Here is a 57,671-nt window from a genome sequence, read left to right as displayed (position 1 = left end):
TAAGATTTGTACAGTTAAATCTACAATTTTGCCGCCGGCTTTTTGAATTTCATCGTCTTCGGGTTCAGCAGCTTGTAAGGTTAACTCATAGATCCCTCGGTGTTCCCGAGCAAAAGCAACATAGGCATCTGCCACTGAATGTACAGCTTCATCTTTTGCTTTTCCAATTGAAGCTTGTGCTAGCCTATCATATAAAGTGTTTAAACCATGTACAGCTAACTTTTTCCGAAGTCCTCCTAGTCCTTCAATATGATTGTATAAAGAAGGTGGACGTATATTTAATTTTTTAGCTAGTGATGCTAATGTGACAGAAGCTAATCCTTGCTGATCGGCTAATTCAGTTGCTGCTTGTAAAATTGTATGCAAATCCAACCCCATCCTCGGCATTTCCCTATCCTCCTACTTTCATATTTTTTGTTCCGCTTCTTCAATCGCGCGAAGGATTGCTTCTTTTGGCTCCACGATCATCTCACCATGACCTACAGCCAGCAATTTCGGCTCAAGTGCCACTATTTTCTTTACACTTTCAAGAGCCATTTCTTTACTCCATGTTGCCATTGCCGGAAAAGGAAAAAAGGGACGCAGCTGTCCGCTTACCGCAATTCCTCCTCTTGTTTGGATAGCATCCCCGACTATAATGGAATGATCTCTTGTATCGAAAAAAGATATTGAACCAGGCGTATGGCCGGGTGTTGAAATGACTTCAAGAGAACCTATTTGATCACCTTCATGTAAGAGCTGATTTGGTTGCAGGTTGATATCTTTTGGAATTCCACCTTTAATAGGTGTTTGCTGCTCGTGAGGTTCAAGCTCCACGTCCCCTTTTAATAATTTGCTGTCTCTCCTTGAAATCGAAATAGGTATATCCGGGAAAATTTTATTCAACTCAACAAGCGAGCCAACATGATCTCCGTGAGCATGAGTAATCAGGATATGTTTTAATGGTTTACCAATATCTTTTATGACCTTTACGATACCTTTAAAACTACTTGGGATTCCGGTATCAATAAGTGTAATGCTCGCTTGTTCTTCAACAATATAGCAATTCACTGGAAACAAACCCGGCAAAAAGATTAATTGATATATATTCCCATACCTTGCAATTTTCATCTTCACATCCCCTTCAACTATCATTAGTTTTAATACTAATTCCATTAGTTTTAATATAAACTAATTACATTAGTTTTCACAAGCCCTTTTTTTATAAAAAGGTGTATCACAATAAAGTGATACACCTTCACATGTTGATTTATCCATTTTAATCCCTTACCCTTTTTCAACTCAACTTATATCTAGTTCTTTCTTTCACATGACTTTCTTTCAATAAATTTTGTTGGGATCGTTATCCTCTTAGGTAACGTATTTGGCATCTTTATCTTCTCTATTAAGCAATTTGTTGCTTCAAAACCTAGTTGATAGATACATATATCAACAGATGTGATCGGAGGTTTAGAATGTTCAGATAACATAAGGTTATTAAAGCTGACAATTGAGATATCTTCCGGCACACGAATTCTTATTTCCTCTAAGTAACTAATCATTTCATAAGCAATTAAATCATCCTGTGTTACAAGGGCAGTTGGTGGTGATGGTAACGACATAAGAGAGTGAAGGGCTTCCCTTCCATTTTCCTTAATATATTCCTCATGAACCATATACTTTTCATTAAATGGAATATTTGCCTCTTCTAAGGCAAGCTTATACCCATTTAGTCGATCAATTGTCACAACAAAATTAAGGCTTCCTCCAACAAACGCAATATTGTGATGACCCAGATTGATAAGATACTTTGTTACTTGTTTTGTACTGTAAATATTATCATTATCAACAAAAGAAATGCGTTCTTCATTTTCATATGGTCTTCCAACTACGACGAATGGAAAATTCGATTGCTGTAAGAAGTTCATCGTCTTGTCATTCACTCGAGAATATAAGAGTACCACACCATCTACCCGTCTACCCTGTACCATTGAAGTTACTTCATTATATATTTCATCCTCTGTCGATCCTGTCGAAAGATATATACCATACTTATTAGCATGTGCACTCGTACTAATCCCTCTTAATACCTCCGGGAAGAAGGGATTTTGAAATGCATGAAAGGCAGAGTTCGGCATGATGACACCAATTGCTTGTGTACTTTTCGCTGCTAAGCTGCGAGCTTGAAAGTTTGGGTGATATCCCAATTCCTCCATTACTTCACGAACTCTTTTCTTTGTTTTTTCACTAATACGTGGGCTATTTGCAATAACTCTTGACACTGTTGAAGGTGCTACATTTGCTTTTTTTGCAACATCTTTTATTGTAACGATCATTGTTGCCTCCTTACCAATTGCAGGCGTTTTTTATTTAACGGATTATCCGTATATTCACACCATATCTTGCTTCTATCATAATACGTAAAGAAGGATTATGGGAACGCCTTCGGTAAATAAGTTATCTAAAAAGTTGTATTTTTAAAGATTGTTACCTTTTTTTCAAGTTATTTTACCGCACCTTCAGAAATTCCTTTAATAATTTCTCGTTGTGCAAAGAAATATACAAGAATGACTGGAATAATCGCAATTGTTAACCCGGCTAATGCAAGGTGCCATTGTTTTGTATACTCACCAAAGAAGAAGAACATTTTCAGTGGAATCGTTTGGTATCCTTCTGCATTAATAACTAATGAAGGAAGTAGATAGTCATTCCAAATGTAAATGATGTTTAAGATGGCAACAGTTACAGTAATTGGCTTTAAAATCGGGAAAATAATATACCAGAAAACCTGTAATTTATTACACCCATCTATTGTCGCTGCTTCATCCAATGATTTTGATATACCATTCAATGTCCCATGGAAAAGGAAGATTGATAGACTACTACCAAATCCAAGGTACATAAAAATCAATCCAATGCGGTTAAGCATTTCCGCTTGTCCAAATACAGTAATAAGAGGAATCATTACTGATTGAAATGGAATTAACATGGCTGCAACAAAAACCATAAATAGTATGGTGCTCACTTTACCGTTGTTTCTTGAAAGAGCATACGCTGCCATTGAAGAGAAGATAATGATAACAACAACACTCGCCACTGTAATAATTAGAGAATTAAACAATGTTTGAATAAAATCAAGTTCTTCAAAAGCTTGAATGTAGTTATTTAATGTAAATACTTCTGGTAACTTTAAAACATCAGTAAAAATTTCTTTCTTAGTTTTCAAGGAGTTTACAATCATTAAATAAAAAGGCGCCAACCATATAAGACCTAAAATAATTCCTAAGACCTCAACAAGATATGGATATTTTCTTCTCATTACATTTCAACCTCCTTTTTCTTGTTGATATACACTTGAGTCAAGGAAATCACAGCAACAATGATAAAGAACACAACTGCTTTAGCTTGAGCATACGCCATATCTCTTTCCCCGAATGCTGTTTTAAAAATTTCCATCGCAACCATTTGAGTAGAGTTATATGGTCCCCCATTTGTTAATGATAAGTTCTGATCATATAACTTGAATGAATTTGAAAGAGTTAAGAACATACTCACTGTAAATGCAGGTGCGACTAACGGGAAAATGATATATCTGAATCGTTGGAATGGTCCAGCCCCATCAATCTCAGAAGCTTCAAGTAATTCACTAGGTAACCCTTCCAAATAAGATATATAAATGATCATGATATAGCCAGCCATTTGCCAGCTCATTAATATGACTAATCCCCAGAATCCTGTTTCTGTTGTTGAAAGCCAGCCTTTTAATGATTCTATACCTAAAATGTCCCCAATACCTGCAAAAACTTTTATGAAAATAAACTGCCAAATGAAACCTAGGATTAATCCGCCAATGAGGTTAGGCATAAAGAAAATCGTTCTTAGAAATTTACTTGATTTAATCTTTGTAGTAACGATTAATGCCAAACCTAATCCGATAGCATTTGTTAGTATAATGGATATAACAGAAAACTTAACTGTAAACCAAAGGGATGCTAGAAACTCTTTATCTTTAAATGCATCAATATAGTTTTCTAGTCCAATAAAAGAACCAACTTTAATTCCATTCCAATCTGTAAACGAATAATAAACACCGATTATTAACGGTAAAATGATAACAACGGCTAATGCAAACAGGACAGGTGCTAAGAACAACCAATATGCTAAATCCCGAGTACGCATCATATATAAATCCCTCCAACTTTTTATTAGCTGATATTTCCATAAAGCGTCATTCATCATAAGACACTCCATAATCGAAAGTAGTTCATCCCTTCGATTATGGAGTGGCTCATGTTAATACCACTCCATGAATGACACTTAAACCAAAGTAGCAGATTGCTACTTTGGTTTAAGTTAGGAAAAAGAAAACTTATTCTGCTCTTGACTCTTCCCAAGCAGATTTTGTTTCTTCCATTATTTCTTCCCAAGTAGCTTCTTCACTTAAATATTTTTGGATGTTCGCACCTAGCTTATCTTGACCCCAGTTTGCCGGATAACCCATAAATACCCAACCAATTGTATTTCCAGCTTCAGCATATTCATAAATTTGTTTTGACAATGGGTCTGAAATTAATGAAGCATCATATCCTTCGTATGCTGGAACAAATTTGAAATCTTTAATAACTACTTCTTTTCCTTCATCAGATGTATATAACCAGTCCAAAAATTTTGTTGATTCTTCAATTACTTTTTCATCTTTGTTTTTGTTTACTGCCCAATACATCGGAACCCCTACAGGAACTGCATTTTCTTTATATCCAGGTACTGGAATTGGTAAAATACCTACTTTGTTGTTTGCTAATTCTTCGTCAATACCTGCGATTGATCCATAAACCCAGTTACCTTGTTGAATCATTGCCACTTTCCCTGTAGAGAATAACTCTTCTACTTGTTGCGAATAATCAAGACTTACTACTGGCTGTACGGAATGTTTGCTTTGTAGATCAATGAAATTTTTCATTGCTTCGCCATATTTAAAATCAATTGTTTTTGCTTCAAAAGCACTTGTTACATTTCCATCAAACTCAGGTGAAATGAAAGCATTTGATAAATGCAAACCTGTTACCCAAGTTTCTTTTGCCGGTAATGCAAATACCGCTTCTAAGCCTAGTTCAGATTTTTTTTCATCTAATGTTTTAACCGCTGCTTCTAATGAGGCCATATCTTTAATATCTGCTGGATTGATTTCAGCCTTTTCAAAAATTTCTGTGTTATAAATTAAACCATATCCTTCTTGGTTGAATGGCAACCCAAGCACTTGCTCGTCCTTTGTTACACCATCTAAAGTTCCTTCAAGTGCTGCATCAGCTGCTTTACTGCTTGATAAATCTGCTAAACTATCTTCCCAGTCAATAACATCTGTCGGTCCACCAATATTGAAGATTGCCGGCTCATCACCTGATGCAAATTTTGATCTTAGTGCCGCACCGTAATCTTCTCCACCACCTACAGTTTGAATGTTGATTTTAACACCTGGATTTGCTTCTTCGTATTGCTTTGCGACCGCTTCAAATTGATCTTTAAATTCAACCTTAAATTGGAAGATATCTAATGTAACTTGATCACCGTCTGATTTTTCCGGTTCACTTGACCCCGCATTGCCACAACCCGCAAGTATAACGCTTACAAGAAACACAATAGAGAATAATCCTAAAAATACTTTTTTACTTCGCATATTCTTACCCCCGTCAGATATATTGTATTAAATTCAGGCAAACGATTGCACAAATTCGCGATAAAAGTTTCTTGCTGTCCTTCTATCTCTCCCAAAAATAAGATTGATTTTTTTGCAACAATTTTATGCACGTATTAGAGAAACCGTTTGCACAAATAGAAATATATCACAGATATTTTTATTACACAACAAAAAGTGCAGATTTTTTAAAAATAAAAAAGGACCATCATTGGCCCTTAAAAATTACCAAGATTATACATCCATTTTAGGCGGTTCCTCTAACCAGCCATTTGAAATCATAATTGAAACTCCTTCTCTCATGTACTCATAGGTATCTTTTCCAAAAATTCCAAATTTCAAATTTAGATCTTTACGCATACTAAATCCCGTACCAAAGCCTTCTCCACCAATACTAAAGTTACTCAAAAGATATGCACAATACATCATAAGCTTATCTGAAAAAGGGGCTACAGATGAATTGGTTGTTGTTCCTCCAGTTGGAATGTTAGGCTGAATATCATTTTGAAGAAGTATTTTTTCTGTTTCTGATATCATTTCTTTGGAAAGTTCCTTCCCTTTTATGAAATATTTCTTCACTTCTTCATCCTTTGCACATTGAGAAAATCCATCCATCAGTTTCATTCCGATCACATTTGTTTCGATGCCGTGATATAAGAAACCAAACTCCACAACAGTCAATTTCCTTTTTTCTCCAAATAAATGAGATCCTTTTAGATAACTCTTATCTGTTACATAACTAGTTGATTTAGGCAAATTCACTATAATCGGTTTTTGCAGAACACCTTCCTCCAAAAGAAATTCTGTAAAGTGCGCAAAATAGGTTTGGGAAAGATCACTAAGATCCTTATAAAGCTTTATAAGATCCTTCCGATATGACAATATAATGTGGAGCGTGTACATTCCTAAACTAATTTCCTTTAAAATGCGGCTAAACATAATATCAAAGCCCTCACTAAACAATCCAGGTGCATCTAAATTAATATCCTCACTAGAAAATGCTGCGGGAACAACTGCTCCTTCTTTTTGAATGATTTCTTTCATTTCTTCTACTTTAGAACTAAGTTTTCCATGTAGCCCTGTCAATAGTTGTTTTGCTTTTTTATTATCTGATGTATGTATAAAATGTTCCAAGAATCTTAAGATCATTGTTTTTTTGTGATATGTCACCCATAACGCACCAAATTCGGATGCACCAATTTTTGATTTATTATTCATCATAACAAACCTCCCATACGCAGACATTAAGAATAGTTTGCAATTGCATTTACATAAATATGCAGATTATTTACAGCCTTCAAAAATAAAGGTTCTAACAAGATAAGGTTCAATCTTCTAATGATAGGGAATAGTAAGAAAAACAGATATAGGAGGAGTAATTCATGTCACAGCGTCCGGATTACATAAAATGTACATGCTTAAACGAATACGATCCACTTAAAAAGGTAGTGCTCTGTCCTCCAGATTATATGACAATTAAAGAACCTATTAATGAAACTCAAAAACAATATTTAAAAGAAAATATTGATACAGAGTTAGCTAAAAAGCAGCACCAGGCATTGGTCCAAACTCTACGAGATCTTGGAATCGAGGTTCATTTACTAACCCCTCATCAAAAATTCCCAGAGCAGGTGTTTACCCGAGACATTGGATTTACATTAGGACAACAAGTTTTTGTTGCCGATATGGCACATGATTTACGTGTCGGGGAAGAAAAGGAATTTATTTCTTATCTTGAGAAAGAAGAAATTACGTACACAAATCTTATTGGAGATATGATTGAAGGTGGAGATGTTTTTATTGATGGAAATACTATTTTTGTTGGAGTGAGTAACCGAACAAATGTAGTCGCAATTCAGCATTTGCAGACCCTATTGCCAACATATGAAATAATGGCTATTCCTTTTACAGATAAATACTTACATCTTGATTGTGTGTTCAACATTATTTCACCAAATGAGGCGTTGATTTTCCCTGGTGAAATGAGCGAAGAAAAGCATCAATTACTTGCTTCAAGATATGATCTTATTGAAGTTTCAGAGGAAGAGCAAGCGACATTAGGAACCAATATTTTATCGATTGGTAACAAGCGAATATTAAGCTTGCCAATTAATCATGGGGTAAACAGAAAACTTAGAGAGCGTGGATATGAAATCATTGAAGTGGATATAACGGAGATTATTAAATCAGGTGGAGCATTTAGATGCTGTACATTACCATTGTTAAGAGGGTAAAAGTTTAGGGCAGTCATTTTATTGACTGCCCCTTTTTCATCATAATCCTTAGAAATCAAAATGATCCGGGTCCGGTCCAATACGCTTATTCTCATTTAAGGAATTGATCTTCTCCATATCCTCTTTTGTTAATTCAAAATCAAAAATGGATGCATTTTCAATGATTCTGTGTTCTTTTGTAGATTTCGGAATTGTGATCACACCGTTTTGAAGATCCCAACGTAATATAATTTGTGCAATGGTTTTTTGATATTTAGCAGAAATACTCTGTAAAGATTCGTTGTCCAACAACTCACCTTGCATTAATGGTGACCAAGCTTCAAGCTGGATCTCATGTTTTTGACAAAATTCTTGAAGTTCCTTTTGAGTTAAACGCGGGTGGTACTCTACTTGATTAATCATCGGTTTAATTTCAGCACTCATCATCAAATCTTCAAGATGATGAATTTGGAAATTGCTAACACCGATCGCTTTTACTTTTCCTTGTTTATAAAGAGTTTCTAACGCTCTCCATGCATCTTTATATTTACCTTCAACAGGCCAGTGAATAAGATATAAATCCAAATACTCCAAGCCTAGTTTTTGTAAGCTACTTTCAAATGCTTTTAATGTTAATTCATACCCAAGGTCTGCATTCCAAACCTTAGAGGTTATAAATAAATCCTGTCTAGAAATTTGTGCTTCCTTTATCCCTTCTCGAATGCCTTCACCAACACCCTCTTCATTTCCGTAAATAGCTGCTGTATCAATACTTCTATACCCATGCTTAATAGCAGCTTTTAATGCATTCACCAATTCCGGGCCTTCTTCTACTTTAAACACACCGATGCCAAACCAAGGCATTTTTACTCCATTATGCAAAGCTGTTGTTTCTTGTAAACCATTTATCACGAAAACATCCTCCCATTAAATTATTTGTACTCCCACCCACTCCACCCGTAAAAATCTGTCAATCTTGTTTTTCCAACAAACGACTCCATCCTGTTAAAATAACAGCGCCCATAACCATGAGCCCACCAATCCATGCCGTATGAATCAACCCAATGGAATCGGTGATGATTCCTCCTACATAAGATCCGATCGCAATACCGGCATTAAATGCTGCAATATTAATCGCTGATGCCACATCTACTGCACTAGGAACAAATTTCTCCGCAAGTGTGACAACATGCACTTGTAAACCGGGAACATTCATAAAAGCAAGAAGTCCCATAAAAATAATCGTAATTATCCCGGCAATTTTAAATGGAGCAGTAAATGTAAGAACAATAAGAATAATGGACTGAACAATAAACATATAAAACAATGCCTTTAGGGGATTTTGATTTGCGAGTTTCCCACCTATGACATTACCTACTGCAATCGCAATCCCATAAACAAGTAAGATAATCGCCACAACACCCTCTTTAAACCCTGTCACATGTTGAAGCAATGGTGAGAGATAAGTAAAGACAACAAATGTTCCACCATAACCTAAGGCCGTTATAATGAATAAAAGTAAAAGACGGCCATTTGAAAGAATCTTGAATTGGTCTTTGAAAGTTGTTCTTGCTCCCTTCGGTAAATCAGACGGAACAAGGATACTGTTAGCGATAAGAGCAATTACCCCAACAAAAATGATGGCAAGAAAGGCAGCCCTCCATCCAAATTGCTGACCAATAAATGTTCCAAGCGGCACCCCTGTCACAGTTGCTACAGTTAGACCTGTAAACATGATTGAAATGGCACTAGCCCGTTTATTTTCAGGTACCAAATTAGCTGCAATCGTTGAACCAATTGACATAAAAACGCCATGAGAAAAAGCTGAAAGAACTCGGGCAAAAAGTAAAATTCCTACACTAGTCGAACTCGCAGCCAGGGAATTACCAACAATAAAAATAATCATAATCAAAAGCAGTAACGTTTTTCGTGACATACTAGAAGTTAGAGATGTAAGGATTGGTGCCCCAAACGTAACTCCTAATGCGTATAAAGATACAGTTAAACCAGCTGTTGTGACAGGTATGTGCAAATCCTCTGAAATAAGCGGCAATAATCCTACACTAATAAATTCAGTAGTTCCTATAGCAAAAGCACTAACCGCTAATGCAAGTAGCGCGAAAATGCTTCTTTTTTTATCTAAAGACATTTTGTCTCCTCCTAAAATAGATACTATTGTATGATTCACCTTCTGCATGCAGACGATAAAATAAATGGTGAAAATCGATCGGCAAATGTTATTATGATATATACGATTTAATTTGAGAAGAACGCACTTTAAAGTACGATAGGTACCAAGAAGTGATATAGGAACTTTTTTGTACCTATCATATTGTGGAGGAAACTATGCAAAAGAAAAAATACAATATTGCGGTTGAAGCTACTTTAGAAGTAATCGGTGGGAAATGGAAATGTGTCATCTTGTGTCACCTTACTCACGGAAAAAAACGAACAAGTGAATTAAAGCGATTAATGCCTAATATCACTCAAAAGATGTTAACTCAACAATTACGCGAATTAGAGGAAGACGGTGTCATCAATCGTATTGTTTATCATGAAATTCCACCTAAAGTAGAATATGAATTAAGTGAATATGGTAAAAGCCTTGAACAAATTTTGGATGCCTTATGTGCTTGGGGAGAAAGCCATTTAACACAAGTATATGGAGATAAAAATGAGGTATTAGAAGAGAGTATACTTAATACTAAATAAAAAATCCCAAGCTTAAAAAAGCTTGGGATTTCATATAAAGACCGCTCCATATCCCATCGCAGCCACAATAACCAAGGCTGGATGGACCTTTAATTTTTCTAATAAGAAAAAACTAGCCACCACAAGGAACATGGTTTGCCAAATTCCTGTATCCTGATAAGAAGTGAAGAAAAAGCCGTATGCCATTACCCCAAGTAAAACTGCGATTGTTGGACGAATAAAAGTGGTCATTCGTTTTACCTTAGGAGAATCTTTGTATTTATATAAAAATCCCAATAAGACAATCATTAAAATAAGAGACGGTGCCACTGTAGCAAAAATACCAACTAAGCTACCTAAAATACCACCCTGTTCGTAGCCAATATAACCGGCCATCTTTGTTGCAATTGGACCCGGCAAGGCATTTCCTAATGCAAGTACCTCACTAAACTCCCGAGCATTCATCCATCCATAGCGATCAACAACTTCATTTTCAATCAGTGGGATCGAAGCTGGACCACCCCCATACCCTAATATTCCCGGAATAAAAAAGGCAAGAAATATCTCCCAATAGATCACGATGCATTCCCCCTCTCTACATTGCTCTCTTCTTCAGGTTTTTTATCTTTTATCATGACAGCAGCAATCAATAATACCACGATTAAAACAGCTGGATGTAGACCTAAAATCTCCATAAAAAGAAAACTACCACCTATAAATGCAATTGCTTTCACCCAGCCCATTGATGTTTGTGATTTTTTAAAAAAATCCCATGTCAATGTTGCTAACATAACTCCAACTACAGGTACTACTGCTGCTGTCATTCCTTGAACCCAAGGATAATCCTTTATGGAGGAAATCGTTGTCAATAAGACAATCATTAGAACGATCGTTGGAAGAATAGTGGAGAGTGTGGCATTAATAAGCCCTAATATACCTCCTACACGATACCCAATATAACCGGCCATTTTCGTTGCAATTGGTCCAGGCAATGTATTTCCAAGCGCTAATACATCAGCAAACTCATCATCATTCATCCATTTATATTTATCGACTACTTCTTTGTGAACAAGTGGAATTGATGAAGGTCCTCCACCATACCCCAACATGCCCACTCGAAAAAATGCTAAAAATAATTGAAGGTGTTTCATTTCTTCTCACCCTTTACATAAGATGTCATTTCTCTTTGGCACATTCCTGCTAGGTATTATCCCCCCTCTTTCTATATATTGTTCCCCTACAATAGGTATGGATCTAATTACTAATTTATGCGGATGTTTTTTCATTTGTTAATCAATTAAATTATTTTAACTTACAAACGAAACTTTAATTTGATTATTTTGATTATATAGGATATTCCCATTCATTTCTATACATTTTCTGAAAAATACTCAAAATAAAAAGAGAATGCCAATGGAATCAATTTACCCGCATTCTCCACTACACACTTTTTTATAATTTCATGCCACTTCTGCTTTTAAAACGCCTAAGTAAAATATGACTTTCAACCCTTGTGATTCCTTCAAGTGCATATAACTCACTATTGATAAACTTCTCTAATGCCTCGAAATCATCAACCAATACGTGCATATGTAATGTACTTGGTCCTGTCATTTGATAACAACTGGACACACATGGGTTGTCCGCAAGCTTTTGGGCAACTTCAACCAAATAAGCTGGTTCACAATCCACTTCAAAAAAAGCCGAAACATTTTTCCCCATTTTTTCCGAATTGATCACAACACTGAATTTTTCAATCACGTCATGTTTTATCAGTTGATTTACACGTTCACGGACAGAAACTCTTGATAACTCAAGTTCCTTCCCTATATCGGAATAAGACATCCTGCCATTTACCGTGAGAAGCTCTAGTATTTTTCTATCAATGTGATCTATTTTCACTAAAAACCCATCCTTTAACCATCATATAATTTAAGTATAATGATAATAGGAAAGAGATAAAAGTAAAAGTGAAAGTGAATGCCCTCTTCTTAGCTGTTCAAAAATTTTATCTTCGATTATGAAGTTTTATTTTCGATTTTAGGGTTTTATCATCGATTATGGAGATATATCTTCGATTTTTAAAATTTATCTTCGATTAGTCATTTTTCGACAAAACCTTCATAACCCTTACCTCCCAACCGCAGCCCCATCACTTCTAGGATCCACTCCACCGTGCATAAACCCTTGATCATCGATTAAAATCGCATTTGCATGACCCATTACCCCATCGAAATCTTCCACTTTATTGACAATATGACCAGCTTTTGATAATTGTTCCAAAACATTCAGGCTTACTCGACCTTCTATTTTTAATTCTTGAGTTTGCTGTCCCCATGTTCTTCCCCATACAAATCTTGGGGCACTAATGGCAGATTGAGGATCCATTCCATAATCAATCATTCTTGTGAGAATCGCCGTTTGGGTTTGAGGTTGACCTTCCCCACCTTGTGTCCCATAAAGGATTCTTGGCTTCTTATCTTTTAACGCCATCGCAGGCATTAACGTATGAAATGACCTTTTTTCCGGTTCAAGACAGTTCACATGAGAAGGATCTAAAGAGAAAAAGGAACCTCTGTTTTGCATAACAATACCAGAATCTCCTGCTACAATACCAGATCCAAATTCAAAATAAAGACTTTGAATAAATGATACCGCATTTCCTTCCTCATCAATAACTGCGGCATGAGCTGTATCACTTCCAACTGATTCGGTTTCAATTTCACCCACTCTGTCGAATTTGATCCCTTCTGCCAATTCTTTTCCGTAGGATTTGCTTAATAACCCATCTAATGGGATATCATAAAACTGAGGATCTGTAAGATGCTTGTTACGATCTTGAAAACTTCTTTTTAATGCTTCAACTAATACATGATAATAACGGTAAGAACCTTCTTCAATTAAAGAGAAATCAAAATTTTCTAAAATATTCAGCGCCATTAACCCTACAAATCCTTGTGAATTTGGGGGTGCTTGATAAACGTCATAGCCCCTATAACAGGTAGTAATTGGATCTGTCCACTCTCCATAATGGTTTGAAAAATCATCTAAGGTTAAACGACTGCCCTTGTCTTTTAAGCTTGAGACAATAAGCTCTGCCAGCTTTCCTTTGTAAAAATCATCTCTACCTTTTGTAGCTAACTTTTTTAATGTACATGATAAGTCTGTTTGGATAAATCGTTGATATAGTTTTGGAATCTGCTGATTTGGTAAGAATATTCGGGCAATATCTCCATCTTCCTTCAACATATCCGCTCTCTTTACAGTGTTTTCATATTGATCAGGCGAAAGGGGAAACCCATTTTCTGCATAATCAATTGCCGGTTGTAATACTTCTTCTAATGATAATTTACCATATTCTTTTAAGACGGCATCCCAACTATCCACCATTCCTGGAACCGTAATAGCACTATCGATTCCCCTGGTTGGTATCGCTTCTTGCCCTTCATACACTTCTCGAGTCAGGTTAATTCCAGTTCGACCACTTCCATTATAAACTCTCACTTTCTCTTCACTCTTACTGTATGTAACCCAAAATGAATCTCCTCCGAGACCGGTCATGTGCGGGTACACAACAGCAAGACAAGCACTCACTGCTACTGCTGCATCAAATGCATTCCCGCCTCTTTCTAAAATTGTGTTTCCTGCTTGTGATGCCAAGTAATGCGGACTTACGACCATTGACCTAGATCCAACAATTGTTTTGCTCACATTAAGTTCCTCCAATCTACTTACCTTATATGAAAACCCATATGTTTATCATACAACTACTAATTGCTTATTTTTTCTGTTACAACCGGCTTCATCCAACACCCAAACGGAACACTCCCCATTCCCCTACCATTCTCATAGACCACATTCCCTCTATTAATAGTTACGGTTATTTCACATGGAAATGTATGCCCTAAATAAAGACTCTCCTTATGTTTTGCATAAAAATTTTCTTCTGTAACAGTAAATGATTTACCTAAAGTAACAATAGCAAAATCTGCGTCTTTCCCTTCTTTTATTTGACCTTTTCGATCTGATATCCCAAATCGCTCAGCTGGATTTTGCGCTGTCCATTTTGCAACTGATTCAAAAGGAATATCGTATTTTACAGCTAACTCAATTATCGACATTAGAGTAAACTGACCGCCACTAATACCTCCCCACGCTTGGAATAAATTATGAACCTTAGGATCTTTTAATTCATAAGGACATGGTGAGTGATCTGACGAGATCATATCGAATTTTTGATTGATTAAGAGGTTAATTAATTTTTCTTGTTCATCTTTTTCACGAAGAGGAGGTGCACATTTAGCGACCGTACCTCGTTCTCTTAAATCTTGATGGTTAAAAAGCAGATAATGCGGACAAGTTTCAACTGTTATATTTAACCCTCTTGCTTTAGCTTGCTGAATGATCTCTATAGCTTCTGCTGAGCTTATATGAACAAAATGAAGCGGACAGCCTGTGATCTCCGAATAGTAAATAGCCCGTTGTACGGCCTCTACCTCAGCCATAATTGGACGTGTTTCCAAATAATCATCCGCAGTAAACTTTCCTTCTTTTTCTTTTTGTTCCTTCAGCCAATTTGTCATTGCAGCACTTTCAGAGTGCAGAGCCAAGACCTTACCTAGCTTCGCAATCTGCTTCATTCCATTTAGTAAAGTGATATCATCTACAGCTTCAAATTCCTTGTTACCAGTTGTTGAAAGAAATGCTTTAAACCCTATTACTCCTGATTCCGCTAAAGCTTCTAGATCATCTTCATTCCCCGGAACAAGTCCTCCCCATAGACTAAAATCTACAAGAGACTTTTTATTGCCAAGGTTCGCTTTTTCAAATAGTGCCTCCTTAGTTACAGTAGAAGGAATACCATTTAACGGCATATCAAAATATGTTGTACAACCGCCGGCAGCCATCATTTGTGAGCCAGTGTGAAACCCTTCCCAATGCTCTCTTCCTGGCTCGCTAAAATGCACATGGACATCAATCATACCTGGAAAAACGTATTGATTTGCAGCATCCCATATTTCTTCCGATTCATTCAATAGATTCTTGCCAAGAATATGTATCAATCCATCTTTAATTCCTATATCAAGTTGTTCTAAACCAGTGGGTAGTACCACATTTCCGTTTTTAATAATAAGGTCCATTTTTTCCATAAGAACAACTCCCTTTACAATTTTTTATATACTTATCCATTCCAATGAATCACTTGAGCGAATATTAAGAAAATTATTGCGACAACAAACCACATTGAAAATAACGGCATATAGAAACGCACCCATTTTTGCCATGAAACTCCTGCTAATGCAAGTGTTGCCATGAAATATCCAGAAGTCGGGTACAATATATTTCCGATACCATCCCCAAACTGGTAGGCTAACACTGCCGTTTGTCTTGTAACCCCAATTAAATCTGATAAAGGAGCCATAATTGGCATTGTCACTAATGCTTGACCACTTCCGGAAGGTACTAGGAAATTGAATAACATTTGCACGATAAACATACCGATTGCACTAAAAACTGCCGGGAATTCACCTACAACGTTACCTAGACTATTAACAATTGTATCCATTACTAAACCATCTTCCATTACTACAGCTACAGCTCGGGCAACACCGACAATGAATGCCCCAACTAACACTTCACGAAACCCTTCATTAAAGCCTTCACAAATGTCTGAAAATGTTAACCCTGATATACGCCCAACAACAATTCCCATGACAATGAATAAACCTGCCATTTCTAACATAAACCAACCTTGAGTAAGGACTCCATATACTAATAATCCAAAAAATATAAGGAGGAGAACAGATGCAAATCTTTGCCTTGAAGTAGCCTTGTACTCTGTAGAAGCTGATTTTGTGCGGTACTGTGTTCTCTTTTTAGAATCTTCTTCATAAACAAGACTTGCCATTGGATTTTTCTTTACTTTTTGCGCATACCGAATAATGTAAACGACACCTATCAGAACAAATACAAGAAATGCTATTATTCTTAGTTCTAAACCAGAGAATACCGGTAAACCAGATAATTTTTGTCCAAGTCCTGTATTTATCGGATTCAGAAAACCAGTTGTAAAACCCGCAGTAGTTGCTATCAACGCAATGGCAACAGCAACCATTGAATCGTAGCCTAATGCAATCATTAACGGTAGAATGACAGGTACATATACTAGACTTAGTTCCTGTGTTCCTATTAAACTACATACAGTCGCAAATAAGATGACTAACACAGGTATAACCATGATGCTTTTGGTTGAGAATCTCCTAGTAAGCTTATCTACACCGATTTCAATTAAACCTGTTTTTTTAATAACTGCAAATAAACCGCCAATAATAAATGTAAAGAATACAACTTCTCCGGCTGCTACTAAACCTCTGGGTATAGCAGTCATAAAATCTACTATACCAATGGGTGACTGTTCAACAGCGTGATATGAATGAGGATCAATTGTTGTCCTGCCCTCAGGACCAGGTATCCTTTCATAGACACCAGCTGGAATTAAATAGGTGGCAATCGAAGCCAAAGCAATAAAAATAAATAATATGACATAAATATGGGGCATAGTGATTTTATTTTTTAATTTTGGATGATGATTTAAATTAATCTTAGAACTTCTCTCTACAGACATATTTTCCTCCTTCATTTATATGTTGGAATTCTGGTACAAGTCCTTCCGGTCAGCAAAATCTACATAACACTTGCTCAACATCCCTACAATTAATAAATAGCCATCTTAATCTTTATACTGCTTGATCCTCTATTTCAGGAGCATCCTTAAAGCTCTGTTCCATTCCTTCTCTTACATAAGATTCATGCTTCATAATCCAAACTTTCATTAAAACGATGTACACAATACCTGCAGGGATAATTCCTAATAACCATGAGAGATCAACATTGATAAACGAAAAACAAGTTCCAACCACTATTGCAATAAGCGCTGCCGGGTTCCAACCTTTGAAGGCAGAAAATAAGTTTGTCACTTCATATAGCTTTTTTACCTGATAATTTGCTTTATGAACGAAATAAAAGTCGGTAACCATCACTGCAAAGATAGGACCTAAAAATGCAGAAACAATCGATATGAATCGTAAGAATGTGGCATCATTCATGATCCACCATGGACATGTTAATACTCCTAATATACCGACAATTACACAAGCCTTTTCCCAAGATATTTTAAAAATATCCATTGCTACAAGAACAGGTGGCATAATATTTGCAACTAAATTTGTTGTAATCTGAGCAATCGCAATAAATAATAAAATAATAATGCTTGCAAATAAACTAGATATATGATCAGAAATGATATCCACCGGATTCCATATTCCAACTGCAGCTGCACCAAGTATTCCTACAAATGGTAATAAAATCATTGGAGGTACTATTCCAACGATATGAGATCCAACAAATGTGACAGTTGAAGCTTTACGCGGAAAATAGCGTGTATAGTCTGATACATTTAAGAGTAATGCAGAGAATTGTCCAATTAACACAGCCATTGCAAGCCAAAAAGGTATTCCCCATGTCCCCTCAATATTCGCTGTCTGACTAACTTCAAAACCAAATGTAGATAAAAATAAAAATATTAAATAGACAACACCTAGCATGATGACAACAGAACCAACAACTTCAATCCACTTTATAGATTTAATACCTTTTGCGGATAAATAAATTTGTAATGCTTGGAATGCGAAGAACCATATCCATACATTATTGAACCCGATGATATCCATAAATATTTGATTAAGAGCCATTGCTCCAAGCCAACTTTGGACACCATACCAGAACAATGCGGGGATTGCCCGCATCAACGCAGGTATTTTTGATCCTGTTGGTCCGAATGATGATCTAAGTTGAACAACCATCGGAATACCGTGCTTCCATCCAACTCTTCCATTTAATGCAAACAGTAATGCAGCAAGAATATTTGCGAGAATTAATGCAAGAAAGGCTTGTGTTAAATTTAATTTTCCGAATGGAGGAATTAAACTTGAACCTAACATAAATGACCCAACCATAACGGCATCTCCCCACCACATGGCAACATAAGCTTTCGGACCTAAAATTCGATTCTTCTCAATTAGAATTGGCTTTAAATCATAATTTTTCTCCATACTATCTCCTTTACTCTACATTTATTCATAAAACATAACATCAAATGTAAATAAATATAACATACAAATAGTTTAATAGAGATACCACTATAAATCATTAGAGAATTTGTTGTTTTTTTAATTATTTTTTGTATCTTTTAACTAATTTTTAAAGTTCACATTTAACCCTTGATATAAAACCTCACATAAAAAACAAAAAAAGAACAGCGTTCGGATTACGAAACAACTGTTCTCTTCTTCTATTTTATTTGCAACTATAATTTCGCAGATCTCCTATCCCTTCAATCTTGCATTCCACCACATCCCCATCACTTATCAGAACAGATCCCGGCGTACCAGTCATAATCACATCACCTGGATGCAAGGTCATAATTTGGGAGAAAAACGAAACTATCCACCAGGGTGAATACATCATATTATTGACAAAATTACCGTGACAAACTTTACCATTCAGTTTTGTCTCAACACATATTCTACTCACATCTTTCACCTCATCTATTGTAGTAAGATATGGCCCAAAGCTGAAAAACGTATCAAAACTTTTCGCCCTTTGCATATATCGGGGATTTTTCGCATGAATATCTTTGGCTGTCATATCTAAGGAAGTTGTAAAACCTGCCACCACTCCAGAAGCATCAGCTTCTTCCACATTTTTGCATGTTTTCCCTATAATAATGGCTAGCTCAGCTTCTGCTGTTACCAGAGTTGATTGTTGCGGCAGTAAAATATCATCTTCAGGACCAATTAAACTACTATTCGGCTTCATAAAAATAACTGGTTCCTCTTCAGGTGGTTTCCCAGATAATTCAATTGCCTTTTCTATGTAGTTCATACCAACTCCCCAGATTTTATCCGGATGACGGTATAGAGGGGCAAACGTAATACTGTCTAACGCTAATTGATTCATCTCAGATATTTTCTTCTTTCCAACACGCTTATACCAGCTTTTAATTTGGGATAATTGACCATACTGAAGAATGGATAAAATATTATCACTCCAATTTTCTCCTGCTATCTCATTTATATCTCTTATTAATATCACTTTTTGACCTAATAAAATGGCTGCCAATTCCTCATTATCAACTTTAATAGTCGTTAGTTTCATACCCCTCCCCCTCCAAAAACCTCATTTACCCATTTTAATAATTTAAGATCTTGATGATGATTCGCAATAAATGATAACCCTATCGGTAAACCATCAACTTCCGCAAGTGGAACTGTTACTTGTGGTAACCCCACTAAACCAGCTATGCAGGAAAGCTGCATTATCTTCGCCCGATATCGCTCTGCTTTTTCACCTTGCAAATCTAATAAAGGTGCTGGTCCCGGTGCTGTCGGGATTACAATAACCCCATCTTCTTTTAAGAGAGCTGAAAGGGATTTTCGAATTTGTACCCGAAGTTTCTCTTGTTCTGAGCATTCCCACCGTTTTAATGTACTCGTCCACTGAAATCTTTCATGTATACCCGGACCAAAGGCAGGATTTTCTTTTCGTATCCAATCACCATGCTCCTCCCAAATCTCTAATCCTTGCAAAATACGAAATGCACTTGACCATTCGTCAAGTCCACTCTCCGATAACGTAATCCATTCACGCCGCGAAATTTCTTTGATTACAGATACAGCAGTTAATAATTCCCCCTTACACCGCTCATCCAATAAGTTCCATGCTTCCTCACAATAAAACACCTGTTTAAAAAGACCTTTTTCTTCTTGATCAGTAATTAAAACCTTTCCAACTCGGTACAATAACTCCGAATCTTTTGACATCCATCCGACTGTATCAAAACTTTTCGCCAAGGGTATGACACCTCCAACAGGAACCACACCATGTGAAGGGCGGAATCCATAAATCCCGCAATAGGACGAAGGTATTCTTACAGATCCACCTGTATCAGTACCTAAAGCAAAGTCACTTATTCCGGCTGAGACAGCAACAGCCGATCCACTCGAAGAGCCTCCCGGAATACGATTTGGAGCCTTCGGATTAACAGGTGTTCCATAATGAGCATTTTCTCCATTTAAGCTATACATTAATTCATCTGTTTGTGTTGTCCCTTTTAGTTTTGCCCCATGACTAAGCAGCCTTTCAATAACAGGGGCATGGCATGTTGATACACCATGAGATTTAAGCCAACCGGGATTTCCAGCCCCACTTCTATAACCTTCAATTGAAAATACATCCTTAACCGCAAACACCAATCCCTCTAACAAACCAGCTCCGGTCGGTTCAAATATAACTTCTTCCTCTACAAAAGCATTTAAGTTATTTTGCATCATCCATCCTCCTCTATCACAAATAAGTAAACAAAAACCCCGAACTCGGGGGTTATTTTGTCATTATATGAGCAGACTCATAGACATCCAGAGCTGCTTGCAGTCCTTTTCCAAGGTTCAACTGTGCTCCATGACGAATTAAAACACCTTCAAGAGCCGATAACACAAATAATACATTTTCTTTTCGACAGCTGTATCCCATCGTTCCAATTCTCCAAATCCTTCCATGGAGAGGCCCAAATGAACTCGCAATTTCAATACCAAATTGCTCAAGGAGTATTTTTCTAACAGACTCACCATCAACTCCCGCTGGAATTTGAACACATGTTACCATTGGAAGTTTCCATTCTGTATCATTGAACAATTCTAGCCCCATCGCTTTAATCCCTTCCACTAGGGCTTTTTCATGAAGCATATGGCGTTGAAAACGGACTGCCAACCCTTCCTGCAGGACAATTCTCACTCCTTCTCGCAGTGCATATAACATAGAGGTTGCTTCTGTATGATGATTTAATCTTCTAGGTCCCCAGTAATCCTGCAGCTGGCTTAAATCAAAATAATTACTTCTAATCGGCTGCCCTATACTTTCATGATCTTCAGCTGTCGCAATACCTCTCTCCACTTTTTTTCTCGAAAAAAGGATCTTTTCAATTCGATCATTATACGTGATTGGCGCCATTCCAGAAGGAACAGATAAGCATTTTTGCGTTCCCCCAATCACCGCATCAAGCTTCCATTCGTCCACCTTCACTTCCGTTCCCCCAATTGTCGCAACTGCATCAACGATACACAGCACATCCAGCTCACGACAAGCAGAACCAATTTGATCAAGAGGCTGCATACACCCTGTAGATGTTTCTCCGTGGACAATCGCTAAAACCTTCGGCTTCACTCTTTTCATTTCATGTATGATCTCTCGCTGATGAAAGACCTTTCCCCACTCGCAATGCATTGTATGGATTTCAGCTCCATTACGCTCAGCAATTTCAGTTAGTAAGTGCCCAAACCTCCCAAAGATCGGAATAAGCACTTTATCACCAGGCTCAATCACACTACTTAACACCGCTTCAATTCCAGATCGCGATGTTCCATCAATCGGAAAAGCCCATTTGTTTTTCGTTTGAAAAATCTCCCGAAGCATTTCCATTGTTTCATTCATCATCTCTGTAAAAGCCGGATCAAATTGTCCAAGTATTGGTGTACTCATTACACGAAGCACCCTCGGGTCAACCTCAACCGGTCCTGGTGTCATAATTGTTCTTAACGGTGCATTTATTTCTTGGTAAACCGTCATCTTTCTCCCTCCTAATACGCTAGTTCATACAAAACTTTTATTAACGTTTTTATACCTTCCACCAAATCTTCCGTTCTTGTAAATTCTAAAGGCGAGTGACTGATCCCATTTTGACTAGGTACAAACAAAAGCAATGTTGGGATAGACTGACCAAAAATTTGAGAATCATGTCCAGCACCACTTGTCATTTTTTTATATGGAATATTATCTTTGATTAAGATCGTTTCCGATAATTCATTTAAGTTTTCACACATTTTCACAGGTGTTTCATCCATCCAATTATTGATGGATATACTTGTTTGATGTTTCAAAGAAATTAATTCAAGCTCTTGGAAGGTTTCTTGACAAAACAAGTTCAGCACTCCCTCTTCACTATGCCTTATATCAAGACTAAAAATCGCCTTACTCGGGATAACATTTGTTACATTCGGCTCTACACTTATTTGCCCAACAGTCACAACAAGTTCAGGTGAGGTATTTTTACCTTTTATAATGAGGGTTTGTATCATATCCGCTGCCGCAAACATAGCATCCTTCCGCAATCCCATAGGTGTTGTCCCAGCATGATTACTTTCACCTTCAACCGTAATCGTATATCTTCGTTGACCAACAATGTGACTAACAATACCAATTGTTTTCGCTTCTTTTTCTAATACGATTCCCTGTTCAATATGCATTTCAATAAAACATTCAAGGTCATTCCGTTTAGGAGAACTATGGTGACCATGACCAAATCCCGCCTCATTCATGGCTTTCACAAAACTTATTCCTTCCGAGTCTTTGATATCATTGATATCAGCCAGATTTTTCACCCCAGTGATATTACTTGATCCCCAGTATGTCACCGGAAAGCGGCTGCCCTCTTCCTCACATAAAGACACAACTTCAATCGTTTTTTTTGGTAATCCATATTGTTTAAAAAGATACTGAAGAGCAATAATACCAGCAATAATTCCATATGCACCATCATACTTACCGCCATCTCTCACTGTATCTATATGTGAACCTGTAAGAATTACATTTGAGTTCTGATTTGTTCCAGAAAGCCTGCCGTATAAATTCCCTACATCATCATAGTATGTGCAGAGACCTACGCCTTTCATATAACCCTCAACACCTTGTTGAGCCTGCTGCCAATCTTTTGAATATAGCAACCTTGTTACACCATTACGTTCACTTCTACCAAAACAAGCTAACCACTCGACCATTTTTTCAATTTGCTCGAATAAGGCAGATGATTTTTCAACATTTTCAACCAATTCATTCCCCCCTATTCTAATTCCTTACGTTTAATGTTATATTTGTTTACATGATAGGAATACATTTTTATTTTAAAACAATCATACCTTAAAATCATGTACATAAATGTAGAACAGACTATAAACCCTTTGGTTGTTTTAACTAAATTTTATTTTGTTCTCTATTAAATTTGTAAATTATCTAACAAAGGATGAATTTCATGAAATTAAGTGAATTAATGAACTTACCTATTTTTTCCGGAACTAGATTAGTTGCAGGAGCTCAAGGATTAAATCGAGAAGTGAATACGGTGAACATGATGGATGCTCCTGATATTATTCACTTTTTAAAACAAAACGAATTACTCGTTACCACTGCTTTTCATTTTAAAGAAGACCTTAAGTCTTTACTTGCATTAATAGAAGAGATGGTAAAACAAAATTGCTCCGGCTTAGGCATTAAAACGAAACGTTTCTTACAAGAAATACCCATAGAAGTTATCAACCTGGCAAACAAACTCAATTTACCTTTAATAGAACTCCCTGTTGAGACATCTTTAGGAGATATTGTGAATAAATCCCTTAGTTATATACTTGATATTCGAACAAATGAACTCCACCAAGCGATGGAAATTCATCAGCAGTTTACAGATCAAATAATGAACGGGAAGGGGATCCAAGAAATTATTGATAATGTTTCTTCCCTTACCCAATTGCCCGTTTACTTATTAAATGATCATTTAATGCCCAGGAGCACTATCGAGCATTCTAGTTTATTTTCACAATTGGAATCCCTTCTTTATAAAGGATTTTCCTTTCATTTATCAACAAAATCATTGTCAACATTTACTCTGATAGACGAAAAACAACAGACTGTAACATTATTCCCTGTCTATACACATAAACAATATCACTATCTTTGTATATTAGGATTTATCCCTTTAACAGATCGGACGACCATTTTAACGATAAAACAAGCATCAAATGTCATTGCATTTGAATTAATGAAGGAAAATGCCTTAAAACAAAATAAAAAACGAATTCAGAATGAATTTTTCACAAACTTTGTCAACGGTACATTTTCAACTTCTGATGAGATTATCAGCCGCGGAAAAGAATTCGGCCTAAAAAGTGGCCAACGATATTTATGTGCAGTTGGAGAGCTTAGTGAAGAAGATAAAAAACAATCCTATCTACAGTATCAGACAGAAACTGATATTATTTATGACTCAATCGAATTCGAAGTCCAAAATAACGAAGCAAAAGTTCACCTCTTTACAATGGATCAAACATTTATCTTATTATTGGAACTTCAGTCAGGGTGGAAGGATATTGAGCAACCTTTTATAAGTTTATTAAAAAGAATTCAAATGAAAGTTTCCGCCCACTACCAAAAAGGTCTTTCATTCGGAATTAGCATGTATGCTGAAGAGCTTACAAATGTAACAGTGTCATATAAGGAAGCAAAAGATGCTCTGTATCACGGAAATATGTCAGGCAAAAAACAGTTTATCGAACTGTATCAGCCGAAAAAAGTACCCGAAATTCTCAGAATGATCCCATACGAACAATTAAAAAAATTCTATGATGATACATTTCAGTCATTTACAGACAATACAAAAAAAGACCACCAAGTTTTATTGCACACATTATCCGTTTTTCTTGAAACTCATTGTCAGCTTTCAGAAACCGCTAAACGTCTTTACGTTCACCGCAACACAGTAATTTACCGGCTTGAAAAATGCGAAGAGATTATAGGCAGAAGTTTAAAAGAGCCCGATGAAACACTTAGATTACGACTGGCATTTCGGATAAAGTCATTAATACAGGGATAGTGATTCAATATTAGATATAAAATAACTTAGATTTCTAGATAAACTGAAAGCCTCCATCAATAAATGCAAGGTGGAGGCTCATCAACTCTAGTAATTTTGCAGTTTCAGTTTTTTTAGATATTCTCGCCAAATCCGGTGAAATCTTGTAAATAATCTATTATTTTTGCAAAAACAACTTTATTTTTGCAGGGACTATCCTATATTATGCAAATCTCCCAAACTACAAATTTAGCTTCCTCTATACACTTGGTATCCCCATGGCGATACCAATAACGGCACATGGTAGTGAGCATTTACATCCGCAACACCAAAACGAATAGATACTTTATCTAAAAAAGCTGGCTCCGGAAGAGATAATTCTTTTCCACGGAAATAATCACCAATAAAAAACAACAACTCATATTCACCTATCCACATCTCTTCAGCAGAGAGGAGCGGCACATCTATCCTTCCATCAACATTTGTTTTAAGTGCTTTGATTAGAGTAGCTTTCTCATCCTCTAATCTCAACAACTGAACAAGAACATCAGCCGCAGGTATACCATGAGTTAAATCCAATATATGTGTTGTCAAACCTGTCATAACCATCAACCCTTATTTTGAAATATTTATTTCTCCTGACAGCTCTTTGCTGTTTTCAAGATCTTCTTTTGTAACAGTAAAATGTTGAAAACCGTAAGGAGGGCGGGGTTCAGTGTACACCTTACCTTCCGAGTTTGAAATTTCCCCCACAACAGGATCCCACGTATGATTTTGAGATTGAAAACTAACTTCGCGGAGCTGCGGAAATCTTTCCAGAACTCGACAGCCAATAAGATAAATTAAATATTGAATGGAAGGCGTTTCAAGCTCATGGAAGATTGATGTTGCAATATCTCGAACTTGCTCTGCACACACATAGCTATATGGCGCGGATCCCGTTGAATCCCCCGTATTTTCGTATTCCCAACCGATATTTAGATAGATAAACAGAGGGCGGTTGCTGTCTTCCGGAAGAGTTGTATATTCATCCCGAATAAAACCAACAAATGAATTTCCTCTCACTTTAATTAACTGTAAATCCAGCACCCCGCTACTTTGTTGAACAATTTCGACCGCCCCCTCACCACGAACCATTTCAATTGTTGCTATCGATTTTTCATTTCGCGAATGTTTAAATACTAAATCACTTTGTGTTAACCCATTCGCCGAAGCTGTTGTCGTCTCTTCAAACGGAACCTCTTCACCAATTATTTTAATTGTATCAACATGGTCATATTTCTTTAAAAACTCTTCTGCAACGTATTGGATAAACCCTTCAATTGTTGCCCCTTCATAGCTGCCTAAATGTCTTTGCACAAAGTTTTTCATTGAATCTGTTGCAACAACAAGACTGTTATCTCCTTCAGTAAATGAAGGAAGCAGCTTTTGACCTCCTACTTCAATTTTCACATTCACTCCAAATACCGTATTGCTTCTTCCAATAAAATTAGATTCAGGAATTTGTTTTACTCCAGTTAGTGGAGACAAAAAAGTCCGATAAGCAAAAACATCACCTTTCCCATATGAGACAGTACGTTTCTTCGACATAAGAACACTCCTTTTTTTGATTAGTTCTTCTAAACGAAAGTAGGCAATCTTTTCAATCTCTTTTAAAGCTGTTTCAAATTCTTCCGCCTCATGATGATTGCTTCTTCGCTGCATAGATTCATAGATAACAGTCTTCGTCCGACCTTTCACTGCCATAATAAACGGAAAACCAAACTTCTCCATATACTGTTTATTCAAAGACGAAAATTGATTAAACTCCTCTGATGTTAATTGATTTAAACCTACTCCAGCCTGCTCTTGTACGGAGGCATTACTCATTTCAAGGCGGGCTCCCAAGTTAGGATGCGCTTGAATTAACGCTAATTTTTCTTCATAGGTTGCGTCCTTCACGATAAACACCATTTTTTCATGAAGATCTGTTAACGAGGCAAACGGACGATATGTCCATACTTTTTCAGCAACCCATGGTGAGTGCTCAAATATATCTTTAAGCACTTCAATAAACTCGCTATGTTTCATGCCATTCAATTCACTTATCAATATCAGATCCCTCACCTTCTCTCAAATTTTTAAGCAACCGATTGATCTCCCTCTACCGAAACCGGTTTTGATTTTCTACGTATCATAAAAAATAAATTTAATAAAATTGCCGTTAAGCTTCCTGTGATAATCCCGTCACTGACAATGATTTTAAAAGATTGTGGTAAACCCGCAAAAAGATCTGGAACAACAGTTGCACCCAAGCCCAATGATATTGAACAAGCAATCACCAACAAATTTTGTTGATCACTAAAATCAACAGAACCAAGCATTTTGATTCCCGAAGATATCACCATCCCAAACATGACAACTGTCGCACCACCTAATACTGCTGGTGGAATAACCGTGGCTAGTGCTGCAATTTTTGGAACAAGCCCTAAAACAACTAATATAAAACCTGCTGCAACAACGACATTTTTCGTTTTCACTTTCGAAAGCTGAACAAGACCAACATTTTGCGCAAATGTATTGTAAGGAAATGCATTAAACAAGCCACCCAACACAATCGCTAATCCCTCTGCCCGATATCCCCTAACAAAATCTTTTTCCTTTAACTCCTGATCACAAATTTTACTCAAAGCTAAAAACACACCTGTTGATTCGATCATGATGACAAGACAAACAATAACCATCGTCAGAATCGGTCCAATTTCAAAGGTTGGAACTCCAAAATAAAATAACTCAGGTAAATGAAACCATGAAGCTTCAGAAACATCAGAAACATTAACCTTCCCCATAATTGTCGCAACAATTGTGCCGGCTATAATACCAATTAACACTGATAAAGCTTGGGCAAATCCTCTAAAAAACCTATTCATCACGATAATTGCGACTAGCACTCCAAATGATAGAAGTAAATTTTCTACGCTCCCAAAATCATCACTACCAGCTCCTCCAGCCATATTACGTATCCCCGTAGGTACTAAAGACAATCCGATAATGGTTACAACCGATCCAGTTACAACCGGAGGAAAAAGCTTTATGATTTTCCCGAAGAATGAAGCAAAAACCAGAACAAATATACCCCCAACGATAATCGCACCATAAATGGCCGAGACTCCATATTGACTTCCAATTGCAATCATAGGAGTTACCGCTACAAAGGAACTCCCTAATACAACCGGCAATCCAATTCCAAAGTATTTTGTTTTCCACGCTTGTAAAAGGGTCGCAATTCCACATGTAAGAAGATCTATCGCAACTAGATAGGCCAATTGCTCAGACGTTAAATTCAATGCTCTTCCTACAATGAGCGGAACCAATATCGCTCCTGCATACATAGCAAGAACATGTTGCAGCCCTAAGGAGAAAATCTTCAATCCGCTATTTTCACTTTCCATACTATCCCTCCTACAAGTTGTATGTAATATTTTATAACATTATTTGTTATATTTATTAACATAATAGATGTTTTCAATTTATTTGTCATTGTAGGATTTAGAAAAATTTCTTGTTTCTATTGTATTAATTATCTAAATTTTTAAAAAATTAATATTTCAACAAATTCTTTTCAACCAGCCATATTCTGATTTACACATTTACTTTATTAAGAACATACTCGTATAATTTAAATAACTCACCAGAAAATACATACTCATTATTTGATTAGAAATGGAGTGAAGAATGTGATTAACAAAGTAGGGCAAATCATGCTATATGTTAGCAACCAAGATGAAGCAGTGAATTTTTGGACGGAAAAAGTAGGGTTTCATGTAGTTGCAGAAGAGGTTAACGGCGAAGGAACGAGGTGGATTGAACTATCTCCAACAATAGAGGCTGAAACTAGCATTATCCTCCACAATAAGGAAATTATTGCAAAAATGGAACCTGAGCTTAATCTCGGAACACCTTCCTTGTTATTTTTCTCAGACAATCTCGATGAATTGTACACTGGACTCCAAAATAAGGATGTTACAGTAGGTGATATTGTCGACATGCCGAATGGTCGCGTATTTAACTTTTCAGACAGTGAAGGAAACTATTTTGCAGTACTTCAAAAATGACATAAAAAAACCGCATGAATATTAATTCATGCGGTTGAAAATATAATGTTTATCTACTTTTCACAAGTAAATTAACAGCTTCTTTAACTAAATCTTCCGTATTTTCGCCTTTTTCTTCTGCCATCCGAACACATTCAATTAAATTCGAGCTTACGATCACACCAATTGTCCGATCAATAGCTGTTCTACTAGCAGATAACTGGGTAATTATATCTTTGCAATCCTGCTTTTCCTCCATCATTCGGAGTATCCCTCTTAATTGTCCTTCAATACGTTTAACTCGGTTTTTTATTTGAGTATCGTATTCCATTTTTCACCCTCCTAAATATATTTATTTTAAATTATACCCTATTAGGTACTTCTGGAAAAATTCTTTTTCCTACTTAAACCGGAAAGTAGATATTAACTAAAAATCACTTTCTCAAACCTTGAGAAAGTGATTGATTGGTGTTTATATATTTACATTTTTCACATTTAGATCCCATTTAAAAGCAGTAAAGCTAGCATCCTTTGATGCTCCAAATGTGATCTTGTCGTTTTTAGGAGATGGATAAATTCTAGAAGTAAATGTTTCTAGCCCATCATTTATAAATATTTCTACAGAAGACGTATCAATAAATATACGTAAGTTTTTTAGTCCAGAAAGTAGACATTGACGTTTCTCTGTCGTACCATCCACATAGCTCTTTCTTTCAAACGATATCACTTTTTCATCAGCAGAGTAGATTATTCTGCCTCCATCACTTATTGAAATCTCCATCCACCCCTCGGCTATCTCAATATCTTGTATGTTCAATTCCACGGATTTGCCGTGAATGCCATTCAGTTCCTGCGATTCTTTTGTAAGCTTAACTGTGTGTGATACAACCTCACTGCATCTTAGTTGGTCTAGCTCATCAACAGGAACTTGATATACTTTACCGCTCACCAATTTCAATTCACGCGGCAATGTCATATTGTGAATCCATTTATACTCTATCGTAGGGTGATCTTGTTCATGTTGGTCAGGTACACTCATCCAGCCAAATAGGAGTCTTCTCCCCTTACTATCTATCGTTGTTTGTGGAGCATAAAAATCAAAGCCACGATCCAGCTCCTCGAACTCTTGATGCCTATATTCACCCGTTTTCGGATCAAAATCTCCAATAACATATCCTGCTTGATACACATTTTGATACTTCATACCTTGTGTTTCTATGCCCTGCGGTGAAAAAACTAGTATATCCTTTCCATCAAGATGAAATAAATCGGGACATTCAAACATATAGCCAAATTCCTGAAGTTCCCCTTTCCCACCACCAACTAAAATTCCACGATACGTCCAATTTAATAAGTCTTTTGACTGATACAGAGCAATTGCGCCTTTTAAATCTTTAGTCTGAGCTCCGATTACCATAAAGTAGGTTTCTTCTTGCTTCCAAACCTTTGGATCACGGAAATGAGCGGTGAAGCCTTCCGGCAGATAAATAAGTGGACCTTTTTTATTAAAATGAATCCCATCTTCAGAAATAGCTAAACATTGGTATGTTTCACGATTGCCTTGTTCATCCTTTACATTGCCTGTGTAAAAGGCATATATTTTCCCTTTGTACTCAATCGCACTTCCTGAATAACAGCCATTTTTTTCATACCACTCTGAAGGCGTTAACGCAATACTTTCATGTCTCCAGTTCACTAAATCTTCTGATGAATAATGCCCCCAAAACTTCGCTCCATGATCTGTCTTGAATGGCATCCACTGATAATATAGATGAAATACCCCATTCACTTGAATAAATCCGTTTGGATCATTTAATAATCCGACTGGCGGCATTATATGATAAGTTAATCTATACGGATCCTGATCTACAAGATTCTTATTTTTTTCAATCTGTTCATACGCTTCTTGTCGTAATTGCTCATCCTTTGTCATGGTTCTTTCACCTGCTTACCTATACTTTTAAAACTAACGGGTTGACTCTGACATCAAAGCCAACCCATTATCACTTTATTTAGATTCTTCTTTCCACCCTAATAATAAGGTAGAAATGAAGGCACCCGCCACTGCAATAATAAATCCAATTCCATAGTTAATAGGGTCTTGCACGATTGCGAACTGAGGAATTCCTGTTAATCCGATTCCATTGGCCATGACTTGAGTGAAAACAACATATGCTCCACCCAAAGCTCCACCGATTGCCGCTCCAATAAATGGACGACGATATTTTAAGTTTACTCCGAAGATCGCCGGCTCTGTAATTCCAAGAAACGTAGAAACGGCAGCAGGAAGAGCAATCTCCTTCGTTTTGCTATTTTTTGTTTTGAAGAAAACAGCTAGAGTAGCTCCACCTTGAGCCACATTTGCCATCGCCCAGATCGGGAGTAAGTAGTTTCCGCCAACATTTAATAATTCAGCCTCAATTGCATGGAAGCTATGATGAACACCTGTTAATACAATGGTTGAATATAAGCCCCCGAACAATAATCCAGCTATAGGTCCAGCTGAATTGTACACAACATCTAAAATCGTTGTAATTCCGTTGCCTAGCACTCTTCCCAATGGACCAATTACAAGCAATGCAACGAACCCTGTAAAAATCACAGTTAAAAATGGTGTTACAAGTAAATCAATAACATGTGGAATGACTTTTCGTAAGCCTTTTTCAATCTGCGCCATAATAAAAACTGTTAATAGAACGGGAATGACTGTCCCTTGATACCCCAACATTTCCACCCCAAAGCCAAAGAAATCAAGGGTAGTAGGCTCTGCATTTGATAAACCCCACGGATTTAATAAATTAGGGTGTATCATAATTCCCCCTATTACGGCACCAAGATAACCATTTGCTCCAAATTCTTTAGCTGCACTAAATCCAATTAAAATAGGCAAAATGATAAAGGCAGCAGATGAAAACATATCAAGCATAACAAATAATCCGCTTTCAGGGTCGACCCAGTTATATGTTTTCACTAATCCTAAAAGCCCCATTAACATACCTGCTGCCACAATGGCAGGAATGATAGGAACAAAAATGTTGGACAGTGTACGAGCAAATCGAGCAAGCGGATTCATCTTACGTTTTGCAGCATCTCCGTGTGATTCACTTTTATTTAAATTGTTTTCTTCCATTGAAACACCAACTATTGGAGCGAAATGTTGATATACTTTATTCACTGTTCCCGTTCCAAAAATGATTTGAAATTGGCCTGAGCTTGAGAAAGCTCCTTTTACACCATCTAGTTCTTCTATAGCATTTTTGTCTATTTGACTTTCATCTTCAATTACAAGACGAAGACGAGTTGCACAATGAGCTGCACTAATAACATTGTTTTTACCTCCGAGCTTTGTAACAAGCTCTTCAGCAACTTCACGATAATTCATGTTAATTTCCTCCTTATATAACTTATAGCATTTTTCCGATAAACAACAAAAAGACCCAAAATATATAAGGAAAAATAGGTAGCATAGAGCGAGATGATCTACCCATGTCATCTTATATATTCTAGGTCTTGCCTGCATTATCAGTCACAATCCTACATATGAAATTGTTCGATTGAGTAAATTTTATACTAGACATATGGAAACGTCAACAATAAAATTCAAATTTCGACACTTACTATTTTATTAGCCTTTGAATATGGATCGCAATGTAGGCAATTTCAGATGAAGGAAAAGAAATCTCATATTCTTCACATAAATAATCTACTATTTTCTGCGAGTATTCATAAGCCTTTTTATACTTGTCTTGTATAAGCCCCAGCATGTCTTGATCAATAGGTTCAAACTGCTCCCCCTGTTGGATACGATTTAAGGCAAAACGAAGATGTGTGATTAACCTTTGATAATTGATTGAAGATTCCTCTATCTTTTCACCGATACATGCTTCAACTTGACCGACAAACTCACTTAAAATGGAGGCTTGTTTTAAAGATTCACTCATAGAAGGAGCATCCATTTTCGCTGTGTGAATATGAAGAGCTATGTGAGCTACTTCATCCTCTGGTATATCGATCCCTAGCTTTTTCTTAATCTCCTTCTTTGCCCACATTCCTATTTCATACTCTTTTTTGTAGAGCATTCTTATTTCGTTCACTAGCTTGTTTTTAATGGGAATTCCTTGTTGAATCCTCTCCAAAGCAAAAGACAGATGGTCTGTTAGGGCAATATGAATATGATCACTTAAAGGAGCCAATAAATGACCTTCAGCATAACTTATGATACTTTCTGCTAATTCAATATGTGACTCCGGTAAAGAGGTTAGTAATTGTTGGAACTTTTCTGATGAAGCATCACGTAAAACAAAGATTTTTTCTATTTTACCTTTTGGTACAATATCATTTCTTTGCTTCTGAAACGCAATTCCAGGTCCCATGACAATTTTCTCTTGTGGTCCATCAATTACAACCACCGCATTGTTGTTTAATATTCTAAAAATCCGCATATATATCCTCCGAGCAATTAATAAACATATAGTAGCATTAAATCAGCAAGTATTGTATAAACTTGTAACTAAAAACCAAAAGGTGACCTCAAATCCATTTATTTTGACATCACATGTACCCGATATTCATTAGGTGTTAAACCGACTAGTTTTTTAAACACTTTACTGAAATATTTTTCATTAGGATATCCAACCTTATATGAAATTTCATATACTTTTAAATGCGGATTTTCTAAAAGCTCTTTTGCTTTTTCAATTCTAATTTTGGTTAAATAGTTTGTTAATGTTTCATGATATTCTTGCTTGAACTTTCGGGAAATATATTCACGACTTAAAAAAAATCGTTCTGCAATTTCCTGTAAGGTAATATCCTTCTCATAGTTTTTTCGTAAGTAAGTTTCAATCTCTTGAATGCTGTTAGTTTCCTTTTTATACCTCACATCATTTAATAGATGAATTAATTCATAAAATTCCTTCCGCTTCTCTTCTTTAAATTTATTAAATGAGAACCTCCCTTTATCATCCCAATAATTTGTCCCTTTATAAAAAGCCACATCTTCATTCGTATTATATTCTTTCAACCAATTTTTTCTCAAAATCTCAAACTGCTCTTCCCACACACTTACTTGCTCGTACGAGAGAACATGCTTAGATTCAAGGGCATAAAATATTTTTTGCATAATCTCTTCCATTTGCTCTGTACTACTACTTTGAACTGCCCATTTAATATCTTCGGCGAAATCGAATAAATGCAGGTTGGGCCCTGTTGTAATATCTTCATAACATACGATATTATTTCTCTTAGAACATTCCATCATATTATGCTTCAGTAAAGTTTTCCGTGCAGAATGGTAGGACTCCTTAATTAAAGACAATGGCTTTCCAACAACAAACAGAGCATTTATACCACTAAATTTATAGATTTCGGTTTGTATTTTTTTTAGGATCTCTATTTCATTTTTACTATTCCACAAAAGAACAACAATCTCATTTTCTTTGTTTATATTCCGAAAGCAAAAACCACTTTGTTTCGAGCGAACAATTTCATTACTTATATTTAATAAGGTAAAAAAGGCTAAATCTTTATCATTATCAAATTTTTCGATAATTTTAGAACTAATAAATATTAGTGAGATTGTACACTCAACTTTATTAACGTGAACCCCAAATTCCTTCTTGATTTTTTGAACGGTTTCATCCGATACAACTTGATTCGCTATAACATTAGAAAAAAGATAATCCCAATAAAGAGGTTTTACCTCATTAATGACTCTATTCGTTTCGTTTGTCGACTCCCTTTGAAGTGCTTCCTTTTTCCAATCTGATACCGCTCTTTCTAATGTTTCATTAAGCAAGCCGGGGTCAATTGGTTTTAATAAATAATCATAGCTTCCGTACGTAATGGCGTTTCTCATATAATGAAAATCATCATAACCGCTGATCACAATGATTTTACTTTTTATTTCATTTTTACTTAGCCATTTTAAAAGTTCAATTCCATCAAAATTGGGCATATTCATATCTGTGAAGATGATCTCCGGCTGATTCTGGATAATCAGGTTTTGCGCCTCTTCTCCATCCTTCGCCTCAAATACTTTTTGAATACCAAATCTTTTCCATTCTGCTAATAAAAGCAGCCCTTCTCTCACATGAGTTTCATCGTCAATTATGATTGCTTTCATTCCCTGAACCTCCCGTTTCTACCGGAAGCTTTATTGTAACAAAAGTACCTCCGTCTTCATTATTCTCTATTAATAATGATGCTTTTTCACCAAAATAGAGCTTCAAACGTAAGTAAACATTTCTCAAGCCTATATTTGCACCACCCAGCTTACTTTGGTGATCTTCGTTTAGTGTTTGATAAATTTCGTTAAGCCTTGTTTCTGTTATTCCGTTTCCATTATCTTGAACTGTCATAACTAAATGACCTTGATCTCTTCTTACAATGATCGCTAAATGACCGATTTTATCATTGCTTCGATCAAAGCCATGCTTAAAATAGTTTTCTATGATTGGCTGAAGAATCATTTTCGGAACAACAATAAAAGAATCTTCTTTATCAAATGATAAGGTATACTCAAATTGGTCACCAAATCTTTCTTTTTGTAGTAATAGAAAGGCCTTTGTGTAATCAATTTCCTTTGTTAGAGGAACAAGATCTTCATCAATATTCATCCCATATCTCATGATCTTCGACAGGTGAGTAACCAACGTATAGACTTGTGGTACATTGTTTTTTAATGCCAAAGTACCGATGGACTGCAGGGCATTGTATAAAAAATGAGGATTTAACTGAGATTGCAATGCTTTTAACTGATTTGTTTTATTTTCAATCTCCAGTTTATATTCTCGATTAATAAGATGATTAATCTTTGCAATCATCTCTTTAAAACGCTCACCAAGTGTACCGATTTCATCATTACCTAGAGAATCAAACTGAACGTTCATGTTCCCACTTTCAACCTGTTTTATGTTTTGTAATAATACACGTATGGGCGAGGTGATTTTAAATGAAACAAATAAAGTTGCCATAATAACAAGGATTAACCCGATTACACCAAATAGAATGTTGATTTTAGCCACACTTAATGCACTTTCAAAAACGGATGTATATGGAATTCTTTTTACCATTATCCAACCTCCGGATGATTCATCAAGTGTTTCATAAATCATTAAACCGTGAAAAGAATCCTTCTTCCATTCCATCATTCCATTTGGTTTTTTATTCTTTATAAGGCTCGTAATCCATTGTTGGTTCTCATCCACATCATTGTTGGAACGAAAAATCAACTCTCCTTCATGACTTAATAGATAAAATTCCTCTTTATCTTTCACATATAGCTTTTCGGCGATTCCAAGGAGATGCTCTGAGTTAATTTCCAGCGAAATATATCCTAATAGATCATCTGACGGCACATCGATTAACGCACGATGCAAAGTAAACATGTCATTTCTCCTTTTAGAATTCTCGCTTAAATTCTCTTCTTGTAAAACCTCCATCGGCTCAATATGAATACGGTAAGGATTGTCTAATGCTTTTTTATACATATCTTGATTCAAGTTTTGATTTAATTGTGAAAAGACGACAGCTGACTTTTTTGATACAGAAATATTATGATGATCATCCATCAATGCAATATTCACTCGATTGATGTTTTCTTCAGCATATAGAATCGTTAAAATAACATTTTTAAAGCTTTCCTTTGCGAGATAATTCTTATCAAAATCAGGATTATTCTTCATATATCTCATAAAATCAATATTATTATAAAATGATAACGTTAGATTTTTCAGTTCCCCGATATACCCTTCAATGTTTACCTTTCCTTGGTAAAGGAGATTGACGTTTTCCGCTACGAATTCATCCTTTAATGACTCTTTCGTATAAAAATAAGTGATAACAATTGAAGTTCCAAATGGAACAATGGTAATTAATAATAACAGAACGATCAGCTTATTGCGTATGCTTGTTTTTTTCACTGGGGAACCTCCAATCTTAAAGAATGTACCAACTATTATAAGGGAAAAAGCATGCCTATGATAGACATGCTTTTGTTAAACCTTATTATTTCATATTATCCCATGTTGCTTGGAATTTTTCTAATGCTTCATCAAATGTAATCTTACCTGCTGCATATTCCTGGATTGTAGCAGCAAATTCTTTGTTTGCCCCATCCGGCCATCTGAACCAGTTCCAAGAAATTGTTTTTTCTTCTTTAGAGTATTCTAAGATTGATTGACCTAAGTCACCTAAACCAGTAGCTTCAATATTATCGAATGCTGGAATAAACGCGAATTCTTCTGTGATATAACGTTTACCAGTTTCAGAAGAAACCATCCAGTTCAAGAATGTTTTCGCTTCTTCTAAATGTTCAGAGTTTTTGTTTAATACCCAGTTATTAGGTACACCTACTGGTAATCTATCAGCATCTTCTTCATCATTTAATGGGATTGGCAAGAAGCCCATATTGATTTCAGGATTGATTTCAGTAATCATATTTTCAGTCCAGTTACCTTGTTGCAGCATGGCTGCTTCACCTGATGCAAATAATGTTACTTGAGTATTGTAATCAGTTGTAATTGGGTTACCTACTGCATTTTTTACTTCTAGATCAACAATATCCTTGAATTGTTTGAATTGCTCGTTACCAACAAATTTTGCAGAACCATCGTTTAAGCCTGCAATAAAGCTTTCTGGATCATCTTGTTGTGCGAATGGAATATTCATTAAGTGTTGACCAATTACCCACCACTCGCCATAACCGGCAGAAAATGCTTTGATTCCAGCTGCATCAAGTTTCTTAACAGCATCTTTTAATTCAGAAAGAGTTTTTGGAGGTTCTGTGATACCTGCTTTTTCAAATAAATCTTTGTTATAAATGAATCCATACCCTTCAAGGTTTACTGGCATACCGTAAAGCTTTCCATCTGCATCTGTTGTTGGAACTTTTCCGATAGGAAGTACATGCTCTGCCCATGGTTCATTAGAAAGATCTGCTAAGTGCTCTTTCCAAAGTTCTAATTCTTTAAATCCACCGTTATTGAAGATATCCGGCTCTTCACCTGACGCAAATTTTGCTTTTAAAGCAGCACCATAGTCAGCACCACCACCAACAGTTTCAAGTTTCACTTTAATATTTGGGTGCTCTGCTTCGAATTCTTTAATCATTTCTTGAAGTTGATCAGCAATCTCAACTTTAAATTGGAATAAGTTCAATGTAACTACATCACCCTCACCAGATCCTGAATCGTTGTTTCCTTCAGATGAGCTTTCCTTGTTACTTGAACTACACCCCGCTAAAATACCTAATACTAATAAGAAAGACATACCTAATAGCAAAAGCTTTCTCATGATAAAATGACCTCCCCAATCTTATCTTTTTTATTTTATATGAATCTGCAGGGCTAGGCATCTAGCCATGAGATTATATACTACTTAATAGATCCTGCAGCAATCCCTTTAATTATGTGTTTTTGCAGGAATAAGAAGAACACAATAACTGGAGCTATACCTAAAACTAATGCCGCTAACCCCATATCCCATTGTTTCGTATATTGAGCGAAGAAAGAACTTGTTGCTAACGGGATTGTTCTTAATTCTGCATCCTGTAACACAAGTAATGGAAGCAAATAATCATTCCAAATCCATAATGTGTTTAAGATGATAACGGTTACAGTTATTGGTTTTAATAACGGGAAAACAATTCTCCAAAACACACCAAATTGTGTACATCCATCTACTCTAGCAGACTCCTCGATTTCCATAGGAATTGTTTTAACAAAACCATGGTATAAGAACAGTGATAAAGAAACCCCAAATCCAAAATACATAATGACAATACCAGGTATACTATTCATAATTCCAAGTGTTCCACCTAATTTCATTAGTGGTATCATAACTGTTTGGAAGGGAATCACCATTGCTGACACAAAGAAGATAAACAATATTTTACTTAGTTTCCCGGGTGTTCTCACCATTTTCCAAGCTGCCATCGAACTAATGACAACAATGCCGGCAATACTAAATACGGTAATAATGAGAGAGTTTAGAAATGCATCCTGAAAACTAAGAATATCCCAAACTTTTGTATAATTACTAAATAGAATTTCCTTCGGTAGTGCAGCTGCATCAATTAATATTTCCGAAAATCCTTTTACAGAATTAATTAATACAAAGTAAAATGGCACTAAAAAGATTAAGGCAAGCATAATGGCAATGATCTCTAGTAAAAATGTTCGCTTTGTATAGCCTTTATTCATTATGCTTCAACCTCCTTTTTCTTCGTGAATGTTACTTGAAGTGTTGTAAACACGGCTACTACAATAAAGAATAGAATCGATTTTGCTGTCCCCAGTCCATATCTGTTATTCATGAATGCTTCTTGGTATATATTAATAGCAACTGATTCTGTTGAATTAAATGGTCCCCCACCTGTTAAAGAAAGATTCAAGTCAAAGATCTTAAATGCCATTGAAATTGTCAGGAAGAAACAAATCGTAAAGGCAGGTAAGATTAATGGAATAATGATCTTCGTTAGTAATGACCAATTCGTTGCACCATCCATTTTTGCCGCTTCTAGTAAGGAAGTATCAACCCCTTGTAGTGCTGCAATATAAATGACCATCATATAGCCGCTAATTTGCCATGCAAACACAATCACAATTCCCCAGAAAGCTGTAGCTTCATCTCCAAGCCAAGGTAACTTAAAGAATCCGATGTCAGTCATGTTTCCAATTGACGCAAACCCTTTAACAAAGATAAACTGCCATATAAATCCTAGTAATAAACCACCAATTACATTCGGAATGAAAAATACAGTTCGTAAAATATTCTTTGTTTTTAATGCTGCATTCAGTAATAAAGCAAAGCCAAAACCTATGATATTACTAATTAAAACGGCAGCAAACATAAATTTTGTTGTAAAGATAAATGAATTAAAGAATTTTTGATCATCTGTGAAGATTTTTATATAGTTTTCTAATCCAACCCATTCAACTGCTGAACTCACTCCGTTCCAGGATGTGAACGAATAATATACCCCCATAAAAAAAGGAATAATTTGAATTAGAACAAAAAATAAAACTGCCGGCCCCACAAATGCTGCGTACCCTAAAGCCTTTTTAAGCTTTGGCCTCTTGTTAGTTTTTATTTCCTGTTTCACATGTGCATCTTTTGTCGCCAAGGTATTTGCATTTATTTTGGCACTCATGTTCATCAACACCACCTAGTACTTTTGTAATCGCTTGCTTTGATTATAAAGCGTTTTCACCAAAGGTTCGATCAACTGTATTGACTAAAAAGGTGCATTATATTGATCTTTGTTCATTGTGTATACTAAGAAAAGCACTTGGATGAGCACTACTCGGAAAGCGTTGAAGGACAAACTGCGAAAGGCTTTATGGGTCAAAAGCCCTTCATAAGGGGGATGAAGGACTTTTGATGAGGGTTTCATACGTCATATGTCATTCATCCAGGTTATGAAGAACTTTTAATAAGGATTTTATAGGTTAAATGTCCTCCCACTCATGAGAGCAGCTAATAAAAAATGCTTCCCACATAAAAGGAAGCATTCTTTACACAGTTCTTCACTTACACTTTCAACATTTCAGTTATTCTTTGATAACGATCTAATTCAATTGTATCATTTTCATTTGTTATAACTTTTACCTGATCCAACTCTGCAAACTTTGAAAAAGATACTTCACCAAACTTTGTGTGATCAGCTAAAATATAACTCTCTCTCGCTAATGAAATAGCTCTTTCTTTAATTTGGGCTTCATCAGGATCTGGAGTCGTTAATCCTAGTTCATAATGAATGGCATTTGTTCCAATAAAGCACTTATCAAAGCGGTAGTTTTTAATGCTTTCATATGCAGCACGACCAATCGTTGCCTTCGTTACTTTTTTTACAAACCCGCCAATTAAATAGGTCGTAATATCTTTTTCAAGTAATGCATTTAGATGGTCAGTCCCGTTTGTGACAACGACTAGATCCTTTTGCTTTAAAAATTGAATCATTTGGAAGGTTGTTGTACCAGCATCAAGATAGATACATTCTCCGTCAAGGACTAATTGCGCTGCATACTTTGCTATACTTTCTTTTTCAGCCAGATTTTTCGTTGTTTTCTCTGAGACACTTAGTTCAGATCGTTTTCGTTGCAGTAGGGACGCACCGCCATGTACACGTTTTAAATAGTTTTGCTTTTCTAATTGATCAAGATCTCGTCTTAGGGTTGATTCAGATGTTGATGTTAAATCAACAAGCTCTTGAAGTTTGACATTTTCCTTTTCTTTTAATAAGTCTAATATGAGTTTATGTCGTTCTGAAATAAGCAAGTAGTTTCCTCCTGGAATATAGTTATACCCTAATAATTTGTTCTTCAATGTAAATGATAATATTAGTATATAAAATTAATTAAAAAAATAACATAACAGAAGGCTTTTACATTGACAAAAACCAAGAAACTCAAGCCTTCATCATAGAAGATCTACCTCCTAATTCGCCACAGTCATAATAAAAGGATTGAGGGCAGCCCCTCAATCCTTTTATTTCTAGTTCATTTTACTTTCAACTGTCTCTTGTGCCTTTTTTAATGCCTCGTCAGCTGTCTCTGATTGTTGCCTTAATACATTATTAAAAACATTTGTATTTATTTCAGTTCCAACATCTGGAGTATATTCTGTGATATTAACAGCATTGATTTCATCCTTGATGTCATTTAGTGTATCAAATAAATCATCACCAAAGTATTGATAATATTTGTTATCGGCTAATACTTCTTCACTTTCCCATACATCATGGCGAGGAGGATCAAATCCAAGAACAGTCCAAAGTTTAATATTTGCTTCTTTAGAAAGTTTTGCAAACGCTAAGAATTCTTGTGCTAATTCAGGATTTTCCGATTGGTTTGTTACAACAGTACCTGTACCACCCATACCGGCTGAGCGTTTACCTCCTTCTTCCCAAGCAGGCATTGGACGAACAACAATCTTACCTTTTAAATCAGGCATGTAGTCAAGAAATCTTCCCATGTACCACATCGGCATACCAATGGCAGCTTGACCACCATCATTCATAAATTGATAAAATTCTTCTGCGTGAGGCGCAGCACCTGGCATTACTTCAGCAATCTTATCTTCGTATACGATGTCATGTAAGTATTGAAGGGTATCCACATTTTCTTCATTATAAATCGTAAGCTCTCCATCCTTATTAAAGAAGTCAGAATCACGTTGGGATATCATGGACCAATAAGGTATATAATCCTCTGTTGAGACAGATGTCATAATTGCATCAGTTTTAGCAACAACTTGTTTACCAGCTTCCCTAAAGTCCTCCCACGTTTTGATAGATTCGATATCAACTCCCGCTGCATCCATAATTTCTTTATTGTAATACATAACAGATGCACCGACATGTGTTGGTAAACCGTAATAATTTCCATCTTTTGAATAAATCTCAAAACGTGATGTTACAAAATTATCAAATTCCGGCTCTATATAATCATTCATTGGCAATATCTGTGGTTCACCTTTTAAAAAGTTTGGAAACTTACCAATTTCAATATCAGCTATATCAGGTGCGCCCTTACCAGATTGTAATGCCATTAATAGATTTGTATGCATATTATCAAACGGATACACTTCTGCTTTTAATTTAATAGGCTTGTCTGGGTTTGCCTCATTCCAACGAGGTACAGCATCCTCAAAAAAGGCCAAATGCAATTCGTTAAAGGACCAAAATGTAAGTTCTGTTGCATTTTCTACATCATCACCAATAACCTTAGTTTCTTCCGCACCCCCTGAGCTTGATTGACCGCCGCTACACGCGACCAATAACAGTGCCATAATCCCACAAAGAAATGATAGTAGTGATTTCTTTTCCATCCAACATCCCCCTTAATTTAAGTTTAAATATGCATTTCCCCGGTTTCCCTCTATTTTTTTTTGAGAATCACCTCCCAAAAAATATTGGCTGATATTCAAAGTGAAATAATAACGCTTACAAGCTTGAATGGCAGCTTCTTCACCAACTAATTATGTAGCATCTTGGTCTATCTTTGTAAAAATCTGCAATGAAAACCACATCCCTCCCATTGCAATCATACTTATCGAGAAAAACGGAACTAATCCAGGATATTCAAAAGAGAAATACATAACTGTAAATGCCATTAATCCAATTGCAAAAGTATAATGAACTTTTGTAAAACCAATAATGAATGCATTCTTCAGATGTTGAATCCAAGATGATTTGTAGTGTGCCAGCAATGGAAAAGACCATAGCACTATAATGCTATAAAAGAATAAAACTAGATAAAAAGCAAATAGAGTAATAATAGCAATTTCACCTGCAGAGTTTGCTATGATTTTATAATTTATATAAAGCAAGCCTCCAATGCCGGATAAAAACCATCCTAGAATATTTGACTGAAGATACTCCTCTCGATATACTCGGTTAAACGTTTTCCATATATTAACGTCTGTACCCCTTAAAATCATTTTCCTCGATACACCTAACACAGCGGTAGTAGCAGGAAAAACCCCTCCTATTACCAACCCACGTAGTGTAAATAAGAACCACAGGACATTGATGAACGCTAAACTAGTTACCCAATGAAGGATCAAATCTATATTTGAGACAAATTGTTTTGGCTTCAATTACAAATCACCTCTTTTTCTCATCTGCAAGATTACCCTTTCACTCCACCCACAGTAAGCCCGGCAACAAAATAACGCTGGAAGAAAATGAACAATATAATAATCGGTACAATTGTCATAACAGATCCGGCTATTAAGACATCATAGTTATTTCCATACGGCGTTAATAATGTCGAAAGCCCCAATGGTAATGTAAATAAGGTGTTTGATCGTAAAACAATTAATGGCCACAAGAAATTATTCCATGCCCCTAATCCTTGTAAGATTGCCATTGCTGCTAAAGAAGGTGTCATAAGCGGCAACATAATTTTAAAAAAGATCCCATATTCCGTAGATCCATCCATTCTTGCGGCATCCATTAATTCCTTCGGTAAGCCAAGAGCATATTGTCTAAAGAAAAATACAGCTATTGGAGCAACAACCGATGGAAGGATAACAGCCATATAAGTATCCACTAGAGCTGTATCTATCATTAGTTGAAACAATGGGAGCATTAAAATTTCAAACGGGATCATTAAAATAAACAATACACATGTGAAAAATAGGTTTTTCCCTTTAAAATCATATACTGCTAATGCATAACCGACTAATGATGAAAAAAATAATGATAGAATAATTGTCATTACTGTTATGGTTAAGCTATTACCATACCAAGTCCAATATTGTCCTGCTTGAGAGAAAATATAAGAATAGTTATTTAAATTCAGGTCACTTAAATCAAAAGTAAGACTAATTCCATTTCGCATTAACTGAGTTGAAGGTCTGAATGAAGCTAGTAGTAGACTAATAAGCGGAAATAAAGCAACTAAAGATATAACTAAAAAGCAAAGATTAATAAGAAATTTCAGTAAAACTTTCTTATTAAGATTCATTTATTCATCACCCCTTTTAAATGCACCTGTTAGTAACAATTGAACAATACTAACAACAAAGATAATGATCATTAAAATAACTCCGATCGCGGCACCAAATCCTAAATTATTCTGAGAAATTCCTTGTTGATATATATATCCCGCAACACTTAAGCCAATATCTCCCGGTGATCCAGCTGGCCAGAATACATAACTCTCTTCAAACATTCTAAATCCAGCAATGATTGAAATTGTGACAACAAAAATCGTTACAGGTTTTAAGAAAGGAAGTGTAACATATCTGAATTTTTCCAACATATTTGCACCATCTATTTCAGCAGATTCATATAGTTCTTTTGGAACATTTTGTAGACCTGCAAGGAAATAGAGAATGTTTACTCCCATCCACCGCCATGAACACAGCAAGACCATCAGGAACATACCTGACCAAGCATTATATTGCCATTCAACTGATTCAAATCCTAACCAATTAAGGATCTGATTGGCAGCAGCATTATCAGTTTCTCCAAACATTAGCCTGAACACCATACCTGCAACAATTGTAGAGGTTAAAGCAGGAACAAATAACGAAGCCCTAAAAAAAGTCTTAAACTTTACAAATTTTGAGTCCAATAATACAGCTAATATGATTGGAATTATCGTTAAAATGGTAACAGTTAGGATTACATATATGGTTGTATTGCTTAGCGCTTTAAAAAATACTGGATTAAAGACTCTCGAGTAATTTTCTAAACCTATATATGTTACCTGCCCAGGTAATACGCTTTGAAAACTCATAATTATAGCCTTTATAGTTGGATAAATGGTGAATATCAATAATGAAAGAACAAAAGGTGAGATAAAAATATAAGGTACGACTTTTTGTGAGTTTAGTATTTTCGCAAGACGATTTGGACTTTTGACAGTTGCAAGTTCTTGGTTTGTTCCCTTTGCCGTTGGAAGCATAAATCATTCCTCCTTATCAATCACACTGTTACGTGTACAATTGATTACATGTCAGTTTTTGTACGTTTCATAGTATTATCATTTAAATAAGCAAAGTTACAAAGATAAACCGGATCAGAAATATCTGCTTGATTCTACATTTTCATCACTCCCTCCGATTTTCTTTGAAAAAGATCGAAATTCCTGTAATGTATACGCATACATTTTGTTTTTTATAAAATATGATTGACTTCTTATGAAGGAAACAATTAAATATCAATAACTAGTTCCTAACTTATCATTATAACTTTTAATAAAAAAATCTTCATATACGTATAAGTGTATTTAGATTATACTATCATATTTATTTCAATATTACCAACTTCTAAACAAACATTGCGAAAAATCCACAAAGTTTAGTAGTGTTTTAATTTTATATTTGTACGTATAAGTTTGATGATTTTTATTATATATAGGTTGATACAACTTTTCAATTCCTTTTTCCAAATTTTTTTCGACCAATTTTGATATTCTTCGCGGTTTACATGAAAAAACATGCAGTGAAAACTGTAGTTTTACACTGCATGTTTTTTCATGTAATCAATCTACGTGCATGTCTGAGACTTTTTTTCTACCTAAAGTGCTTTTGTCGAATTTCTTAAAATTAATTTTGGCTCAAACACAATAGATTCTTTCGTCTCACTAGCTCCTTTTAATTGATTATTTCCTTCATGTACCATGTTTAATATAATACTAGCTGCTCTTTCTCCCATTTTACTTTTTGGATGTTGAATTGTGGTCAATTTCACTTCTGAAACTTTAGCCATAAACGAGTCATCAAAACCTACAATGGATAGATCATTTGGTACACGTAAGTTTTTACCTCGAATAACATCCAATAAGAGAACCGCTAACTCATCATTGTAACAAATAATTCCAGTTGGCCTATCCACATTATCTATTGATAAGAGCTGACTTAAAGCTTCAATTGGTTTCGTTGTTTTCTCAATCGTTTTATAATTTATAATATAATTTGGATTTAGTAAAACCCCATGATTTCTATGAGCCTTAATGTACCCTTTCATCCTTTTTATTCCTTGAATATCATCATTTTTAAAAAAACCTACTATATTCCTGTGTCCTAATTTAATAAGATGTTCAGTTTGCAGATAGCCTCCTTTTTCATCATCTATCGTAAGGCTTAGAGGCTCTAGTTCATCGTAAAAAGCATTCAACATTATGTACGGTATTTTCTTCCTTTCTAAATTTAGATAATAGTTTATATTTGGATTTGCAATAGCACTTTTAGTTGGCTCTATAATTACTCCATCAAGAGGTTGAGTTAAGATATTTTCTAGAATTCTTTTTTCATTTCCATGATCATTATTTGTACTAAATAGTGTTACATTATATCCATGTTTGCTTAGATACGATTCTGCTCCTCTTATTATTGAAGGAAATATATAATCGGATATATAAGTAGTGATAATCCCAATATTTTTGGTTTTGGTTGCAGAAGATCTTTCAGTCTTAGTCCTGTCTGCACAAAAGGTTCCTGCCCCTTGCTCTCTATATAACAGCCCATCATTTACTAAATCACCTAAAGCAAGACGAACAGTATGACGACTAACTCCAAATTGTTTCATCAATTCACTTTCAGAACTTATTTTTTGATGTGGTTGAAATGAACCATCTAATATTTTCGATTTTATTGCTTGTTTTACAATATTATATTTTGTTTCCAAGTCATTACCTCACCTTAAGAAATTATCTTAGTACCCTACTCTCTTGTCTTATTTAACAATGTCACCTCATAGCAGCAACATAATTTTATTGACTAAAATTCTTTTACTACCAACAATAGAACGACTAGAAAATTGCTCAAAAAATATTGTCCCAGCCTTATTAACAAGGAATTTATGAAAACTCCCTATTGATAAAGGAATGAGCAATTCTTTATGCTATTTTAACATAAGGTGGATTGATGCAATTATTGCGTTGTTCAATTATTTCGTCTTTTCATTTGTCGCACCATTTCTCTGTCCTTTTTAGATAACAAAAAACTTCAATCCTGTCTGGAATGAAGTTTTTTTGTTAATTTTCAGTTATAGGACTATCGTATTAAATGATTCAGCCTCTAATGTAATGCTATGTTTTTCATTGTTTAGCTCTAGCACTAATTCTCGATCTGTTTTAAACGAATTCGATATGACAACAACCTTGCTTCCATCCGGATTTTGAAATGCTGTTGTGTTTCCTGTCCAAGGTCCGGACGTTTCAAGTCGGACTGCACCCGGCTTTACATAATGTGAGAAATGCTTCATTACATAATATTCAGGATTATTATTCACGTTCTTTGAATCCGGGTCAACTGTAATCATTGAGTTCTGTTCCCACCCCCACGTACTTCGTCCGTTTGGTTGCAGGACCATATTCCAATAAATATAAGCATTAGCACCATTTACAAAATAATGACGATATAAATTATGAACATAAAGTGCGTATTCCCATGTGTTTTTGCCATTTCCACACTCGTTTTCTGTTTGCATATATTTTAGCTCTGGATAGCTTTGAACTGTTCGTTGAATTGCGTATTTACCTGCCCATTGATATCCTACACCTTTTACATATCGGTAGGCATTGGGATCACTAAGAACGGTTTGCGCATACACATCATAATCTGTTGTTGTTCCATGCATTAGCTCTTCCCAAGGCTCTGGTGCATTAATTGTTCCAAGCCAAATTTCAGCTTTTATTCCGTGTTCTTCAATAGCCGGCCCTAAATAAGAAGCGATGAATTCTCGTAATTGCTCACCTGTCCATTTGCAAGAAGGAAATTTTTGATCGGCTACCACTTCATTTTGTACATGAATTTGGTGAATTGTAATTCCTTCTTCTTCATAGGCCTGGACAAATCTCACGAAATATAGTGCATATGCCTTTAACACTTCAGGTTCCCAGCGAAGCGTGCCATAGTTATACGCTTTCGGAAACTTCATCCAAGTTGGAGGACTCCATGGTGAAGCAAATAGTTTTATGTTTGGGTTTCGTTTTAATGCTTCTTTTATATAAGGAATTAAATATTTTTTATCGCGCTCAATCGAGAAATACTTCATCTCATAGTCATCCGGTGTTTCATTATGACTGTACCATTCAAGCGCATAGTCACTTGCACCGATTGGTAAACGACACATGCTAAATTGACATTCACCTTCTGGTAAAAATAAAGAATCAAGCACACTGTTGCGATCATCCTCTGATAAAAGAGTAAGAGCTTCATAACCTAGTTCATTAAAACAGCCGCCAAAGCCGTCAATGACACGTTTTTTTTCATCAGTAATTACTAGGTTTGGTTTTTTATCTTCATATAATATAGTACTTGCATCTTTTTCCTGCCAGTACTGACTTCTTGTTGTGGATATCCAAGTAAAGCTCATCATGTCCTCCCTATTTCATTTCTAATATTTTTACATCCCATGGTTTAATAGTGAGAGTTTCGCCTGTTTGATATGTTGAATCTGATAATAAATCGGTACTTTCTGAAAATGGAGACTCTATTTCTTGCTGCTCAAATGAATAGTTAAAAACATATTTAATCGTTTTTCCTTCATCATTGATACCACTTTTTATAACAAGAGGGAATTTCACATCCTGCTCCACTCCCCATATTGATGCACGTTTTAATGCCTGGGTAAGAATTTCCGACATAATTTCACTTGAAACAATACATCCAATATATGTTGCATAGCCTTTTCCATATTCATTTCCTGTAACAGCAGCATATTCTCCCCATGCAGGGTGATCATATGTTGCCAGTGTTTCCGCTGTTGTTGGAGTTAACAGCTCCATCCATGTATGGACACGATTTTTATCCTCTTCTACTTGATAAGGGTTACCTGCAAGCTTCATATTCTTCGGTTCAACAAACATTTGATAGTTTACACCACATGCTTTTTCAATGATCCCAGGTTGGCTGGATGTTCTTACCTTAATGTGATCATTTGTAAACCCCGATTTAAACGTAAAAATTGCGTGCCCACCATTTTCAACATACTGATTTAATCTATCTAAGAGTTCGTCTGGTGCAACATACAAGCATGGAACAATAATTAGTGAATAATCATTAAAGTTCTCAGACCCCGGGTGAAGAATATCTACTTCCACATTTAATTTATATAATTCATCATAAATAAGCCGGACAATATCGTTATAGTTCAATTCACTATCGTATTTAAATTTAAACCAATTTAAACCTGTTAGAGATTCATTGCTTACAAGAATGGCTGTTTTATTCTTCTTCTTTAAGTTCATAATTTTTGGAGAGAGACGGCTAAAATCTGCTCCAATCGTTTTGGCTTCATTGTATACAGGATTTGGTTGAAGATCGTGACTTAAAAGTCCCTTCCAATATGTCTCAAAAGAATTGTGAATAGAATGCCAATGCCAATATGCAACCATATTTGCACCAGATGCTACGTGACTAAATGCTTGTAACCTTAATTGCCCAGGAAAAGGTGTCCAGTGTGAAAAGGCTTGTGCTTCTGTTTCAAGAACATAATAGTTCTGCTGCTTTGTTGATCTTGCAACATCTCCTCCGAAGGATATTTCAATTCCTGTTAAATCCTCTTGAGTCGGGTGGTAGATATCAACGCCAGTGATATCGAATGGTTGGGATGCAGTGAAATGGTTTACATTTGGCTGTACTCCAAATGAATAGCCTCTCCATTCAAAGTCAAAGTTTTGTGTAATAAACTGACCCTCTTTTCGATATTCCTTTACGATGTCAACTTGCCATGCAAGAAATTCATCGACCAGCTTTCGCTGAAACTTTGAAAATTCAGCACCAAAACTGCCATTTATTGTTCCAACTGTTGATGGCATATCTTCCCAAGCATGCACATCATTACTCCAATAAGCCAAACCAAATTCTTTATTCAGAGCATCTGTTGTTTCAAACTTATCTTTTAAATATTTTATAAATCTCTGCTGTACATTCGGCCCGCTTGTATCATAGTGCTTTGTTTCATTATCAATCTGGTATCCTATAATCGCCGGATGATCTTTTACATTTTCCATTAGCTTGCGAATAATACGCTCAGCATAAAACAAATAGGTTGGATTTGTGATATCCATGATTTGTCTTGCACCATATTTACCTGGTCCATTTTTCGTAACAGCCAATACATCCGGATGTTCTTTCACCATCCAAGTTGGAACAGCATAGGTCGGGGTTCCAACAATAACATGAATACCTGCATTATGCATGGCATCCAATACCCGATTAACAGATGTAAAATCAAACACACCATTTTGTGGCTCATGTGTACTCCATGTTGATTCTGCAATTCTGACAACATTTATTCCTGCTTCTTTCATCATTTGAATATCTGTTTCAAGCCGTTCATACGGCATGTATTCATCGTAATAAGCCACTCCGTATAATAATTTATTCATCCCTTACATAACACCCTTTCCACCTTATTTAATAGCTCCATCAGCAATACCCTCGAGGATATATTTTTGGAAAAACGCATAGAACACAACAACCGGTAAAGCTGTTAAGACTAATGCTGCTAAAATCTTTGGCCAGTCTGCCACATATTGACCAAATAACATATTGATCGATAGCATAAGTGTATAGTTATTTACATCTGTTAACATGATTAACGGTAATAAGAAGTCATTCCATAGCCATAAAACATTTAATACTAAGATTGTAGCCGTAATTGGCTTTAACAACGGGAAAATGATTCGAACAAAGATTTGAATATCATTACAACCGTCTATTTTAGCCGCCTCTTCTAACTCTCTTGGTATCGATTTCACAAATCCATGATAGAGGAAGACTGCCATATTCACCCCTAGACCTATATAAATTAACCCAAGACCTGCTAGGGATCCTTGTAATCCTAAACCTTTTGCCATTTGACTCAACGTAATCATGATGGAGTGAAACGGAACCAGCATTGATGCAATAAAGAGAGTGAAAATAAGCGCACTTAATTTTCCAGATGTTCTAGCTAATTTATATCCTGCAAGTGAACCACAAATAACAATTCCTGCCAGACCGATAGCAGTAACAAGTAGTGTGTTTAATGAACTGCTTACTAGATCTAGCTCTGTAAAAACCCCAATATAGTTTTCTAATGAAAAAGAAGTTGGGAACGATAAGACTGAAGTAAAGATCTCTCCTTGCGTTTTAAAAGAATTTATGAACGCCATGTAAATTGGAAAGAAAGAAATAATCGCAAAGACTGTCAAAATTAAGTTGATCATAATGGATGAAGAAAGATTCTTTCTCATGCTTCAACCTCCTTGCGCTTAAGAATACTCACTTGAATAAGGGTAATGAGTAAGACCACCAAAAACAGAATCATTGCTTTTGCGTTTGCATAACCAAAACGGAAGTTATTTGAAAATGCTTCTTCATAAATATTCAGAGCCATTACTTGTGTTGATGTACCTGGTCCACCTTGCGTTAGTGCGTATACTACGTCAAATACTTTAAACGCTCCATTTAATGTTAAGAAACAGCAAATTGTAATCGCATGCATAATCATTGGAATGACAACATGTCTAAGACGTTGGAACACATTTGCACCGTCAATCATCGATGCTTCTTTTAATTGCTTAGGCACCCCTTGAAGTGCAGCCATGTAAATAACCATCATATAGCCAATTCCTTGCCATAAAGACACGATTAAGATCGAGTAGAACGAAACCTTTGGATCACCAATCCAAGACTGATCCAATACCGAGAAAATGGCTTTCTTCGATAATTCAGGAAATACATTCGTAAAGATAAATGAAAACATAAGTGAACTGATAATTAAGCTTATCATGTTCGGCATAAAGAAAATTGTTCTAAAAAACCCTTTCGATTTCATTCTTGTTTCAATTAATAACGCTAATCCTAATGCAACAACATTCTGAATGACAAACACAAATATCGTATACTTTAATGTGAACCAAAAGGAATGTCTGAACGCAGAATCATCTCTAAACGCTTCAATATAATTGCTAAAACCGACAAAATTATAGGTTTTATTTAATCCATTCCAATCTGTAAAACTATAAATACCAGCACCTACTGTAGGGATTAAAAGGAATAGAATATAAAAGATAAATGCAGGTAAAACAAACAAGATTAATCGTAAGTGACTGTTCTCTTTCTTTGCTTTTTTCTTAGTAGATGCTATTTCCTTTACAGGACTTTTCAGTTCAGTTACTGCCACATTACTCATTCCTTTCCACTCTAGGATTCTGTTAGAAGATAATGATTAGGGGACATTTTCGTGAAGACTTCCCTCTTACTACCAATCATTTTTATAAAGTGAAAGACAGTTTTATTAAACTGTCTTTCACTTGTTTAGCACTATTCTTTATTTACCTTGTTATATTCTTCCCAAGCACGATCAAGTCCTGAGATGACATCCTCTTTTGACGCATCATCAGCATAATAGCTTTGGAATAACTTTTCAGATGCCGATTTTACTGCAGACGGAATCGTTGGATCTTGGTATACTTTTCCTTCTTCCACATATTTAGAAGAATCTTCTAACCAAGGATATGTTTCAAAGGTATGAACAGTAGCAAGTGGATTAAATCCTAGGCTTTCATAGAAAGCACTGGAGTCCTGATCATCAAGAATATAGTTTACGAAATCTTTTGCTACATCCTTTACTTTACTTTCTTTAGAAACAGCTAATGATGTTGATGCACCTAAGTTGATAAGTGTTGCCTTTTCATCATCATTAATCGGAAGTGGAGCAACACCAAAGTTAATGTTTTCATTTGTTGCTAACATTGACTCAGCCATCCATGGTCCTTGTACCCACATAGCGGCTTGACCGCTGGCAAAAGCAGCTGCTCCTTGGTCTTGTCCTACTTCAAATGGTCGGTCGGTTCCATGTGCATGAACAAGATCCATAATGTCAAACATGCCCTTTAAATCTGCAAAAGATCCTTCTCCGGCATTCATTGATTCTAAAAAGCCCTTATTGCTGGTACTTTCAAGTGCACCTACTGTTAATGGCAGGAATAATTGTGGAATATATGAATCTTTATATGCTCGAATAAACGGTGTGATCTCTTTGTCTTCAAGCTCTTTTATAACCGCTTTCATTTCCGATAACGTTTTAGGTACTTCTAATCCATTTTCTGCAAAGATGTCTTTATTGTATATAAAGCCCCATTGAAGTGTTTCTAGAGGTACAGCTAATACTCTGTCTTCTCTGGAAACCATCGGTTTTACTGTATCATATAATTTCTCTACAAAAGGCTCCCCGGAAAGATCTTCTAAGTAACCAGCTTTATCATATACCGGAATATCATTAATAGCATGAATTCCGAAAACATCTGGACTATCTCCTGAAGCAAGTCTAGTTTTTAATAATTGATCTGCTTCATTTACACTTGGAAGCTCTAACTTAACTGTTACATCACGCCCTTTTTCTTCTTTTTGCTTCGCTACGAATTGATCGATATATGTTTCATATTGCTCTTTAAATCTCGGCTGTCCGATAAATACTTTCAGTTCAACTTTTTCTGAACTTCCTCCTTCACCATCTCCGGAGGAACTGCTTCCACCAGCATTACAGCCAGCTAGAATTCCTAAAAATAAGACTGTTGCGATTATCATTGTAAGCGCTTTTTTCATTTTCAACTCCCCTTTCATACTTCTATCATAATCTCTTTTTATTCTATAAAAAATTGAAAATATTAACGCTTACATTTGGACTATTTTAAGTTTTTCGAATTGTTCCCGGAGAACATCCATAAAACTTTTTAAACACTCGATAAAAATAAGATACATCCTCATACCCTACCATTTCCGCAATTGTTTTATATTGAAGGGTTGTAGTTATAACTAGATCTTTCGCTTTTTCCATACGGGAGGCAATAATATATTCTGTCACATTACATCCATATTTCTTTTTGAAAGACGTTGTTAAATACTCCTTGCTTACATAAAATTTCTTGGCAATTACTTCTAGTGAAATATGCTGTGATGAAGAATATTCGTCAAGATACTTTTTAATTTCTTCCAAGTTAATTTTCGTCTTTTGTTTTCTTAACTCATCTACTCTACTTATGATTTTTTCGCCTATGCTCATTTGTCTCATTAATCCATTATCCAATGATTGATTGTCACAATACTTTATATCATTCCATTGTAATCCGATATCTTCAAGGCTTACCTTATGCTCCTTTAATGCTTCTTCAAGTAACACTAGAAACACCTGATGAAGATACATAGTCAAAGAAGGATCATTCTTTATTTCATCATGTAACTTTTCGAGAAACTGATGAAAACTGGTTGATAGTTGGTTTGCATTTAATTCTTTTAACGAAAATGCGGCAGTTTGACGAAAGGTTTCAATTAAGTCCAATACTTCAGGTTGTTTTGGCCTATAAAATTGATAACCTGATTGCTGCTGCTCTATTTTCTTTTTTTCTATTAATGCTTTTTTCAATGCTTCATTTAATTCTGTTTCATCTACAGGCTTTGGTAGGTATTCAATTACCCCTGTTTTAATTGCCTGTCTCGTATACATGAAATCCTGATAACCACTTAAAACAATTGTTGGAATATCATCGAATTTTTTTTCAATGATCTCTAATAACCCAATCCCATCTACACCAGGCATTTTCATATCAGTCATAATAAAGTCAGGTTTTTCGGAGATGATTTTGTTTATAGCTTCCTCCCCATTTGTCGCTTCAAGCAGTTTTGTGATCCCTAAAGAATCCATATCAATTAAAGCCTTGACTGTTTCTCTTGTCCACGTTTCATCATCAACAACTAACAATGTCGTCATTTTTTATATTCACTTCCTTCTTGAAATGGCAGCCTAATCATTACCTTAGTAAATTCAGCTTGTTGGCTCATTATCTCAACTCCATATTCACGACCGAAATACAACTTAATTCTTGTATCAACATTTTTCAATCCAATGCTTCGATTATATAAATAACTATCCGTTAATAATTTACTTTTGACTTGTTGAAGTACTTCTTCCGACATTCCCATGCCATTGTCTTCAATAATTATTTCAATTTCATCAAACACTTTTTGTATTTCAATCTTTAGTATCCCTTTTTCAATTTGAGTCTCAAATCCATGTTTAAAAGAATTTTCAATAATTGGCTGTAGAGATAATAAAGGAATAATTGCGTCCTTAACTTGCTCATCAACAAATAATTCGATTGATATATTTTTACCAAAACGAACTTTTTGGATATACAAATAATTTTGTAAATGTTGTACCTCTTCCCATACATAAACTAGATCCCCTCGTTTATTCGTTATATACCGGAACATACCACCTAATCTTTGAATCATTTCATATATTTCCCTAGCGCCCTTTTTTAAAGCCATTCCTGAAATTACTTGAAGAGTATTATATAGAAAGTGAGGATTTATTTGTGACTGTAATGCAAGAAACTGTGCGTCTCGATTCTCCATCTCACGTTTATAATCTTTTTCAATTAAATCCCTGATTCGATCAATCATCTCCTTAAATTTTCGTTGAAGAATCCCTATTTCATCTGTACGTTTTGAATCAATTTTAACGTTAAAATTAGTTTCTTCCACAAGCTCCATTTTCTTAGAAAGCAACACAATTGGTTTTGCAACTTGATTCGAAATGATGATGGATAAAATAACTGTTACACAAATTGAAATGATGAGAATCAATAATCCTGTTTGTCTGATATGTTTAGAACCAATCAACATCAGCTCTTCTGGAACAACCTTTACTAACACAATTTGTTCGTCCATCATTTCCTGAAAAAAATAGTAATCTTGATTAAGAGAAAAATAATTTGTTTCATGCTGTTGTTTAAAACTAGCAGTAAGATCTTTTGGGGCAGCTTCATTATTTTCATCGAGGGCAAAAAGCAGCTTTCCATTTGAATCGACCAACATAATCGATTCTTCCTCATTACTTCGAAGGTTTTTGGCAATATGTGCGATAAAATCAAACGAAACGTTTAAATCTATTCTTCCTACTAGTTTTTGATCTTCAAAACGATAAATATTTCGACTAAAGGTAAAAGTACCCGTAGTCGAATTTACGGAAAACATGGAATCCTTCCCAGTACGTTGAAGAGCAGTTCCAATCATATTTGTTACAAAAAACTCTCTTCGTTCTACCTTATATAAGCGTTTATCATCATATGATGTTAATGAAACAGAGAGGATGTTTTCATTCGCATTATACAGAGCAAATAATTTATCCTGTATATAAGATTGTATATTAAATGAATTTGTCGTTGTTATATTATTAATAGTTGTTATACTAGGTACCAACTTTTCATCCACTAATGCTGAAAACAAAAAATTATCAAACCAGGTAAGCTGTTCTTCAATATAGCTTTGTGAGAGCTCCATTCGAGATAGATTTGATGTTATTTCGGAAGTTTGTACAGCACCTCTAGAAATATGGGTTGACACTAACATAAATATTAATAGAGGAACCATCATAATAAGTAGCAGAGTAGCCATAAGTTTTCTTTGCATGCTTTCAAGGAAGTACTTATTTACGAAATCTTTTATTTTTCCAGACACTATCATGTTTATTCCTCCAGAGGTTAAAAAAGCGGTTTCATATATTGGTTTATTTTAAAGATAAATCAGAAGATCTACAATATTATTTTTGATTAATAAGCTATTTTTCACTAGTTATTTTGTAGAGTAGAGAACTGATTTCTAGGGGTAGCCTTTCGGCTACCTCTTTACTTTCAGCTCCCCCTCATCAAACCGTACGTGAAGTTTTCCCTCATACGGCTTTCCGACGTTCTTTTTCCTTTGACTTTACGGTCCCTTCACTCAGCGATCTTCATGAGTTTTCCTTGAGTGATCTTCATAACGTCCTTCTTTCTTGCGTG

49 protein-coding genes (1 of these 49 running past the window's edge) are annotated in these 57,671 nt (G+C 35.6%); 4 read left to right on the top strand and 45 right to left on the bottom strand.

The window, feature by feature from the left end; translation table 11 throughout:
* The 7 genes from LC095_RS07835 to LC095_RS07805 all read right to left on the bottom strand — a co-directional run.
* On the bottom strand, positions 1-387 hold the 5' portion of the coding sequence (locus LC095_RS07835; protein WP_226527652.1) for a TetR/AcrR family transcriptional regulator. The gene continues 183 nt to the left of window position 1, outside the view; 387 of the gene's 570 nt are visible here — the first part of the coding sequence; it begins with the start codon at positions 385-387; the stop codon falls past the left edge of the window.
* Between the two features lie 18 nt (positions 388-405).
* Positions 406-1,110, bottom strand: a complete 705-nt coding sequence (locus LC095_RS07830; RefSeq protein ID WP_226527651.1) for an MBL fold metallo-hydrolase — start codon at positions 1,108-1,110, stop codon at positions 406-408.
* Positions 1,111-1,292: 182 nt separating this feature from the next.
* The gene (locus tag LC095_RS07825) at positions 1,293-2,315 is read right to left on the bottom strand and encodes a LacI family DNA-binding transcriptional regulator (protein WP_226527650.1); all 1,023 of its coding nucleotides are present in this window, start codon (positions 2,313-2,315) and stop codon (positions 1,293-1,295) included.
* Between the two features lie 167 nt (positions 2,316-2,482).
* On the bottom strand, positions 2,483-3,298 hold the full coding sequence (locus LC095_RS07820; RefSeq protein ID WP_226527649.1) for a carbohydrate ABC transporter permease: 816 nt from the start codon (positions 3,296-3,298) through the stop codon (positions 2,483-2,485).
* Positions 3,298-4,158, bottom strand: coding sequence for a carbohydrate ABC transporter permease (locus LC095_RS07815; protein WP_226527832.1), 861 nt, complete (start codon positions 4,156-4,158; stop codon positions 3,298-3,300). The genes LC095_RS07820 and LC095_RS07815 overlap by 1 nt, the downstream gene beginning before the upstream one ends.
* A 190-nt stretch (positions 4,159-4,348) precedes the next feature.
* Positions 4,349-5,653, bottom strand: a complete 1,305-nt coding sequence (locus LC095_RS07810) for an ABC transporter substrate-binding protein (RefSeq protein WP_226527648.1) — start codon at positions 5,651-5,653, stop codon at positions 4,349-4,351.
* Positions 5,654-5,905: 252 nt separating this feature from the next.
* Positions 5,906-6,889 carry a DUF3231 family protein gene (locus LC095_RS07805; protein WP_226527647.1) on the bottom strand — a complete coding sequence of 328 codons (984 nt, stop codon included), beginning with the start codon at positions 6,887-6,889 and terminating at the stop codon, positions 5,906-5,908.
* A 164-nt stretch (positions 6,890-7,053) separates the two neighbouring features.
* Between LC095_RS07805 and LC095_RS07800 the strand changes: the two genes are divergently transcribed.
* Positions 7,054-7,905: a dimethylarginine dimethylaminohydrolase family protein gene (locus tag LC095_RS07800; RefSeq protein WP_226527646.1), complete on the top strand. Its 852-nt coding sequence runs from the start codon at positions 7,054-7,056 to the stop codon at positions 7,903-7,905.
* 48 nt (positions 7,906-7,953) lie between these two features.
* Here the strand turns inward: LC095_RS07800 and LC095_RS07795 are convergent, their stop codons facing one another.
* The gene (locus tag LC095_RS07795) at positions 7,954-8,748 is read right to left on the bottom strand and encodes an aldo/keto reductase (RefSeq protein WP_264195971.1); all 795 of its coding nucleotides are present in this window, start codon (positions 8,746-8,748) and stop codon (positions 7,954-7,956) included.
* Between the two features lie 106 nt (positions 8,749-8,854).
* A complete protein-coding gene (locus LC095_RS07790; protein ID WP_226527644.1) occupies positions 8,855-10,033 on the bottom strand; it encodes an MFS transporter in 1,179 nt (392 codons plus the stop codon).
* Between the two features lie 197 nt (positions 10,034-10,230).
* On the opposite strand from LC095_RS07790, the gene LC095_RS07785 reads away from it, so the two are divergent.
* On the top strand, positions 10,231-10,596 hold the full coding sequence (locus LC095_RS07785; RefSeq protein ID WP_226527643.1) for a winged helix-turn-helix transcriptional regulator: 366 nt from the start codon (positions 10,231-10,233) through the stop codon (positions 10,594-10,596).
* 30 nt (positions 10,597-10,626) lie between these two features.
* On the opposite strand, the gene LC095_RS07780 is transcribed toward LC095_RS07785, so the two are convergent.
* From LC095_RS07780 to allC, 11 genes are all read right to left on the bottom strand, one after another.
* Positions 10,627-11,154, bottom strand: a complete 528-nt coding sequence (locus LC095_RS07780; RefSeq protein ID WP_226527642.1) for a chromate transporter — start codon at positions 11,152-11,154, stop codon at positions 10,627-10,629.
* Entirely contained in the window at positions 11,151-11,726 is a 576-nt protein-coding gene (locus LC095_RS07775; RefSeq protein WP_226527641.1) for a chromate transporter, read from the bottom strand. The genes LC095_RS07780 and LC095_RS07775 overlap by 4 nt, the downstream gene beginning before the upstream one ends.
* A 301-nt stretch (positions 11,727-12,027) precedes the next feature.
* Positions 12,028-12,477: an Lrp/AsnC family transcriptional regulator gene (locus LC095_RS07770; protein WP_226527640.1), complete on the bottom strand. Its 450-nt coding sequence runs from the start codon at positions 12,475-12,477 to the stop codon at positions 12,028-12,030.
* A gap of 228 nt (positions 12,478-12,705) precedes the next feature.
* The gene (gene ggt / locus LC095_RS07765) at positions 12,706-14,286 is read right to left on the bottom strand and encodes a gamma-glutamyltransferase (protein ID WP_226527639.1); all 1,581 of its coding nucleotides are present in this window, start codon (positions 14,284-14,286) and stop codon (positions 12,706-12,708) included.
* Positions 14,287-14,345: 59 nt separating this feature from the next.
* Positions 14,346-15,725: an allantoinase gene (locus LC095_RS07760; RefSeq protein ID WP_226527638.1), complete on the bottom strand. Its 1,380-nt coding sequence runs from the start codon at positions 15,723-15,725 to the stop codon at positions 14,346-14,348.
* A gap of 32 nt (positions 15,726-15,757) precedes the next feature.
* Positions 15,758-17,200 carry a YfcC family protein gene (locus tag LC095_RS07755; RefSeq protein ID WP_226527637.1) on the bottom strand — a complete coding sequence of 481 codons (1,443 nt, stop codon included), beginning with the start codon at positions 17,198-17,200 and terminating at the stop codon, positions 15,758-15,760.
* Between the two features lie 112 nt (positions 17,201-17,312).
* Entirely contained in the window at positions 17,313-18,686 is a 1,374-nt protein-coding gene (locus LC095_RS07750; protein ID WP_226527636.1) for an NCS1 family transporter, read from the bottom strand.
* Between the two features lie 244 nt (positions 18,687-18,930).
* A complete protein-coding gene (locus LC095_RS07745) occupies positions 18,931-19,791 on the bottom strand; it encodes a fumarylacetoacetate hydrolase family protein (RefSeq protein ID WP_226527635.1) in 861 nt (286 codons plus the stop codon).
* Positions 19,788-20,963 (bottom strand): amidase, encoded by a 1,176-nt coding sequence (locus tag LC095_RS07740; RefSeq protein ID WP_226527634.1) that lies wholly within the window; start codon positions 20,961-20,963, stop codon positions 19,788-19,790. The genes LC095_RS07745 and LC095_RS07740 overlap by 4 nt, the downstream gene beginning before the upstream one ends.
* Before the next feature lie 52 nt (positions 20,964-21,015).
* Positions 21,016-22,257, bottom strand: coding sequence for a pyridoxal-phosphate-dependent aminotransferase family protein (locus tag LC095_RS07735; RefSeq protein WP_226527633.1), 1,242 nt, complete (start codon positions 22,255-22,257; stop codon positions 21,016-21,018).
* Between the two features lie 11 nt (positions 22,258-22,268).
* Positions 22,269-23,516: an allantoate deiminase gene (gene allC, locus LC095_RS07730; protein ID WP_226527632.1), complete on the bottom strand. Its 1,248-nt coding sequence runs from the start codon at positions 23,514-23,516 to the stop codon at positions 22,269-22,271.
* A 200-nt stretch (positions 23,517-23,716) separates the two neighbouring features.
* Between allC and LC095_RS07725 the strand changes: the two genes are divergently transcribed.
* Complete coding sequence (locus tag LC095_RS07725; RefSeq protein ID WP_226527631.1) at positions 23,717-25,330, top strand: PucR family transcriptional regulator; 1,614 nt, start codon at positions 23,717-23,719, stop codon at positions 25,328-25,330.
* Between the two features lie 228 nt (positions 25,331-25,558).
* Here LC095_RS07725 and uraH read toward each other — a convergent pair whose 3' ends face one another.
* From uraH to LC095_RS07710, 3 genes are read right to left on the bottom strand one after another with little or no spacing between them, the layout of a single operon-like run.
* Positions 25,559-25,912, bottom strand: a complete 354-nt coding sequence (gene uraH, locus LC095_RS07720) for a hydroxyisourate hydrolase (protein WP_226527630.1) — start codon at positions 25,910-25,912, stop codon at positions 25,559-25,561.
* Positions 25,913-25,924: 12 nt separating this feature from the next.
* Complete coding sequence (gene pucL, locus LC095_RS07715; protein WP_413467474.1) at positions 25,925-27,406, bottom strand: factor-independent urate hydroxylase; 1,482 nt, start codon at positions 27,404-27,406, stop codon at positions 25,925-25,927.
* A gap of 23 nt (positions 27,407-27,429) precedes the next feature.
* Positions 27,430-28,740 carry a nucleobase:cation symporter-2 family protein gene (locus LC095_RS07710; protein ID WP_226527628.1) on the bottom strand — a complete coding sequence of 437 codons (1,311 nt, stop codon included), beginning with the start codon at positions 28,738-28,740 and terminating at the stop codon, positions 27,430-27,432.
* 285 nt (positions 28,741-29,025) lie between these two features.
* Between LC095_RS07710 and LC095_RS07705 the strand changes: the two genes are divergently transcribed.
* Entirely contained in the window at positions 29,026-29,403 is a 378-nt protein-coding gene (locus LC095_RS07705) for a VOC family protein (RefSeq protein ID WP_226527627.1), read from the top strand.
* A 49-nt stretch (positions 29,404-29,452) separates the two neighbouring features.
* Here the strand turns inward: LC095_RS07705 and LC095_RS07700 are convergent, their stop codons facing one another.
* From LC095_RS07700 to LC095_RS07595, 22 genes are all read right to left on the bottom strand, one after another.
* Positions 29,453-29,713: a metal-sensitive transcriptional regulator gene (locus LC095_RS07700; protein ID WP_078434809.1), complete on the bottom strand. Its 261-nt coding sequence runs from the start codon at positions 29,711-29,713 to the stop codon at positions 29,453-29,455.
* A 141-nt stretch (positions 29,714-29,854) separates the two neighbouring features.
* On the bottom strand, positions 29,855-31,315 hold the full coding sequence (locus LC095_RS07695) for a glycoside hydrolase family 32 protein (RefSeq protein WP_226527626.1): 1,461 nt from the start codon (positions 31,313-31,315) through the stop codon (positions 29,855-29,857).
* 75 nt (positions 31,316-31,390) lie between these two features.
* The gene (locus tag LC095_RS07690) at positions 31,391-32,764 is read right to left on the bottom strand and encodes a sucrose-specific PTS transporter subunit IIBC (RefSeq protein WP_226527625.1); all 1,374 of its coding nucleotides are present in this window, start codon (positions 32,762-32,764) and stop codon (positions 31,391-31,393) included.
* A 235-nt stretch (positions 32,765-32,999) separates the two neighbouring features.
* Positions 33,000-33,830, bottom strand: coding sequence for a PRD domain-containing protein (locus LC095_RS07685; RefSeq protein ID WP_319005786.1), 831 nt, complete (start codon positions 33,828-33,830; stop codon positions 33,000-33,002).
* A gap of 92 nt (positions 33,831-33,922) precedes the next feature.
* Positions 33,923-35,506, bottom strand: a complete 1,584-nt coding sequence (locus LC095_RS07680) for a response regulator transcription factor (protein WP_226527623.1) — start codon at positions 35,504-35,506, stop codon at positions 33,923-33,925.
* On the bottom strand, positions 35,487-37,304 hold the full coding sequence (locus LC095_RS07675; protein WP_226527622.1) for a sensor histidine kinase: 1,818 nt from the start codon (positions 37,302-37,304) through the stop codon (positions 35,487-35,489). The genes LC095_RS07680 and LC095_RS07675 overlap by 20 nt, the downstream gene beginning before the upstream one ends.
* 85 nt (positions 37,305-37,389) lie before the next feature.
* Positions 37,390-38,676 (bottom strand): ABC transporter substrate-binding protein, encoded by a 1,287-nt coding sequence (locus LC095_RS07670; RefSeq protein ID WP_226527621.1) that lies wholly within the window; start codon positions 38,674-38,676, stop codon positions 37,390-37,392.
* A gap of 80 nt (positions 38,677-38,756) precedes the next feature.
* Complete coding sequence (locus LC095_RS07665) at positions 38,757-39,584, bottom strand: carbohydrate ABC transporter permease (RefSeq protein ID WP_026559517.1); 828 nt, start codon at positions 39,582-39,584, stop codon at positions 38,757-38,759.
* Positions 39,584-40,540 (bottom strand): carbohydrate ABC transporter permease, encoded by a 957-nt coding sequence (locus LC095_RS07660; RefSeq protein ID WP_413467469.1) that lies wholly within the window; start codon positions 40,538-40,540, stop codon positions 39,584-39,586. Before LC095_RS07660 ends, LC095_RS07665 begins: the two co-directional genes overlap by 1 nt.
* 374 nt (positions 40,541-40,914) lie before the next feature.
* A complete protein-coding gene (locus tag LC095_RS07655) occupies positions 40,915-41,661 on the bottom strand; it encodes a DeoR/GlpR family DNA-binding transcription regulator (RefSeq protein ID WP_226527619.1) in 747 nt (248 codons plus the stop codon).
* A 216-nt stretch (positions 41,662-41,877) separates the two neighbouring features.
* Positions 41,878-43,212 carry an ABC transporter substrate-binding protein gene (locus tag LC095_RS07650; protein ID WP_226527618.1) on the bottom strand — a complete coding sequence of 445 codons (1,335 nt, stop codon included), beginning with the start codon at positions 43,210-43,212 and terminating at the stop codon, positions 41,878-41,880.
* A gap of 150 nt (positions 43,213-43,362) precedes the next feature.
* Positions 43,363-43,983 (bottom strand): YesL family protein, encoded by a 621-nt coding sequence (locus tag LC095_RS07645; protein WP_226527617.1) that lies wholly within the window; start codon positions 43,981-43,983, stop codon positions 43,363-43,365.
* Positions 43,984-44,015: 32 nt separating this feature from the next.
* Positions 44,016-44,855, bottom strand: a complete 840-nt coding sequence (locus LC095_RS07640) for a carbohydrate ABC transporter permease (protein WP_226527616.1) — start codon at positions 44,853-44,855, stop codon at positions 44,016-44,018.
* Positions 44,856-45,800, bottom strand: coding sequence for a carbohydrate ABC transporter permease (locus tag LC095_RS07635; RefSeq protein ID WP_226527615.1), 945 nt, complete (start codon positions 45,798-45,800; stop codon positions 44,856-44,858).
* A 614-nt stretch (positions 45,801-46,414) separates the two neighbouring features.
* Complete coding sequence (locus LC095_RS07630) at positions 46,415-47,524, bottom strand: GntR family transcriptional regulator (RefSeq protein WP_226527614.1); 1,110 nt, start codon at positions 47,522-47,524, stop codon at positions 46,415-46,417.
* Positions 47,525-47,884: 360 nt separating this feature from the next.
* Complete coding sequence (locus LC095_RS07625; protein WP_226527613.1) at positions 47,885-49,216, bottom strand: glycoside hydrolase family 30 protein; 1,332 nt, start codon at positions 49,214-49,216, stop codon at positions 47,885-47,887.
* Positions 49,217-49,226: 10 nt separating this feature from the next.
* The gene (locus LC095_RS07620) at positions 49,227-51,233 is read right to left on the bottom strand and encodes a beta-galactosidase (RefSeq protein ID WP_226527612.1); all 2,007 of its coding nucleotides are present in this window, start codon (positions 51,231-51,233) and stop codon (positions 49,227-49,229) included.
* A gap of 24 nt (positions 51,234-51,257) precedes the next feature.
* Entirely contained in the window at positions 51,258-52,082 is an 825-nt protein-coding gene (locus tag LC095_RS07615) for a carbohydrate ABC transporter permease (protein WP_226527611.1), read from the bottom strand.
* Positions 52,079-53,023, bottom strand: coding sequence for a carbohydrate ABC transporter permease (locus LC095_RS07610; RefSeq protein WP_226527610.1), 945 nt, complete (start codon positions 53,021-53,023; stop codon positions 52,079-52,081). Before LC095_RS07610 ends, LC095_RS07615 begins: the two co-directional genes overlap by 4 nt.
* A gap of 131 nt (positions 53,024-53,154) precedes the next feature.
* Positions 53,155-54,438: an ABC transporter substrate-binding protein gene (locus LC095_RS07605; protein WP_226527609.1), complete on the bottom strand. Its 1,284-nt coding sequence runs from the start codon at positions 54,436-54,438 to the stop codon at positions 53,155-53,157.
* Between the two features lie 85 nt (positions 54,439-54,523).
* Entirely contained in the window at positions 54,524-55,600 is a 1,077-nt protein-coding gene (locus LC095_RS07600) for a response regulator transcription factor (RefSeq protein ID WP_226527608.1), read from the bottom strand.
* Entirely contained in the window at positions 55,597-57,357 is a 1,761-nt protein-coding gene (locus tag LC095_RS07595) for a sensor histidine kinase (RefSeq protein ID WP_226527607.1), read from the bottom strand. Before LC095_RS07595 ends, LC095_RS07600 begins: the two co-directional genes overlap by 4 nt.
* Between the last annotated feature and the right edge of the window lie 314 nt (positions 57,358-57,671).

Source organism: Metabacillus niabensis (assembly GCF_020524345.1).
Taxonomy (GTDB): domain Bacteria; phylum Bacillota; class Bacilli; order Bacillales; family Bacillaceae; genus Metabacillus; species Metabacillus niabensis_B.
This window is presented reverse-complemented; position numbering and strand designations above follow the sequence as displayed.

Coding starts and splice junctions, on each gene's coding strand:
- LC095_RS07620 (WP_226527612.1), bottom strand. CDS start 51,233: ATGAATAAATTATTATACGGAGTGGCTTATTACGATGAATACATGCCG.
- LC095_RS07650 (WP_226527618.1), bottom strand. CDS start 43,212: ATGGAAAAGAAATCACTACTATCATTTCTTTGTGGGATTATGGCACTG.
- LC095_RS07735 (WP_226527633.1), bottom strand. CDS start 22,257: ATGACGGTTTACCAAGAAATAAATGCACCGTTAAGAACAATTATGACA.
- LC095_RS07625 (WP_226527613.1), bottom strand. CDS start 49,216: ATGAGCTTTACTTGGATATCCACAACAAGAAGTCAGTACTGGCAGGAA.
- LC095_RS07635 (WP_226527615.1), bottom strand. CDS start 45,800: ATGCTTCCAACGGCAAAGGGAACAAACCAAGAACTTGCAACTGTCAAA.
- LC095_RS07690 (WP_226527625.1), bottom strand. CDS start 32,764: ATGAATTATCGTGAAGTTGCTGAAGAGCTTGTTACAAAGCTCGGAGGT.
- LC095_RS07790 (WP_226527644.1), bottom strand. CDS start 10,033: ATGTCTTTAGATAAAAAAAGAAGCATTTTCGCGCTACTTGCATTAGCG.
- LC095_RS07740 (WP_226527634.1), bottom strand. CDS start 20,963: ATGCAAAATAACTTAAATGCTTTTGTAGAGGAAGAAGTTATATTTGAA.
- LC095_RS07825 (WP_226527650.1), bottom strand. CDS start 2,315: ATGATCGTTACAATAAAAGATGTTGCAAAAAAAGCAAATGTAGCACCT.
- LC095_RS07775 (WP_226527641.1), bottom strand. CDS start 11,726: ATGAAACACCTTCAATTATTTTTAGCATTTTTTCGAGTGGGCATGTTG.
- LC095_RS07665 (WP_026559517.1), bottom strand. CDS start 39,584: ATGAATAAAGGCTATACAAAGCGAACATTTTTACTAGAGATCATTGCC.
- LC095_RS07760 (WP_226527638.1), bottom strand. CDS start 15,725: ATGGAAAAAATGGACCTTATTATTAAAAACGGAAATGTGGTACTACCC.
- LC095_RS07595 (WP_226527607.1), bottom strand. CDS start 57,357: ATGATAGTGTCTGGAAAAATAAAAGATTTCGTAAATAAGTACTTCCTT.
- uraH (WP_226527630.1), bottom strand. CDS start 25,912: ATGACAGGTTTGACAACACATATATTGGATTTAACTCATGGTATACCT.
- LC095_RS07615 (WP_226527611.1), bottom strand. CDS start 52,082: ATGAGAAAGAATCTTTCTTCATCCATTATGATCAACTTAATTTTGACA.
- LC095_RS07695 (WP_226527626.1), bottom strand. CDS start 31,315: ATGACAAAGGATGAGCAATTACGACAAGAAGCGTATGAACAGATTGAA.
- LC095_RS07805 (WP_226527647.1), bottom strand. CDS start 6,889: ATGAATAATAAATCAAAAATTGGTGCATCCGAATTTGGTGCGTTATGG.
- LC095_RS07600 (WP_226527608.1), bottom strand. CDS start 55,600: ATGACGACATTGTTAGTTGTTGATGATGAAACGTGGACAAGAGAAACA.
- LC095_RS07680 (WP_226527623.1), bottom strand. CDS start 35,506: ATGAAAGCAATCATAATTGACGATGAAACTCATGTGAGAGAAGGGCTG.
- LC095_RS07605 (WP_226527609.1), bottom strand. CDS start 54,438: ATGAAAAAAGCGCTTACAATGATAATCGCAACAGTCTTATTTTTAGGA.
- LC095_RS07640 (WP_226527616.1), bottom strand. CDS start 44,855: ATGAATCTTAATAAGAAAGTTTTACTGAAATTTCTTATTAATCTTTGC.
- LC095_RS07610 (WP_226527610.1), bottom strand. CDS start 53,023: ATGAGTAATGTGGCAGTAACTGAACTGAAAAGTCCTGTAAAGGAAATA.
- LC095_RS07710 (WP_226527628.1), bottom strand. CDS start 28,740: ATGGAAAGTGAAAATAGCGGATTGAAGATTTTCTCCTTAGGGCTGCAA.
- LC095_RS07700 (WP_078434809.1), bottom strand. CDS start 29,713: ATGGAATACGATACTCAAATAAAAAACCGAGTTAAACGTATTGAAGGA.
- LC095_RS07800 (WP_226527646.1), top strand. CDS start 7,054: ATGTCACAGCGTCCGGATTACATAAAATGTACATGCTTAAACGAATAC.
- LC095_RS07820 (WP_226527649.1), bottom strand. CDS start 3,298: ATGAGAAGAAAATATCCATATCTTGTTGAGGTCTTAGGAATTATTTTA.
- LC095_RS07745 (WP_226527635.1), bottom strand. CDS start 19,791: ATGAAACTAACGACTATTAAAGTTGATAATGAGGAATTGGCAGCCATT.
- LC095_RS07785 (WP_226527643.1), top strand. CDS start 10,231: ATGCAAAAGAAAAAATACAATATTGCGGTTGAAGCTACTTTAGAAGTA.
- LC095_RS07810 (WP_226527648.1), bottom strand. CDS start 5,653: ATGCGAAGTAAAAAAGTATTTTTAGGATTATTCTCTATTGTGTTTCTT.
- LC095_RS07755 (WP_226527637.1), bottom strand. CDS start 17,200: ATGTCTGTAGAGAGAAGTTCTAAGATTAATTTAAATCATCATCCAAAA.
- LC095_RS07660 (WP_413467469.1), bottom strand. CDS start 40,540: ATGAACATGAGTGCCAAAATAAATGCAAATACCTTGGCGACAAAAGAT.
- LC095_RS07795 (WP_264195971.1), bottom strand. CDS start 8,748: ATGCCTTGGTTTGGCATCGGTGTGTTTAAAGTAGAAGAAGGCCCGGAA.
- LC095_RS07750 (WP_226527636.1), bottom strand. CDS start 18,686: ATGGAGAAAAATTATGATTTAAAGCCAATTCTAATTGAGAAGAATCGA.
- LC095_RS07670 (WP_226527621.1), bottom strand. CDS start 38,676: ATGAGAAAGCTTTTGCTATTAGGTATGTCTTTCTTATTAGTATTAGGT.
- LC095_RS07725 (WP_226527631.1), top strand. CDS start 23,717: ATGAAATTAAGTGAATTAATGAACTTACCTATTTTTTCCGGAACTAGA.
- LC095_RS07830 (WP_226527651.1), bottom strand. CDS start 1,110: ATGAAAATTGCAAGGTATGGGAATATATATCAATTAATCTTTTTGCCG.
- LC095_RS07815 (WP_226527832.1), bottom strand. CDS start 4,158: ATGCGTACTCGGGATTTAGCATATTGGTTGTTCTTAGCACCTGTCCTG.